Raw genomic sequence first — 41,906 nt, 5'->3', positions numbered from 1 at the left:
GGCATGGGGGCGGGTCGGCTCCTCCGGGTGGCGACACGGGACGATCGCAGCGGCGGCTACGGTACGCGAGAGCAGATCGTCACCGTGTGCCACACTGCCGTCACCGGGCCGAGGACCGGGTGAACGCAAAGGGCCGGGGCCGTCATCCCCCGAGACGACGACCCCGGCCGTGGAACCGCTCGTCCGCTCCCCAGCGACGGGCGGTAGGTCCGTTGCGACACGACCTCGGTCTCCCGACGCCGCTCTACAAGTATCCCCGAGTACCCGATCGATCGTCCAGATCACAGGCCCTGAAAGGCTGTGATGTGCACCGATCGGCCGAACACCCAATCAGTAAGACGCTCCGGGAGCGGGAATTGTTGCCTCTAGAGCCTGTGACCTGAGTCACATTTTGGTCGCTGCTCAGGGCTCGAGCAACCACACCTCGACCGGCGAGCCCGCGTCGAGCTCCGTCACGTCCTCCGGAACGACGACCAGACACTCCGCCCTGGCCAACGAACCGAGGAGGTGCGACGCCGGCGTTCCGACCTCCCGAACCGTGCCGTGCACCGCGTCGAGGACGCCTCTGCGGAACTGCCGACGACCCGCGGGCGAGGTCCAACGCTCACTGAGCGTAGCCGTCACGACGGGCCGATCAGGGTACGGATGCCCGAACGAGGCCCGCAGGGCGGACCGGACGAACACCTCGAACGAGACATGTGAGCTCACCGGGTTACCGGGCAGCGTCACCACCCCGACCCCGCCCAGGTCGCCGACACGCCCTGCCCCTTGGGGTCCGCCGGGCTGCATGGCGACCTTGCCGAACTCCACACCGCGCCCGGAGAACGCGTCGCGCACCACCTCGTACGCCCCCGCGCTCACCCCGCCGGAGGTCAGCACGAGATCGACGTGCCCGGCGTCGAGGCGACGGCGGATCCGGTCGAGGAACTGCTCGACGTCGTCCGGAACGAACCGGAGCAGCTCGGCACGACCGCCTGCGTCCTCGACCGCGGCCGCGAGCATCGGGCCGTTCGACTCGTAGATCTGCCCCGGCTGCAGCGCGGTCCCGGGCGCCACGAGCTCCGATCCGGTGGACAGCACCAGCACGGTGGGCAGGCGCCGCACCGCCACGGTGACCGCACCGACCGCTGCCGCCACCCCGATCTGGGCCGGGCCGAGCACCATGCCCGCGGTGAGGACGACGTCGCCGGCCAGCACGTCCTCGCCCGCGTAGCGGACGTGCGCGCCCGGGGCGGGAGCGGCGGAGAGCCGGACCGTCGTGGTGCCGCCGTCGGTGTCCTCGACGGGCACCACGGCGTCGGCCCCTGCCGGCAGCGCGGCACCCGTCATGATCCGGTGGGCGGTGCCGGGTTCCAGCGGTGGCACGTCGAGACGCCCCGCCGGGATGTCGGCGCCGACGGGCAGTTCGACGGGACGCGAGTCCTCCCGGCCCGCCACGTCGGCGGCGCGCACGGCGTACCCGTCCATCGCCGAGTTGTCGAAGGACGGCAGCGAGACCGCCGCCACGACGTCGGCGGCGAGCACGCGCCCCCTGGCCTGCCCCACCGGGACGTCCTCGGCGGGCATCGGCGGCAGCAGCGCAGCGACCACGGCACGGTGTTCTTCTACGGTCCTCGGGAAGCTCGCCACACAGGCATCCTGCCTGACCTCACTCAGCGATCTCATAAGGGCGCGGGCGCTGGTTTTTGGGTAGCGTCGATCGGGCGTAGATCAGCGAGGAACATGGAGGTGCCGTGGCTCAGGGCACGGTCAAGTGGTTCAACGCGGAGAAGGGCTTCGGCTTCATCGCCACCGACGGTGGGCCGGACGTCTTCGTCCACTACAGCGCGATCCAGTCGGACGGTTTCAGAACGCTGGACGAGGGCGACCGCGTGGAGTTCGAGACGACGGCAGGTCGGGACGGGCGCAGCCAGGCCGACGCGGTGCGTCGTATCTGACGGAGCCGCCGGCGCGGCGAGTCACCAGGGGGGATCGGTCGAACCGGTCCCCCCGGCTCGTTTCCGGGGCCTCCCACCACCGTCGGGTGACCTTGCACTCGACGGGCGCGAGTGCTAAAACCGGGTTGGCACTCGGCACGGTAGAGTGCCAGATGTCGAGCAGGTGAGACCGGCGCAGGGTTGTCGGTCGTCCGTCGCGGGCGCCGGGCTCGACGCGAGACTTTCGTGTCATCCCAATCGGAGGACAACACCCCCATGGCGAAGATGATCGCTTTCGACGAGGAGGCGCGCCGCGGGCTCGAGCGCGGCATGAACACCCTCGCCGACGCTGTCAAGGTGACGCTCGGCCCGCGTGGCCGCAACGTTGTCCTGGAGAAGAAGTGGGGCGCGCCCACCATCACGAACGATGGTGTGTCGATCGCCAAGGAGATCGAGCTCGAGGACCCCTGGGAGAAGATCGGGGCCGAGCTCGTCAAGGAAGTTGCCAAGAAGACCGACGACATCGCGGGTGACGGCACCACCACCGCCACCGTGCTGGCGCAGGCGCTGGTCCGCGAGGGCCTGCGCAACGTCGCCGCCGGCGCGAACCCGATGGCGCTCAAGCGGGGCATCGAGAAGGCCGTCGAGGCCGTCTCCCAGCAGCTGCTCAAGACCGCCAAGGAGGTCGAGACCAAGGAGCAGATCGCTGCCACCGCCTCGATCTCCGCGGCCGACTCCACCATCGGCGAGCTGATCGCCGAGGCGATGGACAAGGTCGGCAAGGAAGGCGTGATCACGGTCGAGGAGAGCCAGACCTTCGGTCTGGAGCTCGAGCTCACCGAGGGCATGCGCTTCGACAAGGGCTACATCTCGCCCTACTTCGTCACCGACGCGGAGCGGATGGAGGCCGAGCTCGAGGACCCCTACATCCTCCTGGTCAGCTCCAAGATCTCCACCGTCAAGGACCTGCTCCCGCTGCTCGAGAAGGTCATGCAGGGCGGCAAGCCGCTCGCGATCATCGCCGAGGACGTCGAGGGCGAGGCCCTGGCCACCCTGGTCGTCAACAAGATCCGTGGCACCTTCAAGTCCGTTGCCGTCAAGGCGCCGGGCTTCGGTGACCGCCGCGAGGCGATGCTGGCCGACATGGCCATCCTCACCGGTGGCGAGGTCATCTCGGAGAAGGTCGGCCTCAAGCTGGAGAACGCCGACCTGTCGCTGCTGGGCCGCGCCCGCAAGGTCGTGGTCACCAAGGACGAGACCACCATCGTCGACGGTTCCGGCGACGCCGACCAGATCGCGGGCCGGGTCAACCAGATCCGCGCCGAGATCGAGCGCACCGACTCCGACTACGACCGCGAGAAGCTGCAGGAGCGCCTGGCCAAGCTGGCCGGCGGTGTTGCGGTCATCAAGGCCGGAGCGGCCACCGAGGTGGAGCTCAAGGAGCGCAAGCACCGCATCGAGGACGCCGTTCGCAACGCGAAGGCGGCCGTCGAGGAGGGCATCGTCGCCGGCGGTGGCGTCGCCCTGATCCAGGCCGGTGCCGGCCTGTTCGAGGGTCTCGGCCTGGACGGTGACGAGGCCACTGGCGCCAACATCGTCAAGGTCGCGCTGGAGGCTCCGCTCAAGCAGATCGCCATCAACGCCGGCCTCGAGGGCGGCGTCGTCGCGGAGAAGGTGCGCGGGCTCAACGCCGGCGAGGGCCTCGACGCGGCCACCGGTGAGTACAAGGACCTGATCAAGGCCGGGATCATCGACCCCGCCAAGGTCACCCGCTCGGCGCTGCAGAACGCAGCCTCGATCGCGGCCCTGTTCCTCACCACCGAGGCCGTCATCGCCGACAAGCCGGAGAAGAACCCGGCCCCGGCCGGGGGCGACCCGACCGGCGGCATGGGCGGCATGGACTTCTGAGTCCGTCCCACCCCGCAGTACCCAGCTCGTCCCGCAGGGGCGGCACCCGGTTCCGGGTGCCGCCCCTGCGGCGTTCCGGACGCGCTCACCCCCTAGAGCAGGGTGACCGCCGCGAAGAAGAGCAGCGGCACCACGTAGCCGAGCAGGCAGATGCCCAGCCGGGCGGCGACCTGGGCCAGGGTGGTGGCCCGCCTGCCCCAGATGCCGAAGACCACCGGCACGAGCAGCGTCGCGAGACAGGCGACCACGAGGAACACCCCCACCGCGGCGCACCGGTCCGCCGCGGAGCTCGCCCCGGAGTCGTAGCACAGGGCGAACATCCCGCCGGCCCCCACGCCGAACAGGGCAGTCATCAGGGAGAGCGGGATCGTCAGGACCATCGCCACCCCGTACAGGACGCGGCCGCGGCGGGCCGGTGCGGTGGTCGTCTCCATGATCCGGACCCTAGATCGCGTGAATCGCCAGGGCGTCCGCAGAACTACGGAACCGCCGGTCGCCGATGATCTGGGCGGGACCACCTGCAAGCCCCCCGGCACCCAGCGCCGCCTCCGTGGCGAGTCCCCCCGAGGGGCGCTGGTGCGGTGGTCCCGCCCATGTCCTGAACGGTAGTGGCCGCGCCGACCCCGCGGCCTCCGAAGAACCACTGCGTAGGAGTCGGTAGATCTACGGAACCGGTCCGGCGGTGGGGGCGGCGACGTAACGGGCCGCGGTGGCCGCCGCCCGTTCGACGACGGCCGCACGCAACTGCGGGGACCCGATCACCTCGGCGTCCGGACCGAGGGCCCAGACGGCGCCCAGCGCGTGGTCGAGCCCGGTGAACTCCAGCTCGAGACGCAGCCACCCGTCGCCGTCGACCTGCTCGGCGATCACCTGACGCACGGAGCGCACGAGGGCGCCCCTCGCGTGCGAGCGGACCCGGACCGTCACGGTCAGGGCGGCCATGGTGGCCGCGAACCGCGCGCGGCGCTCCTCCCAGGCCCGCTGCAGGTCCACCCCGGCGGGCCGGTCGGCGGCTTCGGCCAGCTCCTCGACGGCGAGGATCCGGGACAGCCGGTAGGTCCGGTCCGCGCCGTCACGGGTGGCGAGCAGGTACCACCGGCCGCGGGCGTTCACGAGGCCCACCGGATCGACCGTCCGCCACCGGGCCTCCTCCCCGGACGCGGCGTAGTGGACGCGCAGCCTGCGTCCGGCGAACACGGCGCCCCGGACCACGGCCAGCCGCTCCTCGTCGTCGGGAGCCTCCGCCGCCGGGCCGTCCGTCCGGCCGACCATGCCCTCCCGCCGGATCAGGATGCGTCCGGCGTCGCGGGTGGCGGCGGCGCGTCGCTGCTGGGGCAGCGCCGCCACGACCTTCCGCATGGCGGACGCCAGCGCCGGTGCTCCGCCGGAAGGCGGGGGCGCGGTCTGCGAGCCGGCCACCAGCAGCGCGAGCGCCTCGTCGTGGGTCAGTCCGGTGAGGTCGGTGGTGTAGCCGGGGAGGAGCGCGAACCCCCCGTGGCGGCCGCGCTCGGCGTACACCGGAACGCCGGCGGACGAGAGCGCGTCGACGTCACGCAGCACCGTGCGCGTGGACACCTCCAGCTCCCGGGCCAGCGCCGGAGCCGTCATCCGTCCGCGGTGCTGCAGCAGGAGAAGCAAGGACAGCAGGCGGTCGGCACGCACGCCACGAAGAATCGCAGACATACACGACACAAGGTGTCGCGAATGGCGTCGAGACTCCTCGCCATGACGACCAGTGAGCTCACCGACCCCCGCCCCCTCTACGCAGGCGCCCTCTCCTGGGCCCAGGACATCGTTCGCGGGATCCGCTCCGACCAGCTCGGCGAGCCGACCCCGTGCCCCGAGTTCGACGTCCGCACGCTCCTCGCGCACCTCGTCGCCACCGTCGACCGGGCCACCGCGCTCGGAAAGGGCATGGACTGGGCATTGACCCCGAGCTTCGTCCCGGCCGCGCCCGACGACGGGTGGTCGAGGGTGTACGGCGACGCGATCGCCGCGATGTGGGCGGTCTGGGGCGACGAGGCCGACAGCGGCCGGTTGCTCGACCGGGTCGTCACGGCTCCGTTCGGCACCGTTCCCGGCCGCGCCGCGCTGGTCAGCTGGACGCGCGAGACGCTCGTCCACGGCTGGGACCTCGCCGTGGCCACGGGCCAGGACGTGGAGGCCGACCCCGAGGCGGCACGGGCCGTGCTCGCGATGACGGAGCGCGTCCTCCCGGCCGAGCCCCGCGGTGGCCACATCCCCTTCGCGTCACCGGTGCCGCCCCGCGCCGACGCCGGGCCGACCGAGCGGCTCGCGAACTGGTGCGGCCACCGCCGGCCCTGACGGGACCCGTCCGCGGGGGACGCGATCACGGTTGTGGGCGGTCTTGACTCCGTCCGGCGGGGAGGGTCATGCTGGAAAGCGGTTACCAAGCCTGTCCGGAAAGCGCATACCGGATTCTGGACCGCTTTCCCGTCACGCCGTACATGGAGGTACAACGTGATCAGTCGTGGTACGGGACGCGGACGACTCGGCCTGGGTCTTGCCGCCGCGGTCCTGCTCGGGCTGGCCGGGTGCGGCGCGCCCGGAGCGCAGCAGACCGGCGCCGACGAGGTGGTCACTCCCGAGCGGCCCACCAGTCCGATCGCCCTCACGCTGCTCGACGGGGCGGGCAACCTCACCGGCAACAAGGTCATCTACGACAACTTCGCCAAGGCACACCCCGAGCTCGTCTCCGGAATCAGCTACCAGACGGCCCCCGCCCCCGACGTGGCCGGCAAGGTGCGCGCGCAGCAGGTGGCCGACAAGGTCGACATCTCGGTGGTCCTCGGGGGCCCCGACGTGCTGGGCGCCGGCCAGACCGAGAACCTCATCATGCAGCTGCTGCCGCAGTACTCGTCGAGCCTCCCCGACCTGTCCCAGGTGCAGGACGCGGCGAGCAAGGAGCTGCAGGACCTCAGCGGCGGCTACGGCGTCCTGAACCGCTACAACCCGAACGGCCCGCTGCTCGCCTTCCATCCGGGCACCATGAGCGCGCCGCCCACGACGCCCGACGAGCTGCTGGCCTGGGCCCGTGAGCACCCCGGCCAGTTCACCTACGCGCAGCCCGCCAACTCGGGCCCCGGCCGCACGTTCATGATGTCGCTGCCGTACATGCTCGGCGACAGTGATCCCTCCGACCCCGTGAACGGGTGGAGCAAGACCTGGGCATACCTGCGCGAGCTCGGCAAGTACGTCACCTCGTACCCCGCCAGCTCGACGATCATGAACCAGCAGTTCGGCTCCGGGCAGCTGCAGCTGATCCCCACCATCGTGTCGATGGACATCAACAGCCGCCGGGACGGCACGTGGGCGGGCACTGACCAGGTGGCGATGTTCGCCGACCAGCACTGGATCGGCGACGGCCACTTCATGATGATCCCCAAGGGGGTCTCGCCGCAGACGCTGTACGTGGCGCTCGAGCTGATCAAGTTCACGCTGCAGCCCGACCAGCAGGCCCTCACCTACGCCACCGGGTCGCTGATCACGGCCAACAAGAACGTGAAGCCGTCGGACGCCCCCGCGGACGGCCAGGCACTGCTTCAGCAGTTCGGCAGGCCGGACTTCTACCCGCAGGCGCTGGCGTCAGGGCAGAACCATCCACCGCTCCCACCTCCGACGATGGTGAAGGCGTTCGACCTGTGGCAGCGGGAGGTCGGCAGCCATGTCGGTAGCTGAGCAGACCACCGGCGCCGGCACGCAGGGCAGCACCTTCGGCTCGCTGCAGATGCGCCAGGTGTCGCGCTGGTACGGGAAGACGGCCGCACTGACCGACCTCGACCTCGAGCTGGCCCACGGTGAGTTCGTCGCCCTGCTCGGGCCGTCCGGCTGCGGCAAGTCCACGGCGCTGGCCTGCCTCGCCGGCCTGCAGCCGCTGACCACCGGCTCGATCTGGCGGGACGGCAAGCGGATCGACTCCCTGCCGGCCGACAAGCGCGGCTTCGGGATGGTCTTCCAGAGCTACGCGCTGTTCCCGCACCTCACGGTGGCGCGCAACGTCGAGTTCGGGCTCTCGATGCGCAAGGTCCCCCGCGCCGAACGGCGCAGGCGGGCGCAGGCCGCACTCGACCTCGTGCAGCTCGCCGACCACGCCGGCAAGCTCCCGTCCCAGCTGTCGGGCGGCCAGCAGCAGCGCGTCGCGATCGCCAGGGCACTGGCCATCGACCCGGAGATCGTGCTCATGGACGAGCCGCTGTCCAACCTGGACGCGGCGCTGCGCATCGAGATGCGCACCGAGATCAAGCGGCTCTACCAGGAACGGGAGCTGTCGGTCCTCTACGTCACCCACGACCAGGAGGAGGCGCTGTCGCTCGCCACCCGGCTCGTGGTGCTGCGCGGCGGCAGGCTGGAGCAGAGCGGCACGCCCGAGCAGGTCTACACCCAGCCGGCGAGCGCGTACGTCGCCGGCTTCATGGGCTACCGCAACATGATCAGCGCGCGGGTGGAGCAGGTGGAGAGCGACCCGCGCAGGGTCTGCGTGGTCGCCGGCGACCTGTGGCTGCAGGGCACGGCCGACCCCGCGGCCGGGCTCAGGGCCGGTTCCGAGGTGATGGTCGCGATCCGGCCGGAGGACATCGTGCCGGGACGGGCCGGGGTGAACGACGTCCCCGCGCTCGCCGAGGTGGTGGAGTACCACGGGCGCGAGCTCGCCGTCCGCGCCCGCACGGAACGCGGCGTGGTGCTGCACTTCCGCACCGAGAAGCCGGTGGCGGCCGGTGCGCGCGTCACGCTCGGCGCTCCCGAGGAACGGGTGCTGGTGTTCCCCGCCGAGGGCCGGGCGGAGGTGCCCGATGACGCTCACGGCTGAACCGGGCACCCCGGCCACCACGGCCCCACCGCGGCCGCCGCAGCCCCTGCGCCATCGCCTCGCGGAGCGGGGCGTGGACTGGACCCTGCTGCTCATCCTGCCCGCGGTGCTGATCATCGGCGCGCTGTTCGTCTACCCGTTCCTCTACGGGCTGTCGATCTCGTTCCAGCCGCTCGAGGGCGGCGACCCGCTGGCCAACTACACCGACTTCTTCGGCGATCCGTACCTGCGCGACTCCATCTGGAAGACGCTGCGGCTCGCCGTGCCCGTCGCGGTCCTCAGCGTGGCGGCCGCCGCGCCGCTGGCCTTCCGGATGCGCCGCGACTTCCCCGGCCGCCGGATCGTGACGCTGGTGGTGCTCCTGCCGCTGACGTTCGGCTCCGTGCTCATCGCCCAGGGCATGACGCAGGTCTTCTCGCCGACGGGCTGGACCAACCTGCTGCTGACCTCGCTCGGCGTTCCCCAGCAGCAGTTCATCTACAACTACACGGGCACCTTCATCGCCACGACGCTGGTGAGCATCCCGTTCGCGTTCGTGATGCTGATGGGCTTCTTCGGCGGCATCGACCGGTCGATCGAGGACGCCGCGGCCACCCTCGGCGCGAGCCGTGCCGCACGGTTCTGGCGGATCATCATGCCGCTGGCCGTGCCCGGCCTGATCACGGCGTTCACGCTCTGCCTGGTGGAGGCGTTCGCCGTGTTCCCGTCGGCGATCCTCGTCGGGCAGCCCGACAACGCCACCCACGTGCTCACGCTGCCGATCTACCAGGCGGCCTCCCAGCGGTCGGACTACCCGGCGGCCGCGGCCATCGCGGTGGTCATGACCGTGCTCGAGCTGGTGATCCTCGGCGTGCTGATGCTGCTGCGCAACCGGCTCTACCGCGGCCCGGCGACGGGAGGCAAGGGATGACCACCGCCGACATCGCGGCCGGGCCGCCCCCGCGCACGCGGCGCGAGCGCCCCACGCTCACCGCCGTGATCACGTGGGTGGCCGCAGGCTGCTTCGTGGCCGTGATCCTCGGGGTGCTGGCGTCCGTCGTCGTCCAGTCGTTCGCCACCACGTGGCGGGGCGGCTGGTGGCCGGCGGGGCTCACCGCCACCTGGTACGGCCGGGCCTGGTCGAGCACCGGCATGTCGCAGGCTCTCGCCAACACCGCGCAGGCCGGGGTCGCGGTGGTCGTGATCGCGCTGCTGGCCGGCGTGCCTGCCGGCTACCTGCTCGCCCGCCGCGCCTTCCCCGGCCGGTCGGTGGTCATGCTGCTCATGCTGCTGCCGATCATCCTGCCGCCGATGACGTACGCGGTGCAGCTCGCGGCGCTCATGTACCGCGTCGGGCTCGGCGGCTCGATGACGGCCGTGGTGCTCGTGAACCTGGTGCCGACTCTCCCGCTCGTCGTCCTGATCATGGTTCCGTTCGTCGAGCAGATCTCCCCCGAGGTGGAGAACGCCGCGCGCGTCTTCGGGGCCAACAACCTGCGGCTGTTCAGCCGGGTGCTGGTCCCGCTGCTCCTGCCCGGGATGCTCGCCGCCGGGATCCTGGTCCTCGTCCGGACGCTCGGCGCGTTCGAGCTCACGTTCTTCGTCTCGGCCGCCGACACCCAGACGCTCGTCGTCGCACTCTTCGGTGCGATCTCCGACCCGGGCGGCGTGCCCGGTCCGCTGACGGCGGCGATGGCCGTGACCTACATGCTCGTCGCGGTACTCGGGCTGGCCGTCAGCCTGCGCTTCGTCACCCCTTCCCAGGCCATTCGCCAGCGTCACCGCTGAGTTCGGACGACAACCCGAGGGAGCTCGTGCACATGCCAGACGGCAAGAAGCAGTACCGGGTCGCGATCGTGGGTACGGGTGCCATCGCCAGTGGCCGCCACCTGCCGGCCATCCAGGCCCAGGACGGCCGCGCCGCCGTCGTGGCCGTGGTGGACGTGGACGGCGACCGGGCCGCCGCGTTCGCCGCGGAGTGGGGGGTGGAGCACACCTACACCGACCTGGACACGATGCTGGCCACCGAACGGCCCGACCTGGCGATCATCTGCACCCCGCCGGCGGCCCACCACGACGGCGTCCGGGCCTGCCTGCAGGCCGGCGCGTGGGTGTGGTGCGAGAAGCCGCCCGTGCTCTCGCTGGCCGAGTACGACGCGCTGTCCGCCGAGGAGCGGGAGGGCGGCCCGTACGTCGGGTACGTGTTCCAGCATCGGTTCGGCTCCGCCGCCCGCACCCTGCGCGAGCAGATCGCCACCGGGGCGCTCGGGCGCCCGCTCGTGGGCATCTGCCACACGCTCTGGTACCGCGACGACGCCTACTACGAGGTGCCGTGGCGGGGCAGGTGGGAGACCGAGGGCGGCGGCCCCACGATGGGGCACGGGATCCACCAGATGGATCTGATGCTCTCGCTGCTCGGGGACTGGCGCGAGGTCCGCGCGATGATGGGCACCCTGGACCGGCGGATCGCCACCGAGGACGTCTCGCTCGCGGCGGTGTCGTTCGAGTCCGGGGCGCTGGTGTCGGTCGTCAACAGCGTCCTGTCCCCGCGCGAGGTCAGCTACCTGCGCTTCGACTTCTCCGAGGCCACGGTCGAGGTCTCGCACCTGTACGGCTACGACAACTCGAACTGGACCTGGACGCCACTGCGCGGCGTCGCCGAGGAACGCTCGGCGGGCTGGCTCCCGGCCACCGACGTCCGCAGCTCGCACAACGTTCAGCTGGCGGAGTTCCTCGACGCGATGGACCGCGGCGGACGGCCGCCGGCCAGCGGTCCCGACGGGCGCCGCAGCATGGAGCTGATCACAGGCCTGTACCAGTCGGCGATCACCGGGCGCCCCGTCACCCGCGACGAGCTGGAACCGGGCAACCCCTTCCACGCACACCTGGACGGCGGCGGCCGGTACACGGCGGGCGTCCCGGCGGTGGTGGCCCGATGACCGGGCTGACGGTCACGCACGAGCACGGTCTGAAGATCGGTGTCGGCGTCGGCGACGTGGAGATCGCGAGCTACGTCTACGGCCACGACCTGCCCACCTTCGAGGCGCCCAAGCCCTACCTGTACCCGATGCGGACGCTGTCCGGCGCCCTCGTGGCGGCGTACCGCCCGCACGACCACCGCTGGCACAAGGGCCTGCAGATGACCTGGTCGCACGTGTCCGGGCAGAACTTCTGGGGCGGCAACACCTACGTGCACGGGCAGGGCTACGTCGCGCTGGACAACGTCGGCACGATGCGCCACGACTCGTTCGACATCATCGACCTGACCGGGGACGAGCTCACCCTCCGCGAGTCGCTCACCTGGGTGGCCTCGACCGGCGAGAGCTGGGTGGCGGAGACGCGGACGCTGCGCTTCCACGGCGTCGACGCCGGGCGCGGCACGTGGCTGCTCGACTTCGGGACGGAGCTGCGCAACATCCGCGGCGAGGCACTGGAGCTGGGCAGCCCCACGACGCACGGGCGTCCCAACGCGGGCTACACGGGGTTCTTCTGGCGCGGGCCCCGCGGCTTCACCGGCGGCGAGATCATCACCGCCGGAGGTGGCGGCGGGCCGGAGACGATGGGCACCACCGATTCACCGTGGCTCGCGTACACGGGCAAGAACGATGACGTCGACGGCGGCGCGACCGTGCTGGTCCTCGCCGGGTCGACCACCCACGGGACGCTCACCTGGTTCGTGCGCAACGACCCGTTCCCCGCGGTGAACCCGTCGCCGGCGTTCGACAAGGAGATCACGCTCGCCGACGGCGACTCGCTCTCGCTGCAGCACCGGGTGGCCGTCGCCGACCGGATCTGGACGCGCGCGGAGTGCGAGGGCTTCGCCGCGGAGCATTCGCTGTGAGCGCTGCCCTGCCGCAGTTCCCGGGTGGCGTGGGGATCAGCGCGTTGCGCGTCTACCCCTGGGAGACGGCCGACGGGCTGTGCGGCGGGTCGCCCCACATGCACCTGTGCTGCTCCGAGTGCTACATCGTGGTCGGCGGCACCGGCAGGCTCCAGACGCTGACCGCGGCGGCAGGTCTCGTGGAGTCCCCGCTGCACACCGGGGACGTCGTCTGGTTCACCCCGGGCACGATCCACCGCGCGGTGAACGACGGTGACCTGCACGTGGTGGTGGTCATGCAGAACACCGGCCTGCCGGAGGCGGGCGATGCGGTGCTGACCCTCCCGCCTGCCCACCTGGCCGACCGCGACACCTACCGGCGGGCGACCTCACTGGCGGGTCCGGACGGGGTGCCGTCCGAGGAGCGCGCGAGAGCCCGGCGCGACCTGGCCATCGAGGGGTTCGCCGAGCTCACACGGCAGCTGGCCGCGGGCAACGGTGCCGCGCTCGACGCGTTCTACGCCGCCGCCACGGAGCTGGTGCGTCCCCAGCTGGGGGCGTGGCGGGCCCGGTGGGAGGAGGGCGCGGCCGCGATGAGCAGCCGGACCGGCGAGCAGCTGGCCGCGCTGGCCGCAGGTGACCACTCGCACCTGCTGGACGCGGGTGTGTCACGGATCGAGGAGCCGCCCGCGGCCGTTCTGGGCATGTGCGGTTTCCTCACCCCCTACGATCCGGTGCGCATCGGGTCGGTGGTACCCGTCGGCGGAGCCGGCTGAGCCCGGGCCACGCCACCCAAGAGGGGGAATGCGCTTTCCTCCCTCGGGCCGGGCGGTAGGCTCCACCGATACGGGGTCTGGACCGCGGGCCGGACGCACTGTGGCAGTCGACGGCGCTGTGTCATCAACGGTGCTGGGCCGTCGACGGCGCGGCCCGTCCGGTCCGCCGGTCCGGCGCCCGGTCCCGCAGCACAGGAGGCCGGCCATGAGCGACCGCGTCACGACCGCGTCGGTCACCCTTCTCGACGTCGCACGCGCGGCGGGGGTCTCCCTGGCCACCGCCTCGCGCGCCCTCAACGGCAGCACCCGGCGCGTGCGGCCCGACCTGCGCGACCGGGTGCTGGAGGCCGCCGACGCCCTGCAGTACTCGGCCAACGCGCAGGCCCAGGCGATGGCCAGGGGCCACACCAACCTCGTGGGGCTCGTGATCGGCGACGTCGGCGACCCCTACTTCTCCTCCATCGCCTCCGGCGCCATCCGGGCCGCCGAGGACCACCGTCTCGTCGTCACGATGGCGTGCACGTTCGGCCGGGAGGAGCGCGAGCTCGACTACGTGGCAGCGCTCCGGAGCCAGCGGGCCCGCGCCGTGATCGTCGTGGGGAGCCGGGTGCACGACCGTGACCTCACCGACCGGCTCGGCGCCGAGGTGCGCTCGTTCGAGCAGTCCGGCGGCCGCGTCGCCTTCATCAGCCAGCGCAAGATCGCGGCCGACACCGTCGTCCTGGAGAACCGGGCAGGCGCCAGGGCACTGGCCGAGGCGCTGTGCAGCCGCGGCTACCGCCGGTTCGCGGTGCTGGCGGGCCGGGCCGACCTGCTCACCGCCCGCGACCGGTTCGCCGGGTTCCGCGAGGGCGCCACGCGCGCCGGAGTACAGATCAGCCAGGACGACGTCGCGTACGGCGGGTTCACCCGTGACGGCGGCTACGACTCGATGATCGAGATCCTCGACCGCGGCGCCGACATCGACTGCGTGTTCGCGGTGAACGACGTGATGGCGCTCGGCGCGCTGGCCGCGCTGCGCGACCGCGGGATCGCGGTGCCGTCGACGATGGCGGTGGCCGGGTTCGACGACATCACCACCCTGCGCGATGCCACCCCGGCCCTGACGACCGTCCGGTTGCCGCTGGAGGACCTGGGCGCCTGGGCACTGGAACTGGTGCTCGAGCCGCCCGCCGACCAGCCGCGGATCAGGCGGGTACGCGGAGAAGTGATCATCCGCGACAGCACGCCCGGGCGCGCGCGCTCCTGAACCACGGGGTGACCGGATTGCGCATCCGGGACATCGCTCCCGCGCGGTTTGTCGATTTGACCGTTTTCGCCGCCCGGCGGGGGCACCGATGATCTGTTCCAGAAATCGCGGCGGGGCCGCATCAATTCTTCCCGGAGACCCGGCCACGACACGGGTCGATGGCTCGCCGAACGGCGCTGAACAGGCACGATGAGCTGCTGTTCGTTCTTGCCCTATTCGGAATAGGCTGGGTCCCGGAGAGGCGCCGAGCGGCACCGACGGCGCCGGACCGATACGGACAACGCGAGGAGAACGACCGTGACGACCACGACGACGAAAACCGTGACCGTGCTGGGAACCGGCATCATGGGCGCCGGAATGGCGAGGAACATCGCCCGGTCCGGGCTCGCCCTCACGGTGTGGAACCGCGACGCCGGGAAGGCCCGCGCGCTCGCCGACGTCGGCGCGACCGTGGCCGAGGATCCGGCCTCCGCGGTGGCCGGGGCCGACGTCATCGTCACCATGCTCTTCGACGCCGCGTCGGTGGAGGCGGTGATGGAGCAGGCCCTGCCGGCCGCCGCGGAGGGGGCGGTCTGGGTGCAGTCGAGCACCGTCGGGCTCGACGGTGCGCTGCGGCTCGCCGAGCTCGCCGACCGGGCGGGCGTGGACTACGTCGACGCTCCCGTGCTGGGCACCCGCCAGCCTGCGGAGGAGGGCAAGCTCCTCGTGCTGGCCGGGGGGCCGGAGCATCTCCGCGACGCCGTCGCGCCGGTGTTCGACGCAGTCGGCGCCCGCACCGTGTGGGTCGGCCCGCTGCCGGGCGACGGCCACCGGCTCAAGCTCGTGGCGAACTCCTGGGTGCTGTCCGTCATGGGCGGCACCGCGCAGGCGATCGGGCTGGCCGAGGGCCTCGGGCTGGATCCTCAGCAGTTTCTCGACACCATCGCGGGAGGGGGCACCGACTGCGGCTACGCGCAGCTCAAAGGTCGCGCGATGATCGCCGGGGACTACTCGACCTCGTTCACGACCGAGGGCGCCGCCAAGGACGCCTCGCTCATCGCGGACGCCCTCCGCGGCGCCGGCGTCGAGGACAACCTGATGCGCGCACTGCACCAGCAGTTCGCGGCGGCGACCGAAGCGGGTCACGGCGCGGAGGACATGGCCTCCGTGATCGAGGCGGTACGCCACCCGCGGTCGTCCTGATCCGACGGTCCGCGGCTCAGCCCACGTCCGGGACCGCAGGCCCGAGGAGATCGTCGGCGTCGACGATGCGGTAGGCGTAGCCCTGCTCCGCCAGGAACCGCTGCCGGTGCGCCGCGTAGTCGGTGTCGAGCGTGTCCCGCGAGACGACCGAGTAGAAGTGGGCCTGCCGGCCGTCGCCCTTCGGTCGCAGCAGCCTGCCGAGCCGCTGGGCCTCCTCCTGCCGTGAGCCGAACGTGCCCGACACCTGGACGGCGACGCTCGCCTCGGGCAGGTCGATGGAGAAGTTGGCCACCTTGCTCACCACGAGCACCGGCAGCTCACCCCGGCGGAACTGCTCGAACAGCGCCTCGCGCTCCTTGTTCTTCGTGGAGCCCTGGATGACTGGCGCGTCGAGCACCTCGCCGAGCTCGTCGAGCTGGTCGAGATAGGCCCCGATGACCAGCGCCGGCTCGCCGGGGTGCTTGCCGAGGATGGCCTTGACGACGTTCAGCTTGGTGTGGGCGGTGGAGGCCATGCGGTAGCGCTCCTCGGCCTCCGCCACGGCGTACCCGAGCCGTTCGGCCTCGGTGAGCGTGACCCGGACCTCGACGCAGTCGGCCGGGGCGATCCAGCCCTGCTGCTCGATGTCGCGCCACGGCGCGTCGTAGCGCTTGGGGCCGATCAGCGAGAAGACGTCGCCCTCCCGCCCGTCCTCGCGCACGAGGGTGGCGGTGAGCCCGAGCCTGCGCCGCGACTGCAGGTCGGCGGTCATCCGGAAGACCGGCGCGGGGAGCAGGTGCACCTCGTCGTAGATGACGAGGCCCCAGTCCCGGGAGTCGAACAGCTCCAGGTGCCGGTACTCGCCCTTGGTCTTGCGGGTGATCACCTGGTAGGTCGCGATCGTGACCGGCCGGACCTCCTTGCGCTCGCCGGAGTACTCCCCGATCTCGTCCTCGGTGAGCGACGTGCGCGCGATCAGCTCGCGCTTCCACTGGCGTCCGGACACGGTGTTGGTGACGAGGATCAGCGTGGTGGCCTGCGCCTGCGCCATCGCGGCCGCGCCGACGAGCGTCTTGCCCGCCCCGCACGGCAGCACGACGACGCCCGAGCCACCGGCCCAGAAACCCTCGACGGCCTGGCGCTGGTAGTCGCGCAGCGACCAGCCGTCCTCGGCGAGAGCGATCGGGTGGGCCTCGCCGTCGACGTAGCCGGCGAGGTCCTCGGCGGGCCAGCCGATCTTGAGCAGCGCCTGCTTGAGATGCCCGCGCTCCGACGGGTGCACGAGCACGGTGTCGTCGTCGATCCGGGCCCCGAGCAGCGGGGCGATCTTCTTCTGCCGGAGCACCTCCTCCAGCACCGCGCGATCGAGGGCCACCATGACGAGCCCGTGCACGGGCGAGTTCGTCAGCTGCAGGCGCCCGTACCGGCCCATCGTGTCGACCACGTCGACCAGCAGCGGCTGCGGGACCGCGTAGCGGGAGAAGCGCACGAGCGCGTCCACCACCTGCTCGGCGTCATGCCCCGCGGCACGCGCGTTCCACAGCGCGAGCGGTGTCACCCGATAGGTGTGGACGTGCTCGGGGGCGCGCTCCAGCTCGGCGAACGGCGCGATGGCCCCGCGGGCCTCCGTGGCGGCCGGGTGGTCGACCTCGAGCAGCAGCGTCTTGTCGGACTGGACGATGAGCGGCCCGTCGGTCATACGTGTGGTACTCCTCACAAAAACCCGGCGGACGCCGGGGGTGAACGTGATCTGCCGCGTGCACCGGCAGGGGATCCGTTCGGGGGAACGCCGCCGCCCGGCCTCGACGAAGGAGTGATCGACCACTTCGGCTATGCTGTGCCGGCTCTGTCCGAAAGTGCACGTGTGCCACCGCGATCGTACCGGGTCCTGGAGGTCATCGCCCTTCCCCAGAGGGCGCGTGTCGGAGCCGGCGGAGCGCGCACCACGCGGGCCGGAACAGCCGACCGGCCCGCCCCCGACAGAAGGCGCGACGGATCGACCCGATGCCCATTGCACTGCTCCCCGAGCCTGGCACCCGCTCCCGGCCACCCACCGCCCCTGGACCGCAGCTCAGCCTGTTCGGTCTCGCGGGCGATCACCCGAGCATGCCAGAGTTCGCTCGATCGTCGCCGGCAATCATCAGGGGGACGTTGACGTGACCAGCACCGAGACCAGGCCCACCTGGTCCGAGCGGTTCAACCCGCGAAACTGGACGCTGGCCTGGAAGCTGGTCATCGTCTGTCTCATCCCGGCCATGCTGGCGCTCGCCCTCGGCATCCTCCGGGTGTCCGACCAGGCCAGCCAGGCCGCCGAACTCGGCCGAAGCAGCCGCCTGCTGGAGGTGGCGCAGCACGTCTCCAGTGCAGCCGACTCCCTCCGCCAGGAGCGCAACGCCGCCGCACTGTTCGCCGCGGGCAACCGCGTCGACGACCGCGCCGCCCTCGAGGCCGGATTCCACCAGACCGACGGTCAGATCGACCAGATGCTCGGCGCCGTGCACAGCGCGGCCGAGCTCGAGGTCACCACCCGGAGCGCGCTGCAGAAGGCCGAGCGTGAGCTCTCGGGCCTCGGCCCCATCCGCACCGACGCCGCGCAGAACCCTGCGGTCAACTCCGACCAGCTCACGGACCGCTACACCACGATCATCGACAGCGTCGACGTCCTCGGCCGCGCCCTGCTGCGCCAGCTGAGCACGCCGGGCATCGGGGGTCTCCCTGACGCCCTCACCGCGGTCATGAACACCTCGGAGCAGCTGGCCCTGCAGCACACGGTGCTCGGTGCCGCGATCAAGGCCCGCACCCTGCGGCCCTCCGACGAGGAGGCCGCGCTCGCCGCCGACAGCCAGCTCACGGCGGCCCTGCGCGAGTACCAGTCCGCGCTCACCCTGGGTGTCGTCGGTAACCCCCTCGACGCCACCGCCAACACGCAGCGCGAGCGCCTGAAGGCACAGATCCTCGACACCGCGCCCAACAGGCAGATCTCGGTCCCGGCCGTCGCGTGGGACTCCGCCTACGCCGACGCGAAGGCCGCTGCCGAGCGCGCGTCCACCCGTATCCGCAAGGCACTGGCCGGCTCCAGCGCCGCTGCCGAGGAGCGGGCCAGCAACGAGGCCGGTCTCAACTCGGTCATCCTGATGCTCGGCCTGCTCATCGGCGCCACGATCGCCGTGCTCGTCGCCCGGGCCCTGCTCCGGTCGCTGCAGGTGCTGCGCACCACGGCACTCGACGTCGCCGAACGGCGGCTGCCTCAGGCCGTCGAGAGCATGCGCGCGGGCGAGACGCCCGACGTGGAAGTCGACCCGGTGCCACTCACCGGCCGCGACGAGGTGGCCCAGGTGGCCCGCGCGTTCGACGCGGTCCACGGACAGGCGGTCCGCCTCGCGGCCGAACAGGCGGCCCTGCAGCAGAACGTCAGCGCGATGTTCGTCAACCTCTCCCGCCGCAGCCAGGCGCTCGTCGAGCGCCAGCTGCAGCTCATCGAGCAGCTGGAGAGCAACGAGCAGGACCCGGACCAGCTGTCCAACCTGTTCCAGCTCGACCACCTCGCCACCCGCATGCGGCGCAACAGTGAGAACCTCCTGGTTCTCGCGGGCACCGACCTGGCCAAGCGCAACATCGCGCCGATCCCGATGGTCGACGTGCTCCGCGCCGCGGTGTCGGAGGTCGAGCAGTACCAGCGGATCATCGTGCAGGCCCCGCCCACGGTGAACGTCGTGGGCCGGGCGGCGTCCGACCTCGTCCACCTGCTGGCCGAGCTGCTCGACAACGCCACGAGCTTCTCCCCGCCCGACTCGCAGGTGGTCATGAGCACCACCCGCACGGCCGACGGATCGATCGTCATCGAGATCGCGGACCGCGGTGTCGGCATGATCGACCACGAGCTCAACGACGCCAACCAGCGACTCGGTGGTCCCTCGTCCGTCGACGTGTCGGCGTCCCGGCGAATGGGTCTGTTCGTGGTCGGTCGACTCGGCGCCCGCCACGGCATCAACGTGCGGCTCAGCACGTCGTCGGCGGGCGGTCCCGGTGCGGGCCTCACCGCATCGGTCACCGTGCCCGGCTACCTCATCCCCTCCACCAGCGAACCGCACGAGCCGCAGCGCCCGGCGCCCGCGATCCCCAACCGCGCGAACACCATCTCGGCGCAGCGTCCCGGCACCAACGGCACGGCCCGTCCCGGATCGCTCTCGGCCCTGGTCGCGGGCACCGACGGTCCGGCCAACCCCACGGGCGTCTTCGACGCACCGGCCGGGCACGACGGGCAGCTGTTCTCCTCGCAGCCGCCGCCCGCGGTCAACGGCTCCGGCTCGATCGGGAAGCTGCCCACCAGGCGACCGGGCCAGTCGGTCCGACCCGAAGGCCAGCCCCCGCAGCACAGCAGGCCTGATCCGGCCGAGCAGGCGGCGGCCGACCAGGCCGCGGCGGAGCAGCGGGCGGTACAGCGGGCTCGGGATCTCGCCGCACAGGCCGCGTCCGACGCGGCCAAGCTCGAGCAGCAACAACAGCAACAGCGACGCGACCAGCGTCAGACGCCCAACCAGCAGCCCGGCACCACGTTCAACACCGGCTCCTACCGGAACGGCGCCCAGCCCGACACCTCCCGCTCGTTGTGGTCCAGCAGCGACGCTGCTCCCAACGGGTTCGCGCCCAGCGAGCCCACCACCTCAAACGGGAGCCCGACGTTCAGCACCGGCGCCACCCCTGCCGGTAGGGACGCGCGGTCCGACGACTCCGGGTCGAACCCCCGCCAGCAAGCCGCCCCCAGCGGTGAGCAGCAGGGCGACCAGCCGGGATCGGGCCAGGAGCGCGCAGCTGAGCAGGCCTCGGCGGGCGCAGCGCCCACCGGTTCGTTCCCGGTCGACACCGGGCGCCCCGGAGAGGCGCTGCCACAACGCGGTGCTCCCCCTCAGGTGCCGCCGGCCCCGCTCACGATGCCCATGCCGATCCTGGGCCGGGGCAACCCGCTGCCCCCGCCCCGGGCCACCACGCCTCGGCCGGAGCAGCCGGCTCCGCGGCAGTTCACCCAGGGCACGGGCTCCGACCAGCGCGGTCAGCAAGCCGGATCTGCTCAGCCCGGCCACCAGGCTCAGCGTTCCCAGCAGGCCCAGCCCGCTCAGCAGGCCCAGCCCAGCCAGCCCAGCCAGCACGCTCAGCAGCCTCAGCCCGCTCAGCCCGTCCAGCAGGCCCAGCACGCTCAGGCCCAGCACGCTCAGCAGAGTGAAGTCGGGCAGTCGGCTCCGGCCGAGGCTCCTGTCCAGGCTGACGAGCTGTTCGCCCCGAGCGTTCCGGTCATCGCGGAGCCGGCAGCCGCACCCGTCAGCCCTCGGAGGACCGGCGAGTTCGACCCCAGCGAGACCACGCCGATCTTCGAGGAGATCGCGTCGGCGTGGTTCCGCTCGAACCGCCCGATCCCGGTCAACTGGCAGACCGAGCACGGCGGGCCCCCGCGGCCGTCGGCGCAGCGTCCTCCGATGCGCCAGTCGGCGCCCAGCCCGGCACCGGCTCCCACGCCCGCGCCGGCTCCCACGCCGGCACCGGCACCGCTGCCCCCGGCTCCTGCTCCGACCCCGCCGCCCGCCGCAGCACCGGCACCCGCTCCAGCGCCGAGCCCGACCCCGGCACCCACTCCGCCCGAGCCGGTCCGCCAGACCCGCCAGGCACCGGAGAAGGCACCCACCCCGGAGCCCGTCGCCCGCGCAGCCGACCAGGAGTTCGCCAGCCAGGCCGACGAGGGATGGCGAGCGGCGAGCACGGTGGTGGCCGAGCAGCCCGACGAGGTCACGGCCGCCGGACTGCCCAAGCGGCGCCCACGGGCACGGCTCGTGCCGGGCAGTGCAGGATCCGCAGTACTGGCCCCTCCGGTCTCCTCGGCACGCAGCGCGGAGACCGTCCGGGGCCGGCTCGCCAGCTACCAGCACGGTGTCCGTCAAGGCCGCGAGAGCCGCATGCGCGGCGCAGCGGACCCGGGCTCAGGGGCCAACGCTGGTTCGAATTCCGCCAACGCTGGTGTCAATCACGACGAGGAGTCTTCATGACGGCGCCACAGACGCAGCCGAGCCGCTTCGGATGGCTGGTCACCAACTTCGCGGAACGGGTGCCAGGTGTCGCCCACGCCATCGTGGTGTCGGCCGACGGACTGTTGCTCACCGCTTCCGACCGACTGCCCCGCGACCGGGCCGACCAGCTCGCCGCGGTGTCGTCCGGGCTGGTCAGCCTCACCCAGGGCGCCGCACGCTGCTTCGACGCCGGTGGCGTCGTGCAGACGGTCGTCGAGATGGACCGCGGGATCGTCCTGCTCATGTCCATCAGCGACGGTTCCTGCCTCGCGGTACTGGCCTCCCCCAGCTGTGACATCGGGCTGATCGGTTACGAGATGACGCTGCTCGTCGACCGGGTCGGCCAGCTCCTCACGCCGGAACTGCGTGCCGAGCTCCAGGGCTCCTTCGGCGGGTTCTGAGCACCACCCCGCAACACCCCGTAAGACCCCCGGTATGGCAACCGATCGGTAGGAAGGCAGGTGAGTCCGATGCCCCCCGGGCCCGACGACGAGCGCCGGCAATCCTCGGAGCCAACTTTCGCCGACGTCATGAACGGGTTCAGTTTCGACGCCAAGCGCACGCCGCGCCGCCGCAAGTGGGGGCGCAGGCGAGGTGCCGACGTCGAGCTGAACGACGACGTTCCTGCCGACTCGGACGAAGGTGCGGCCACTTCGCGAGCAGCACCTTCGCCCGAGCTGTTCAAACCGGGGCCGGCGACAGCGCCGATCGACATGCGCATCGTCGAGGCGGAACAACTCGGTCAGGAGACGGGTGCGTCGGCGGTCAGGCCGTACGCCTGGACTCGTGGCCGTACCAAGGCCAGGCTCGACCTGGCCATCGAAACTCTGGTGTCCACGAGCCGACTTGGCCGGGACCAGATTGGCCTGTTGCAGGTCGAGCACCGGGTCATCGCCGAGCTGTGCGAGCAGACGCGCTCGGTCGCCGAGGTCGCGGCACTCATGTCACTCCCGCTGGGGGTCGCGAGGGTGCTGTTGAGCGACATGGCGGCACTCGGCGCGGTGACCGTGCACCAGACCGCGAGCAGCGCCGGCAACGTGCCGGACCTCGCTCTGATGGAAAGGGTGTTGAGTGGACTCCGTCGGCTCTAGTTACCCACCTGACGGGTCTCCCCCTCGCTCAGCGTCGGCGTTGACCAATCAATCAGGGGGATTCGGACAGCAGATGATCGCCACCGCGGCAACCATCTCCGCCAAGATCGTGGTGGCCGGCGGCTTCGGCGTCGGCAAGACCACGTTCGTCGGCTCGGTCTCGGAAATCGTTCCGTTGACCACGGAGGCCGTCATGACCGAGGCCAGTGCCGGAGTCGACGACCTCGCGGCCACGCCCAACAAGGTCACCACCACGGTGGCCATGGACTTCGGCCGTGTGTCACTCGACTCGGAACTGATCCTCTACCTGTTCGGCACGCCCGGACAGCACCGGTTCTGGTTCATGTGGGACGACCTCGTACGCGGTGCCATCGGCGCCGTCGTGCTGGTCGACACCCGCAGGCTCGCCGACTCCTTCGCGGCCATCGACTTCTTCGAGGACCGCGGACTTCCCTACGTCGTCGGCCTCAACTGCTTCGACGGGCTGCTCCAGCACCGCGTCGAGGACGTTCGGGAAGCCATGTCGATCGACCCGGCCATCCCGATCGTCAGTTGTGACGCGCGCATCCGGCAGTCCACGAAGCAGACCCTCATCGCGCTGGTGGAGCACGCCATGCAGCACAGGATGACCGCAGGCGCTCGCTGATCCCGGCAGGCACTTCGCGACCAGGCGTCTCCCCCGGCTCCGCTCTCCCGCAAGGGTGAACGGAGCCGGGAGGCGCCTGGCTGCGTCTGGGCGTGAGAGCGCTCAGGAGTCGTTCGACGAGCTCTCGACCATCGCGATGCTGGTGATCCTGTGCAGTGGCACGCGGTGCAGGCCGCCCTCCACCGTGTCGCGGCCCTCCACCACACCGCCGCCCACGCTCGTCGGTTCCAGCACCCGCTCGCCGGCCACACCGTGCCCGTCGACGAACCCGATCCAGACGCGCTGCCGGGCAGCGGCGGCCGAGCGCAGCAGGTCGGGGATGCCACCGTTGGCCCGGGTCCCGGCGTCGCGGCGCACGCCGGCCAGCGCGTCCCCGGCGCGCATCCGGGACACGAGCGCGGCGAGCTGCTCACCACCGGGTTCCGGCGGCGAGCCGGTCCGTCCGGGCGCGCGCCGGCGCGGCGCGGTCCGTCTGCCCTTGTCGGTCAGGTCGAGCACGGCACCGCCGGTGTCCTCGGCGGCCGGGCTGAAACCGGCGGCGCGCAGTCCGTCCAGCAGCTCCACGAGCGACAGCGGGGAGACCACCACCGTCGGCGCGATCCGGCGCAGCTCCAGGGCCGCGCTGTCGGGGTGGGCGAGCACCTCGCTGATGAGCACGGCGTCGTCGGAGCGCAGGAACGAGGACGCCACGCCCCCGCGCAGCCGTCCGTGCCGGCGCGCGACGTCGTCGATGAGGTAGGTCAGGCCCTGCGGCACGGGGGTGGCCGAGCGCTTCGCGAGCAGCTCGTGCAGCTCGGCGGCCGTGCGGCCGGCGTCGAGCGCACGGCGGATGGTGGCGTCGGTGAAGCGGAAGACGGTGGCCCCGCCCGCTGACTCGACCTCGGCCACCAGCACCAGCTCCGCGGCGAGCTCGGGCTGGAGCGGGCCGGGTGCCACGGCGGTCAGATCGGCCTGCAGGAGCACGTGGTCGACGGGCTCGGGCAGGGTGGCACGCAGGGCGCCCACCAGCCCGTCCGGCTTGTCGAGGAGTACCCGCCCCGGCGTGGAGATCGCATCCAGGGCGACCACGCCGAGCACGGTGCCCTCGGTGAGCACCCAGCCCACCACCTCGTCGCGGAGCCGGCCGCCGCGGCGCGGGGCGCGCCAGGCGAGTACGTCGCGCAGCGCGGCCGGCGACCCGGGCGCCGTGCCCGGACGCAGCTCGGCCAGCCCGGCGAGCACCCGGCGCCGGTCCCGCGGGGCCAGCGGGCGCCGGACGGACTCGGACAGGGCCGCGATCACGCGTCCGGCGTCGTCCTTGCGGCCCACCAGTCCGGGGAGCCGCGGGAGGTCCAGCCAGGTGCGGGCGATCAGCGACCAGCGCAGCTCGGGACCGCCTGCCGCCCACACGTCGGCGTTGGTGGTGGGCACCCAGTCCGGTGCCACGCCGTCGCTCTCCCCGATGAGGTCGGCCGCCACGGCCAGCTCCACGAGCAGGGCCGCCACGGTCTCGTCGACGTCCATCTCCTTGGCCGCCCGGCGCAGCTCCCGCACTCCCAGGCCGCCGGAGCGCAGCACTGCCGGTGGCGTCCGGCCCCAGAAGCCGATGAGGAGCTCCAGCTGACGCAGCACGCCCAGCGCGGCCCCTCCCGCAGTGCGGTCGACGACGTCGGCGCCGCGCTTCCTGGCCCCGATGTCCGGCGGGCTGACGTCCACGGTGCCGAGCGGCCGGTCGCCCCTCAGTGCCAGCCCCACCTGCCGCGGCAGCTCGACCGTCTCGGCGTCGACGCGCACGAGCAGCCCGCGGGCCAGCAACCTGCCGACCGCGCTGTCCGGGTCCGACCCAGCGCGGCTGCGCCCGATCGGCGGTCCGGCCGCCAGCGCGTCCAGCACCCGGCGCTCGTCGGGAGACACCGCCGCGAGCATCCCGGGCAGCTCCGACGACCCCGCGAGGCCCGCCGTCTCCCGACCGAGCCCCCCGGGATGGCGCGGCACCACGTCGAGCGCGGCGGGGACGAGGGACAGCTCGTCGTCGGGCCCCCACACCAGTGCGCGCTCACGCAGCGCCGCCAGCGGCCCGCTGAGCGCCGCGCCGGGCACGTCGGGACCGAGCAGCCGGCGTACCTCGGCGAGCGGGACCGGCGCGCTGTCCGCGCCCGCGACGACGAGCGCCTCGAGGACGATGAGCGTGACCCGGTCGAGGTCGTCGCACGCGCGGTGGACGGACGCCCGGATGCCGGCCCGGGTGGCGAGCACGGTGAGGTCCGCCGGGGGCGGCACGGCCAGGTCCGGACGCAGCCGGAGCAGAACCGCGAGAGTCTCGTCGTCCTGGGCGCGCAACCAGTCGACCAGCGGAGTGGGCATCGCCTCCACGGTAGTCGGCGCCCGTTGCACGACGCCCCTCGTGCACCGCACCTGATCGTCAGGACGACAGCTGGGTGCTGCGACGGGTTCGGATGTGGTCCGAAGTGGTCCGTACCTGACCTCGTCCCTCACCACGCGGTCCGGTACGGGATAATCGGCCGCGACGCCCGACCCCGAGGAGGACACCGTGGCCAAGGCCGCCCGTGAGGGCCGGATCGACCCGACGTGGCCGGAGCTGCCCGACGGCGAACATCCGGTGAGCGAGCTCGCCAGTCCCCGGCAGGGCTCCCTGTCGCCGTTCGGCGACGTGGAGTTCCCGCTCGATGAGGTGCCCTACGTGCACCCCGTCACGGAGATCAACAGATAAGCGTCCCCGCCGGCCTGCTGCTCGCGGCAGGTGCCGGGCGCCGGATGGGCAGGCCCAAGGCGCTGGTCGAGCTGGGCGGCGAGCCACTCGTCCGGCGAGCGCTGCGGGTGCTCGCCGACGGCGGTTGCGCGCCGCTGGTCGTGGTGCTCGGCGCGGAGGCCACGGCCGTGGCCGACCTCGTCCCGTCCGGCGTTCACGTCGTGGTGGCGCAGGGGTGGGCGGAGGGCATGGGTGCTTCGCTGCGCACCGGGCTCGCCGCGCTGGCGGAGTTCGACCCCGTTCCCGACGCCGCACTCGTCCACCTGGTGGACCTGCCGGGGGTCACGGCGGCCGCCGTGGCCCGGATCGGGGCCCGGGCCACGCCCGACGTCCTGCTGCGGGCCGCCTACTCCGGGCACCCGGCCCACCCCGTCCTGATCGGACGGTCACACTGGGCCGGGGTGCGCGCTGCGGCGACCGGCGACGCCGGAGCCCGCGGCTACCTGTCCGGGCACCCCGATCTCGCTCTGGTGGAGTGCGGGGACCTGGCCGACCCCGACGACGTCGACACTCCCGAGCAGCTGGCTCGCTACCGATCCTGCTGACCCGCACCCGGCCCCGTCGCCGGAGGGCGGCTGCGGGTCAGCAGGCGGGATCACAGGGTGATGTGCTGCCCGGGGGAGATCTTGTGCGGGTTCCCGGCGAGCCCGGGGTTCTTGTTCACCAGGGTCTTCCAGCCACCGGCGACGCCGTGCCGGCTCGCGATCGACGACAGGGTGTCCCCGCGCTGCACGACGTACGTGCCGCTCGTGGCAGCAGGGGCGGCGGGAGCGCTGAGCCGCACCTGCTGGGCGGGGGCGCTGCGCTGGGTGGCCGGCTCGCCGACGGCTCCGGCCTTGCGGGAGCAGACGGGCCATGCGCCCCAGCCCTGCTTGGCCAGCACGCGCTCGGCGACGACGATCTGCTGAGCGCGGCTGGCCTGGTACGCCACCGGGGCGAACTCGGCGCCGCCGAAACCTCTCCAGGTGCTCGGCGAGAACTGCAGTCCGCCGTGGTAGCCGTTGCCGGTGTTGATGTCCCACCGGCCGCCGCTCTCGCACTGGGCGACGCGGTCCCACGTGCTGTCGGTCGCCGCGTGAGCCACCGGGGTGGCGATCACGAGTGGTGCTCCTGCGACGGCTCCGGCTAGTGCGGTGCGGGCGATGGTCCGCCCGGTCGTGGTGGGGGCACGGTGACGGCCGCGGTAGCGCGCCATGGGTGTATCTCCGTGCGCTGCGCACAGACGTCCGCCGGGGAGCTGGCGGGGCGGCAGAGGGGCTGCCACCACGGTCCGTTCCTGTCCCGCGCTTCGTGAGGCAACGGGGAGCCGGGACCGCCGGACAGGGGAGCGCTGCGGTTCCGGGGCCTTCAGAACCTGGGGAGTTCCGGAGGGCCGCGGAGAACGCTACGTCCGTCCGGGCCGGGAGCAAACACAGCGCGCGGAGCGGCACGCGCCCCGATCGTGTACTCCGAACGGCCCAGTGGGACAGAATTGTGGCTGCTCACCATCCCCGGATGATCAACGTTCGAGATCATCGAAGGTTGCTTCACGGTGATGCAGATCACCCTCATGTGCTCGCTTCCGCGCCTCGCGGCGTCGGCTCCGACCACGCCGTAGGGTTCGGGTGTGGAGCTGACCCACGTCGACACGGCAGGCGCCGCCCGCATGGTGGACGTCACCGACAAGGAACCCACCGCGCGCACGGCGGTCGCCACCGGCACGTTGCGCACCACCGCCGAGGTGGTGGAACTGCTGCGCCGCGACGGCCTGCCGAAGGGCGACGCGCTCGCCACCGCGCGGATCGCCGGGATCATGGGAGCCAAGCGCACCCCCGACCTCGTGCCGCTCTGCCACCCGATCGCCTTGAGCGGGGTGGTGCTCGACCTCGAGCCGGACGGGGCGGAGGTGCGGATCCGGGCCACCGTGCGCACCACCGACCGCACCGGCGTCGAGATGGAGGCGCTCACCGCCGTCGCCGTGGCCGGGCTGGCCCTGCACGACATGGTCAAGGCCGTCGACCCTGCCGCGGTGCTCGACGGCGTGCGGGTGGAGCGGAAGGACGGCGGCAAGACGGGTACCTGGACGCGTCCGGAGGACCGCACGTGAGCGCTCCCGGCCGCCGCGCCCGCGTGGTGACGGCGTCGAACCGGGCCGCCGCGGGCGTCTACGCCGACACCGGGGGCCCGCTCATCGTCGACTGGCTGCGCGAGCGGGGGTTCGAGACCCCGGACCCGTCCGTGGTGCCCGACGGCGAACCGGTCGGCGACGCCCTGCGGGCAGCCGTCGCGGACGGGGTCGACGTGGTGATCACCACCGGTGGCACCGGCATCTCACCCACCGACGCAACACCGGAGGTGACCCGCGGGATCCTGGACTACGAGGTGCCCGGCCTGGCCGACGCGATCCGGGCCGCCGGAGCGCCGAAGGTGCCCACGGCGGTGCTCTCCCGGGGGCTCAGCGGGGTCGCGGGACGCACGCTCGTCGTGAACCTGCCCGGATCGACGGGTGGGGTCCGCGACGGCCTGTCGGTACTCGCCGAGGTGCTGGAGCACGCGGTGGACCAGCTTCGAGGAGGCGATCATCGATGACGGAAGCAACGACCCGAGCGGTAGTCCTGCGGGCTGCCGTCGGAGAGTCGCCGCTCGACGTGGCGGAGCACGCCGCGCTCGTCGACCAGGCCGCCGCAGGCGCCGTGGTGACGTTCGCCGGTGTGGTGCGTGACCACGACGGCGGGCGGGCCGTGCGCGGCCTGGAGTACAGCGCTCACCCGAGCGCGGAGAAGGTCGTGGCCGAGGTGGCCGCCGACATCGCTGCGCGCGCGACGGGCGTGCGGGCGATCGCGGTGAGCCACCGGGTCGGCCGGCTCGAGATCGGGGACGTCGCACTCGCCTGCGCCGTTGCCGCCGACCATCGGCGGGAGGCCTTCGAGACCTGCGCCGAACTGGTCGAGGAGGTGAAGCGGCTGCTGCCCGTCTGGAAGCACCAGGCGTTCACCGACGGCACCGACGAGTGGGTCGGCTCGACCTGAGGGCTGTGGCCGCGCGTGGGTACGGAGCCGCGCAGAGCCGCTCCGTACCCACGCACGGGCGCATCAGTGCAGGTCGAGCTGCTGGCCGATCCGCAGGACGTTCGGGTTGTGCAGAACGTCGGTGTTGCGGTCGAACAGTGCGTGCCAGCCGCCGGGAAGGCGACGCTCCGCGGCGATCTTGCTGAGCGTGTCGCCCTTGACGACGGTGTAGTCCGCGCCGTTCTTGGCGAGGTGCGGGGCCGCGACCCTTTCCACCCGTGCCGGCGCCTTGGCCTGTGCCTTCGCCTTGGCCTTCGCCGGAGCCGCCGCCTTTGCCGGGGCCTTCACGGCAATGGGCTCGGAGACCCGGATCTGGGAGGCGTTGCCGCGCACACCGGTCTTGCGCGAGCAGGACGGCCATGCGTTCCAGCCCTGCGCCGCCAGCACCCGCTCAGCGACAGCAATCTGCTGCTGCCGGCTCGCCTGGTGCGGCATACCCGCGCCACCGTAGGCCCGCCAGGTCGTGGGATTGAACTGCAGGCCACCGTAGTAGCCGTTTCCGGTGTTGATCTTCCAGTTACCGCCACTCTCACACTGGGCAAGCTTGTCCCAGGCGGAGTCGGGGGCGGCATTGGCGGTGCCTGCAACAGCGAACGGGACACCAACCGCGACTGCGCCGGCGAGAGCCAGACGCAGGAGACTTCGGCCCTTGCGGGAAACAGGTCGAGAAGTCATTTCTTTGTTCTCCATTCGCACCATCGAGGAGAACGTGCTCGTCAGCGGGCAGGGGGTTCGACCCGGCGAGCAGCTCCCTGCCATCTCGTCAAAGCCTGGGGCGACTTCTCCGAAATGGCGTCCTCGGCCCTGTCCCGTCTCCATCTCGACGGACCGGAACCGCGGGACAGGACCCTGGTGCGACAGCTCCGGATGTATTCCGATCGGCCCTCTCGGAACGACCGGCCGTAGACGTTACGAGGCACCCTCGGGAAATCGTCAAACCCCAGATGGGTGACCGAGGTCACGAGAAGCAACGGACACGGGGGGCAATATCCATATCTCTGCAGGTCAGAGCACCAATCGATTACGGGCGCATCACGGCGGATCGATTACAATCAAACCGGAAGTATTGTTGGTTCGGCAGTAGATCGGCCGGTCACAGCGAGTAGCGAAGGTCCCGCAACTCGGCCGGATCCACCCCCGCCGGGGCTCGCGTGTCCTCACCCGCGGTGGCTAGGGCTCCCCGGTTCAGTCATGCTGGATCCGTGACCGATCGCCCGAACGCCACGGGTTCCCCCACCGAGCTGGCGGCTGCCCTGCGCACCACCGGCTACCTCGCAGACGACGGCATCGCCACGGCCGCGTTCCTGGCCGTGCAGATGAACCGGCCCCTGTTCTGCGAAGGCGAGCCGGGTACCGGCAAGACCGCACTGGCCCATGCGCTCGCGCAGGTGTTCGGAGCCGAGCTCATCCGGTTGCAGTGCCACGAGGGCATCGACGCGGCCCAGGCCCTGTACGACTGGGACTTCCCCCGTCAGTTGCTGCACCTGCGCGCACTCGAGGCCGCGGCGAGCGCGACCGGTGAGACGCTCGACGCCGACGCGGTGGAGGCATCCCTGTACGACCCGCGCTTCCTGCTCGCCCGGCCGATCCTGCGCGCTCTGCAGACCACTCCGAGCGTGTTGCTGATCGACGAGATCGACCGCGCCGACGACGAGTTCGAGGCATTCCTGCTCGAGGTGCTCACCGAACACGCCGTCACCATTCCCGAGATCGGCGAGGTCAGGGCGAAGGTGCCGCCGGTGGTCGTCCTCACGTCCAACCGCACGCGCGAGGTGCACGACGCACTCAAGCGGCGCTGCCTCTACATCTGGCTCGACCACCCCGATCTGCAGCGCGAGATCGAGATCCTGCACTCCCGGCTACCCGGCCTGCCCGAGCGGCTCGCCGCGCAGGTGGCAGGGGCGGTCCAGCAGCTGCGCCGGGCCGACCTGCTCAAGCCGCCCGGGGTGGCCGAGACGATCGACTGGGCCCGCGCCCTGCAGCTCGTCGGCGCCCGGCACCTCGACGTCGACAGCGCCGCCGCCACGCTCGGCGCCGTCCTCAAGTACCGCGAGGACGCCGACCGCGTCCGCAAGCAGCTCGACACCCTGCTCGCCTCCTGAGCCATGACCGCGTCCACGCCAGCGCCGACCGACGACCCGGTCCCGGGTCTGGTGGGTTTCACGGTCGTGCTCCGCAACGCGGGGCTCGCGATCACCACCGACCGGGTGGCCGCGTTCCTCGCCGCGCTCGACGCGCTCGACGTCACCAGCCGGACGCAGACCTACTGGGCCGGTCGGCTCACCCTCTGCTCCGACCCCGACGACCTGCCGCGCTACGACCGCGCGTTCGAGGACTGGTTCACCCCGCCGCCGGGGGGCCGCACCGACATCACCGACCACCGCAAGCCGCCACCGCCCACGCTCGCCGCACTCACCCCGGACAACACCGACGGTGAGAGCGACGACGACGGGCAGGAGCCACAGATCCGGGCCCGCGCCAGTGGTGCCGAGGTACTGCGCAACCGCGACCTCGCCGAGCTCACACCGGCCGAGCGCGAACACCTGCGCACGCTGCTGGCCCTGCTGCAGCCCGAGCTGCCGCGGCGCAGGTCCCGCCGGATGCGACCGTCCCGGCACGGCGGCACCGACGCCCGGGCCACCCTGCGCGCCACCCTGCACAACCAGGGTGAGCTGCGCGAGCTGCGCCGTCGCGACCATTCCCGGCGGCCTCGCAAGATCGTGCTGCTCGTCGACGTCTCGGGTTCCATGGAGCCCTACGCCGACGCGCTGCTCCGCTTCGCCCACGTCGTCGTGCGGCGGTCACCCGGCGCCGTGGAGGTGTTCACCCTCGGCACCCGGCTCACCCGCGTCACCCGGGAGCTGCAGATGCGCGACGCCGAACGCGCACTGGCCGCCACGGGCAAGGCGATCCCCGACTGGTCGGGCGGCACCCGCCTCGGCGAGGTGCTGCAGGCGTTCGTCGACCGGTGGGGGCAGCGCGGTGCGGCCAGGCGCGCCGTCGTCGTGGTCTTCTCCGACGGCTGGGAACGCGGCGGCACGGAGCTGCTCTCCCAGCAGATGGCGCGGCTGCGCAGGCTCGCCCACCGGTTGGTCTGGGTGAACCCCCACGCGGGCAAGGAGGGCTACGCGCCGGTACAGGGCGGAATAGTCGCGGCCCTTCCGTACTTGGACGATCTGTTGGCCGGGCACAGCCTCGCCACTCTGCAACAACTGCTCGAGGTGGTTCGCAATGCGTGACGTAGTTCGCCAGCTCGAAGACTGGTGGGACAAGGGCGAGCCGGCAGCGCTCGCCACCGTGGTCGGGACGTACAGTTCCGCTCCACGTCAGCCTGGCGCGTCGATGCTGGTCGGGCCGGGTGGCGAAGCGGTCGGCAGCGTCTCCGGCGGCTGCGTCGAGGGCGCGGTCTACGAGCTCGGGCAGCAGGTGCTGTCCGACGGGCGGCCCATCCTGCAGCGCTACGGCGTGTCCGACGACGACGCCTTCGCCGTCGGGCTCACGTGCGGCGGGATCATCGACATCTTCGTGGAGAAGGTCGACCCCGAGCAGTACGCACAGCTGGGCGCGGTGGCCGAGGCGATCCGCGACGAGTCGCCGGTCGCGGTGGCCACCGTGGTGTCCGGCCCCGCCGAGCGGCTCGGCACCCGGCTGATCGTGTGGCCCGACCGAACCGACGGCGGCACCGGCTCCGCCCGGCTCGACGACGCCATCCGCGACGACGCGCGCGGGCTGCTCGACGCGGGGCGCAACGCGATGCTGCACTACGGCGTCGACGGGCAGCGTCGCGGCGAGGGCCTCGACGTGTTCGTCGAGTCGTTCGCCCCGCCGCCCCGGATGATCGTCTTCGGTGCGATCGACTTCGCGGCCGCGGTCGCGAAGATCGGCAGCTTCCTCGGCTTCCGGGTCACCGTGTGCGACGCGCGTCCCGTCTTCGCCACGGCGTCGCGCTTCCCCGGTGCCAACGAGGTCGTCGTGGAGTGGCCGCACCGCTACCTCGCCGCCGAGGCGGAGGCCGGGCGGATCGACGCCAGGACCGCGCTGTGCGTCCTCACCCACGACCCGAAGTTCGACGTGCCGCTGCTCGAGGTGGCCCTGCGGCTGCCGGAGGTCGGCTACATCGGGGCGATGGGCTCGCGGCGCACGCACGAGGACCGGCTGGAGCGCCTGCGTGAGGTCGGGGTGACCGAGGCCGAGATCGAGCGCATGTCGTCGCCCATCGGGCTCGACCTGGGGGCCCGCACCCCGGAGGAGACGGCCGTGTCGATCGCCGCGGAGATGATCGCCCTGCACTGGGGCGGCGCCGGTTCCCGCCTGGCCGAGCGCCAGGGACCCATCCACGTCTGACCGCGCGGCCTGTCCATCAGGTTGGTGTCGCGGCGGTGGGGAGCGTGACGCCGAGCAGGTCGGACAGCGCACGCGTACCCGACGGGGTCAGCCGGACGGCGCGCCCATCGCCCCTGCCCGCGATCCAGCCGTTGTGCTGCATCCTGGATCGCAGGTGGGCGCCGGCCTGCCCCGCCAGGTGGGACCGCCGCTCGGTCCAGTCGAGGCACGCACGCGCGACCGGACGACGTGATGGGACCGGCACGAAGCCCAGCTCGGCACGGAACCAGGCCATCCCGTCCGTAGTGAGGGCGAACCCGCCGGTGAGATCGAGAAGTCCGCGCTCGCCGAGCGCGCTGGTGATCGCCACCCCGAGCCGCCCGGCGAGGTGGTCGTAACAGGTTCGGCCCCAGGCGAGGGCGGCCGTCGTCGCCACCGCTCGCAGGCCGACCGGCTCCGCTCCCCGCGGGGCGGCGTGAGCGCCCAGGTCCTCCAGGAGCTGCGCCACCTCCGGGGCGGCGAGCTGGACGTACCGGTGCCTGCCCTGGCGGCGCTCCACCAGCAGGCCGCCCGCCACGAGGCGCCCGAGGTGCTCGCTGGCCGTGGAGGGGGCCACGCCGGCGAGCGCGGCCAGCTCCCCGGCCGTCCATGCCCGCCCGTCCAGCAGCGCGAGACAGAACTGCGCGCGCGTCCGGTCGGCGAGCAACGCGGCGAGGTCGGCGAGAGCGGCACCGGTCGTCATCCCCCGATCCTGCCGCGCCGACGTTTCGGCGGCCGCCGAACCGAGGGCGTCCTACCGTGCCCGCATGACGAGGTTCCACGACCTGCACCATGGCGCTGACCCGCTGCTGTTGCCCAACGCCTGGGACGTCGCCTCGGCCGCTGCGCTCGCCGAGGCCGGGTTCGCGGCCGTCGGCACGACCAGCCTCGGCGTCGCCGCGGCTCACGGGCTGCCCGACGCGGCAGGCCTCGCGCGCACCGAGACGCTCACGCTGGCCCGGAGACTGGTGGCGCTGCCCGTGCCCGTCACCGTGGACCTCGAAGCAGGGTTCAGCGACGACCCGTCCGAGGTGGCGGACCTGGCCGCCGAACTGGCCTCGATCGGAGTCGCCGGGATCAACCTCGAGGACGGCAGACCGGGGGACGTCCTGGTCGACGTCAGTACGCAGGTGCGGCTGCTGCAGGCCGTCAAGCAGCGGGCTCCCGGCCTGTTCCTCAACGCGCGCACCGACACGCACTGGTTCGATCCGGCGGCCCCGGTCCACGAGGCGGTGCGGCGGGGTCGGGCTTATGCCGGGGCCGGCGCCGACGGCGTGTTCGTGCCGGGGCTCGCCGCCCCGGACGACGTCCGCGCCCTCGTCGCCGGAGTGGACCGGCCCGTGAACCTGCTGCACCTCCCCGGCCGCACCAGCGTGCGCGAGCTGGCGGCCCTGGGGGTACGGCGCATCAGCACGGGCTCGTTGCTGTTCCGGGCGGCCGTGGGAGCCGCGGTCGCGGCCGCGGAGGCCGTGCGCGACGACCGGCCGCTCGACGCGGCCACGCCCACCTACGCCGACATCCAGCGGCGCTCCTCCGCCCTCTGGGGCCGGCCTGAGCAGTGATCGTCGCGAGATCCACCGATACGCCCTCACGCGGACGCACGGGCCGACCTCGGAACGATCATGTCGAGACCCGCACCCCGAGCCCGCGGGGAAGGGCGACTCGCGAGCCGGAAACGGGCGACTCGCGCGCCCAGAGCGGGCGACTCGCACATCCAGGGCGGGCGACTCGCGTGCGGGAAACGGGCGACTCGCCGGGGGGCGCGGAACGGGCGGCTCGTACGCTGCGCCGCCATGCGGTTCTACGCCGAACGTCCGGCGCGGGTAGTGCTCCAACTGCTGGCGGACCTGCTCGCAGTCGGATGGCTGGTGGTGTGTGTCCTGGCCGCGCAGGCGGCCCGCGAGCTCATCCTGGGCCTGCAGGGGCCCGCACAGACGATGGTCGACGCCGGGGGCACCATCCGCGGCGCCTTCGACGAGGCGGCGCGGACCGCCCAGCAGGTGCCGTTCGTCGGGGACGACCTCGCCCGCGGGCTGAGCGGCGGCACCGGGGCGGGCGACGCGCTGGCGACGGCCGGCCGGGAGCAGCTGGAGACGGTCGCGACCGTCGCGCTCGGCACGGCGGTCGGGATCGTGGTGCTGGGGGCGCTGCCGGTGCTGTTCGTGTGGCTGCCGCTGCGCCTGCGGTACGCGCGGGCGGCCCGGTCGGCCGTGGCGGTGCGCTCCGTCGACTCCGATCTCCTGGCCCTGCGCGCGATGACCCGGCTGCCGGTCCGGCGCCTGCTCAAGGTCTCCCCCGACCCCGCTGCGGCCTGGCGGCGCGACGACCGGGCCGTCGTGCACGGGCTCGCGGCGCTGGAGCTGCGGAGTCTGGGGCTGAAGACCCCGAAGACCCCACCGGACTGACGTGCCGGGGGCCCTATCCGCGGACCGTCACCGACTTGTCGTCGGTCAGGACGGGGCGTCCCTCGCCGCCGGACACGTCGTCCTCCAGCACCCGCACGACGTAGTCACCGGGCGCCAGGGCCACCGTGAAGGCGAACGGGGCGAACCGCTGGCCCTCGCTGGTGCTCGTGACGCCCGACCGCACCACGGCGCCGTCCCGCAGCACCTGCCACAGCACCGTCGCCTCGAACACCGCGGCCTCGCCGGTCACCTCGACCTCGCGCCCGACCACCGCGCCGTCGGCGGGCCCGTCGATCTGGACGAGGGAGCGGAGCGCGTAGTCGTCGCCGCGGCGCACCGGCTCGGCCGTCGGCACCGTTCCCCACAGGCGCGCCACCGGCTTGCCGTCCACCAGGATCCGCACCGGGTCGGCGGACTGCAGCGCGCCCTGCACCGTGAACACGAGCTGCTGCACGGTGAGCTCCGCGAGCTCGGGGCTCGGCGGAGCACCGTCGGCCCCCGCCAGGTCCACGACGATCGTGGTGTCCTCGACGCGCACGGGCGTGCGCAACGTGGTGCCGGACGGCCAGTACGAGTGGTAGTCGGGGTCGGTGCCGGTGGGCTCGGCCAGCATCTCGCGCACGGCGGCACTCGCCCGGTTGTCCGACGGGACGCGGTGGAACTCCCGCTGCAACCGCGGGCCGGCCGGGGTGTCCGCCACGTAGTAGACCGGCACCGCGGCCGCCTCACCGGCCGTGGAGCCCGCCGGTGGGGTCGACCGGACGGTGGGCACGGGCTCGGGCAGCACGGCGCCGGGCGGCGGACCCGACGGCCCGGACTCGGCACCGCAGCCGGCGAGCACCACCGCGAGGACGGCCAGGACCGGGCCACGTCGTGCGATCATCGGCGAGCACCTCCCCACGGTCGGCCACCACGGTGCCCGGCAGGGAGACGGTCCACCGAGCGACGCGCCGGACGCACCCGGGTGGCACGCTGCGGGCCATGCCGCTGTTCTCCTTCGAGGGCCTGTCCCCGACCGTGCACCCGGACGCGTTCATCGCCCCCACCGCCACGCTGGTCGGCGATGTGCGCGTCGAGGCCCACGCATCGATCTGGTACAACGCGGTGCTCCGCGCCGACTTCGGTCCCATCATCATCCGCGAGGGCGCGAACGTGCAGGACGGCTGTGTGCTGCACGGCGGCAATGATCCCATCACGGAGGTCGGCGCAGGTGCGACGATCGGGCATCTTTGCGTGGTGCACGGGTGCGTGATCGGCCCCGAGGCGCTGATCGGCAACGGCTCCACCATCCAGGACGGCGCCCGCATCGGGGCGCGCTGCCTCGTGGGGGCGGGCGCCACCGTCGCGCCCAACACGGTGGTGCCCGACGAGACCCTCGTGCTGGACACGGTCGGCCGGGAGAAGGGCCCACTGACGCAGTCGGCCCGCTGGTGGGTGGAGGGCAACCCGGGCATCTACCAGGAGCTCGCCCGGCGGCATCGCGCCGGCGTGGAAGCGGTCGTGCCGATGCTCGAGGGCTGACGCACGCTGCCGTTATCGTGCCGGCGTGCGCGCCCGGCTGGACGAGATCGTCATCGACTGCCACGACCCGGCCCGGCTGGTCCGGTTCTGGGCCGCGCTGGTCGGCGGAGAACCTGTGGACCGGGAGCCCGGCTGGTCCTACGTCGATCCGCCGGGCATGCCCCGGCTGGCCTTCCAGGCGGTGCCGGAGGCCAAGGCCACGAAGAACCGGCTGCATCTCGACCTGTCCGGGCCTGCCGTCGCGGCGGCCGCGGACGAGGCCGTGGGGCTGGGGGCCACCCGCAGCGGAGATGTGGTCACCGACGCCCACGGCTCGTTCCAGGTGATGCTCGACCCCGAGGGCAACGAGTTCTGCTTCGTGGAGTGAGTGACGGCCTCAGCCGGCGTCCGGGTCCGGGGAGGAGGCCTGCGCCCAGTAGCGCCGCGGGATGCGGCCCGCTCCCCGCGCGGCGCGTCCCGCCTCCACCGCCAGGCGCATCGCGTGCGCCATCCGCTCCGGGTCTCCTGCCCGCGTGACCGCCGTGGCGAGCAGCACGGCGTCACAGCCCAGCTCCATCGCCAGCGCGGCCTCCGAGGCCGTGCCGATGCCGGCGTCGAGCACGACCGGCACCGAGGCGGCAGCCACGATCATCTCGATGTTGTGCGGGTTGCGGATGCCCAGCCCGGTGCCGATCGGCGAACCCAACGGCATCACCGCGGCGCAGCCCGCCTGTTCCAGCTTGCGTGCCAGCACCGGGTCGTCGTTGGTGTAGGGCAGCACCGTGAAGCCGTCGTCGACGAGTTGCTCCGCGGCGTCCAGCAGCTCGATCGGGTCGGGCAGGAGCGTGCGTTCGTCGGCCACCACCTCGAGCTTCACGAGGTCGGTCTCCAGCGCCTCCCGCGCCAGCCGCGCGGTGAGCACGGCCTCCGCCGCGGTGCGGCAGCCCGCGGTGTTGGGCAGCACCTCGATGCCCAGGCGACGCAACAGGTCGAGCACGCCCGTGCCGGTGGCCGCGTCGATCCGCCGCATCGCCACGGTGGTCAGAGAGGTGCCGGATGCGACGAGCGCGCGTTCCAGGATCTCCAGGTTGGCCGCACCACCGGTCCCCATGATCAGCCGGGACGGGATCTTCCGTCCACCGATCACCAGGACGTCGCCGTCGACGTCCGAGCGTGTCACGGGCTCTCCGATCATCGTCATCCTCCCTGCACCGCCGTCAGGACCTCGATACGGGCGCCGTCGGCCAGTCGAGTGTCCGCCCAACCGGCCCGCGGCACGACCTCGCCGTCCACTGCGACCGCCACGCCACTGCTCGGCGCGCCCAGCTCGGCGAGCGCGTCGAGCACGCTCGCGCCCGCGCCCAGCTCACGCTGGTCACCGTTGATCCACACGTGCACGTGCTACCTCCTCGGGGTGCTGATGCGCTCCGCGGAATCGGTGCGGGTCGGCCGCACGCACCGACTCGGGGACGGGACGGCCGTGCAGGAGCGCAAGCACGGCGTCGGCTGTGACCGGGGCGAGCAGCATCCCGTTGCGGTGGTGGCCGGTGGCGACGAGCAGTCCCTCCGGCCCCACGGCGCCGACCAGCGGCAGGTTGTCCGGGCTGCCGGGCCGCAGCCCGGCCGCGCTCTCCGCCAGTGCGTACTCGGCGATGCCCGGGAGCACCCGCTCCGCGTCGCGCAGCAGGTCGCGCACACCGCCGACGGTGACCTCGGTGTCGAACCCGGTCTCGGCCTGCGTGGCCCCGATGACGAGACCGCCGCCGTTGCGCGGCACGGCGTAGACCGGACGGCCGTCCACGAGCGCCCGTACGGTGCGGCTCGGCGCCGGGAACGCGCCTGCGCGGTGGGCCAGCCGCAGGATCTCGCCCTTCACCGGGCGCACCAGCCCGCGCAGCACCGGGTGCAGCGCGGCGGAGTGGGCGCCCGCGCTGACGAGCACGAGGTCGGACGGGAGCTCGGCCCCGTCAGTGCGCACACCCGTGACGCGCGTCCCGTCGTCGAGGACGGCCCGTGCGGCGCTCTCGACGACGGCGGCCCCGGCGCGCTCGGCGGCGGCCCGCAGGGCGGCGAGCAACATGCGGTTGTCGACCGCGAGGTCGTCGGGTACCGACAGGCCACCGCGGACGTCCGGTCCCAACGCGGGCTCCAGGCGCCGCAGCTCGCGGCCGGAGAGCCGCTCGACGGCACGGCCGAGCCGCGCCAGGTAGCCCGCAAGGGTGTCCAGCTCGGCGCGGTCGCCTGCCCCGGTGGCGACCACGACGGTGCCCTCGGTGCGCAGCCCGGCGGGGCGGCCCGCGGCGGCGGCGACCTCCTCGGCGAAGCCGGGCCAGCGGCGCACGGACTCCACGCCGAGCTCCAGCAGCGCCTCCTCGCCCGGCCACGCCTCGGTGACCGGTGCGAGCATCCCGCCCGCCACCCAGGACGCCCCGGAGGCGGGCGCCGGGTCGAGCAGCGTGACCTGCAGGCCGGCGGACGCGGCCCGCCAGGCGCAGGACAGGCCGATCACCCCTGCGCCGATCACCGTCAACCGTGAGTTCGTCATCTCCCCGCTCCCTGCGCCGGCATGACCCGGATCAGGTTCGACGGTCGGGATCTCCGGATCCCCTCTCAGCCCGCTGCCGGGCTCCCGTGCGTCACCTGTGGTTCACAGTACGCGCCGCGTCCGGTGCCGCGTAGGGTCGGTCACCGTGCCCGGATTCGACGGAGACGCCCTGCGCGCGCGGTTGGCCGACGCGCGCCTCTACCTCTGCACCGACGCGCGGCGCCGCACCGGCGACCTCGCCCGGTTCGCCGACGCGGCGCTCTCGGGTGGTGTCGACATCGTCCAGCTACGCGACAAGGGCGCCGACGGCGCGCTGGAGGCCCGCGAGGAGCTCGCGGCGCTGGAGGTGCTCGCCGAGGCCTGCGCCCGGCACGGCGCGCTGCTCGCGGTGAACGACCGGGCGGACGTGGCGCTCGCCGCGGGCGCCGATGTGCTGCACCTCGGCCAGGACGACCTGCCCGTCGCCTGGGCCCGCAAGATCGTGGGCGACGACGTGGTGGTCGGGCGTTCGTCGCACAGTGCGGACGAGACCGCGACGGCCGCACAGGAGGCGGGCGTGGACTACTTCTGCGTCGGCCCGTGCTGGCCAACGCCGACCAAGCCGGGCCGACCGGCACCGGGGCTCGATCTGGTGCGGACGGTGGCTGGCCGGTCGCCGTCGCGGCCGTGGTTCGCCATCGGCGGCATCGACGAGGCCCGGCTCGACGAGGTGCTGGCCGCCGGTGCCGACCGCGTCGTCGTCGTGCGGGCGATCACGCAGGCCGAGGACCCGCGAGCGGCCGCCGCCGCGCTGGCGGCCCGCCTCCGCGCCTGACCGTCCTCGCAGACCGGCTGCCGTCCTCGCAGACTCCGTAGCCTCTGCGACGAGGCCGCGGGGTCTGCGAGGAGCGGTCAGTTGTTCTCGCCGCCGGGTACCGGGACCAGCGGGGTCGGGACGGCGCCGCCGTTGTTGCCCGAGCTGTCGCCGCCCGATCGGTTGTTCCCGGAGCCGTCGTTGGCCGAGCCGCCGGTGCCCGAGCCACCGGTACCCGAGCCCCCGGTCCCGGAGCCGCCGTTCCCGGTTCCGCCGTTTCCGGAGCCCCCGGTCCCGGAGCCGTCGTCCCGGAGGTCGCCGGAGTCGCCGCCGGGTTCGGCGGGGCGGGAGGTGGCGCTGCCCCCGTCGCCCGGGTCCTTCGAGGAGTTCGCGCCACTGCTGTCCTGACCGGCGCCGGGAGCGTTGCTCGGGTCGGTGCTGGGGTCGGCGCTCGTGGTCGGGGTGGGCGTCGGCTCCGGCGTCGGGGTCGGCTCGACCCGCTCCTCCTTGTGCCGGGGCTCGTGGTTGCCCTCGATCACCCGGCCGACGGACGTCCCGGACTGGCCCGAGGTGAGGGTGGATCCCTTCGCCCACTCCACCCCCGTGATCGCGAGCAGGCCGAGCACGAAGACGAGCACGGTCGCCCCCGTCCAGAGGACGAACCGGTGCCGCGGGGACCGCGCCGCCACGACGGGTTGGACGACGGGCTGGACGCCCGGTCCGACGCGGAGATGGGCGGTGGGCGCCTCGGGCGAGATGCGCGGCATCGGCATGGTGATCTCGGCGGCCCGCTCCTCCACCGCGTCCATGCCGCGGCCACGGGTGAACCGGATGCGGGCTGCGATCTTGTCCCGGGTGCGGTCAAGTGACTGCTGGTAGAGGGTGGCGGCCACGGTGCTCGCGACCGAGCCGAGCGCGGCACCGGTCACCGTGCCCGCTGCGCCGAAGAAGGACCCGAGCACCGCGCTCGTCGCCGCAGCCCCGGCGCCCGCCAGCACCTTGTTGAGGGTGAGGTCGACCCCGCCCTTCGGCTGCGTCTGCACCGTCGCCTGGGTGGTGGGGGTGGTGGGCTGTC

At 72.7% G+C, this 41,906-nt stretch carries 39 protein-coding genes, 2 pseudogenes and 1 riboswitch; of the genes and pseudogenes, 28 read left to right on the top strand and 13 right to left on the bottom strand.

All coding sequences use genetic code 11. From position 1 onward, the window contains the following. Positions 1–402: 402 nt before the first annotated feature. The gene (gene moeA / locus HF577_RS18085) at positions 403–1,665 is read right to left on the bottom strand and encodes a molybdopterin molybdotransferase MoeA (RefSeq protein ID WP_169397056.1); all 1,263 of its coding nucleotides are present in this window, start codon (positions 1,663–1,665) and stop codon (positions 403–405) included. Positions 1,666–1,733: 68 nt separating this feature from the next. On the opposite strand from moeA, the gene HF577_RS18080 reads away from it, so the two are divergent. Then, positions 1,734–1,937 (top strand): cold-shock protein, encoded by a 204-nt coding sequence (locus tag HF577_RS18080; RefSeq protein WP_075944303.1) that lies wholly within the window; start codon positions 1,734–1,736, stop codon positions 1,935–1,937. Between the two features lie 255 nt (positions 1,938–2,192). Beyond that, complete coding sequence (gene groL, locus HF577_RS18075) at positions 2,193–3,824, top strand: chaperonin GroEL (RefSeq protein ID WP_169397055.1); 1,632 nt, start codon at positions 2,193–2,195, stop codon at positions 3,822–3,824. 92 nt (positions 3,825–3,916) lie between these two features. Here groL and HF577_RS18070 read toward each other — a convergent pair whose 3' ends face one another. Both HF577_RS18070 and HF577_RS18065 read right to left on the bottom strand, forming a co-directional pair. Further along, on the bottom strand, positions 3,917–4,258 hold the full coding sequence (locus tag HF577_RS18070) for a hypothetical protein (RefSeq protein ID WP_169397054.1): 342 nt from the start codon (positions 4,256–4,258) through the stop codon (positions 3,917–3,919). A 229-nt stretch (positions 4,259–4,487) separates the two neighbouring features. After that, entirely contained in the window at positions 4,488–5,486 is a 999-nt protein-coding gene (locus tag HF577_RS18065; RefSeq protein WP_169397053.1) for a helix-turn-helix transcriptional regulator, read from the bottom strand. A gap of 42 nt (positions 5,487–5,528) precedes the next feature. Here HF577_RS18065 and HF577_RS18060 point away from each other — a divergent pair, with 42 nt between their 5' ends. The 10 genes and pseudogenes from HF577_RS18060 to HF577_RS18015 all read left to right on the top strand — a co-directional run. After that, positions 5,529–6,149, top strand: a complete 621-nt coding sequence (locus HF577_RS18060) for a TIGR03086 family metal-binding protein (RefSeq protein ID WP_246266545.1) — start codon at positions 5,529–5,531, stop codon at positions 6,147–6,149. Between the two features lie 156 nt (positions 6,150–6,305). Beyond that, positions 6,306–7,523 carry an extracellular solute-binding protein gene (locus HF577_RS18055; protein WP_169397052.1) on the top strand — a complete coding sequence of 406 codons (1,218 nt, stop codon included), beginning with the start codon at positions 6,306–6,308 and terminating at the stop codon, positions 7,521–7,523. Then, entirely contained in the window at positions 7,510–8,652 is a 1,143-nt protein-coding gene (locus HF577_RS18050) for an ABC transporter ATP-binding protein (protein ID WP_169397051.1), read from the top strand. Before HF577_RS18055 ends, HF577_RS18050 begins: the two co-directional genes overlap by 14 nt. Beyond that, positions 8,636–9,562: an ABC transporter permease gene (locus HF577_RS18045; protein WP_169397050.1), complete on the top strand. Its 927-nt coding sequence runs from the start codon at positions 8,636–8,638 to the stop codon at positions 9,560–9,562. Before HF577_RS18050 ends, HF577_RS18045 begins: the two co-directional genes overlap by 17 nt. After that, positions 9,559–10,419: an ABC transporter permease gene (locus tag HF577_RS18040; protein ID WP_169397049.1), complete on the top strand. Its 861-nt coding sequence runs from the start codon at positions 9,559–9,561 to the stop codon at positions 10,417–10,419. Before HF577_RS18045 ends, HF577_RS18040 begins: the two co-directional genes overlap by 4 nt. Before the next feature lie 32 nt (positions 10,420–10,451). After that, positions 10,452–11,570: a Gfo/Idh/MocA family protein gene (locus tag HF577_RS18035; protein WP_169397048.1), complete on the top strand. Its 1,119-nt coding sequence runs from the start codon at positions 10,452–10,454 to the stop codon at positions 11,568–11,570. Continuing rightward, positions 11,567–12,472, top strand: a complete 906-nt coding sequence (locus HF577_RS18030; protein WP_169397047.1) for a DUF6807 domain-containing protein — start codon at positions 11,567–11,569, stop codon at positions 12,470–12,472. Before HF577_RS18035 ends, HF577_RS18030 begins: the two co-directional genes overlap by 4 nt. Then, positions 12,469–13,227 (top strand): cupin domain-containing protein, encoded by a 759-nt coding sequence (locus tag HF577_RS18025; protein WP_312859210.1) that lies wholly within the window; start codon positions 12,469–12,471, stop codon positions 13,225–13,227. Before HF577_RS18030 ends, HF577_RS18025 begins: the two co-directional genes overlap by 4 nt. Positions 13,228–13,432: 205 nt before the next feature. After that, on the top strand, positions 13,433–14,476 hold the full coding sequence (locus tag HF577_RS18020; protein WP_169397046.1) for a LacI family DNA-binding transcriptional regulator: 1,044 nt from the start codon (positions 13,433–13,435) through the stop codon (positions 14,474–14,476). Positions 14,477–14,725: 249 nt separating this feature from the next. Then, positions 14,726–15,658 (top strand): annotated as a pseudogene (locus HF577_RS18015) (NAD(P)-dependent oxidoreductase); the annotation flags it as partial. A 16-nt stretch (positions 15,659–15,674) separates the two neighbouring features. Here the strand turns inward: HF577_RS18015 and HF577_RS18010 are convergent. Beyond that, positions 15,675–17,336 carry a DNA repair helicase XPB gene (locus HF577_RS18010; RefSeq protein ID WP_169397045.1) on the bottom strand — a complete coding sequence of 554 codons (1,662 nt, stop codon included), beginning with the start codon at positions 17,334–17,336 and terminating at the stop codon, positions 15,675–15,677. A 457-nt stretch (positions 17,337–17,793) separates the two neighbouring features. On the opposite strand from HF577_RS18010, the gene HF577_RS18005 reads away from it, so the two are divergent. From HF577_RS18005 to HF577_RS17990, 4 genes are all read left to right on the top strand, one after another. Then, positions 17,794–21,672, top strand: a complete 3,879-nt coding sequence (locus tag HF577_RS18005; protein ID WP_169397044.1) for a sensor histidine kinase — start codon at positions 17,794–17,796, stop codon at positions 21,670–21,672. Next, positions 21,669–22,094: a roadblock/LC7 domain-containing protein gene (locus HF577_RS18000; RefSeq protein ID WP_169397043.1), complete on the top strand. Its 426-nt coding sequence runs from the start codon at positions 21,669–21,671 to the stop codon at positions 22,092–22,094. Before HF577_RS18005 ends, HF577_RS18000 begins: the two co-directional genes overlap by 4 nt. A 69-nt stretch (positions 22,095–22,163) precedes the next feature. Further along, positions 22,164–22,784, top strand: a complete 621-nt coding sequence (locus HF577_RS17995) for a DUF742 domain-containing protein (protein ID WP_211174447.1) — start codon at positions 22,164–22,166, stop codon at positions 22,782–22,784. Positions 22,785–22,857: 73 nt separating this feature from the next. Beyond that, complete coding sequence (locus HF577_RS17990) at positions 22,858–23,430, top strand: GTP-binding protein (protein ID WP_169397042.1); 573 nt, start codon at positions 22,858–22,860, stop codon at positions 23,428–23,430. A gap of 102 nt (positions 23,431–23,532) precedes the next feature. Here HF577_RS17990 and HF577_RS17985 read toward each other — a convergent pair whose 3' ends face one another. After that, a complete protein-coding gene (locus HF577_RS17985; protein ID WP_169397041.1) occupies positions 23,533–25,773 on the bottom strand; it encodes a helicase-associated domain-containing protein in 2,241 nt (746 codons plus the stop codon). Between the two features lie 187 nt (positions 25,774–25,960). Here HF577_RS17985 and HF577_RS17980 point away from each other — a divergent pair, with 187 nt between their 5' ends. Continuing rightward, positions 25,961–26,140, top strand: a complete 180-nt coding sequence (locus tag HF577_RS17980) for a hypothetical protein (protein ID WP_169397040.1) — start codon at positions 25,961–25,963, stop codon at positions 26,138–26,140. Beyond that, on the top strand, positions 26,137–26,724 hold the full coding sequence (locus HF577_RS17975) for a nucleotidyltransferase family protein (protein WP_312859211.1): 588 nt from the start codon (positions 26,137–26,139) through the stop codon (positions 26,722–26,724). The genes HF577_RS17980 and HF577_RS17975 overlap by 4 nt, the downstream gene beginning before the upstream one ends. A gap of 50 nt (positions 26,725–26,774) precedes the next feature. On the opposite strand, the gene HF577_RS17970 is transcribed toward HF577_RS17975, so the two are convergent. After that, the gene (locus HF577_RS17970) at positions 26,775–27,374 is read right to left on the bottom strand and encodes a LysM peptidoglycan-binding domain-containing protein (RefSeq protein ID WP_169397038.1); all 600 of its coding nucleotides are present in this window, start codon (positions 27,372–27,374) and stop codon (positions 26,775–26,777) included. A gap of 411 nt (positions 27,375–27,785) precedes the next feature. Here HF577_RS17970 and moaC point away from each other — a divergent pair, with 411 nt between their 5' ends. Further along, positions 27,786–28,265, top strand: coding sequence for a cyclic pyranopterin monophosphate synthase MoaC (gene moaC, locus HF577_RS17965; RefSeq protein ID WP_169397037.1), 480 nt, complete (start codon positions 27,786–27,788; stop codon positions 28,263–28,265). After that, a pseudogene (locus HF577_RS39295) lies at positions 28,262–29,187 on the top strand (molybdenum cofactor biosynthesis protein MoaE). Before moaC ends, HF577_RS39295 begins: the two are co-directional and overlap by 4 nt. 63 nt (positions 29,188–29,250) lie before the next feature. Here HF577_RS39295 and HF577_RS17950 read toward each other — a convergent pair. Further along, positions 29,251–29,925, bottom strand: a complete 675-nt coding sequence (locus HF577_RS17950) for a LysM peptidoglycan-binding domain-containing protein (protein WP_246266543.1) — start codon at positions 29,923–29,925, stop codon at positions 29,251–29,253. Between the two features lie 503 nt (positions 29,926–30,428). Between HF577_RS17950 and HF577_RS17945 the strand changes: the two genes are divergently transcribed. The 3 genes from HF577_RS17945 to HF577_RS17935 are packed head-to-tail and all read left to right on the top strand — an operon-like array spanning position 30,429 to position 33,570. Next, positions 30,429–31,328: an AAA family ATPase gene (locus HF577_RS17945; RefSeq protein ID WP_169397034.1), complete on the top strand. Its 900-nt coding sequence runs from the start codon at positions 30,429–30,431 to the stop codon at positions 31,326–31,328. Positions 31,329–31,331: 3 nt separating this feature from the next. After that, positions 31,332–32,465: a vWA domain-containing protein gene (locus HF577_RS17940; protein WP_169397033.1), complete on the top strand. Its 1,134-nt coding sequence runs from the start codon at positions 31,332–31,334 to the stop codon at positions 32,463–32,465. After that, on the top strand, positions 32,458–33,570 hold the full coding sequence (locus tag HF577_RS17935; protein ID WP_169397032.1) for an XdhC family protein: 1,113 nt from the start codon (positions 32,458–32,460) through the stop codon (positions 33,568–33,570). Before HF577_RS17940 ends, HF577_RS17935 begins: the two co-directional genes overlap by 8 nt. 16 nt (positions 33,571–33,586) lie before the next feature. On the opposite strand, the gene HF577_RS17930 is transcribed toward HF577_RS17935, so the two are convergent. Continuing rightward, positions 33,587–34,291 carry an ArsR/SmtB family transcription factor gene (locus tag HF577_RS17930; RefSeq protein WP_169397031.1) on the bottom strand — a complete coding sequence of 235 codons (705 nt, stop codon included), beginning with the start codon at positions 34,289–34,291 and terminating at the stop codon, positions 33,587–33,589. A gap of 64 nt (positions 34,292–34,355) precedes the next feature. On the opposite strand from HF577_RS17930, the gene HF577_RS17925 reads away from it, so the two are divergent. Continuing rightward, on the top strand, positions 34,356–35,150 hold the full coding sequence (locus HF577_RS17925) for an isocitrate lyase/PEP mutase family protein (RefSeq protein ID WP_169397030.1): 795 nt from the start codon (positions 34,356–34,358) through the stop codon (positions 35,148–35,150). 231 nt (positions 35,151–35,381) lie between these two features. Beyond that, the gene (locus tag HF577_RS17920; RefSeq protein WP_169397029.1) at positions 35,382–35,993 is read left to right on the top strand and encodes a hypothetical protein; all 612 of its coding nucleotides are present in this window, start codon (positions 35,382–35,384) and stop codon (positions 35,991–35,993) included. 13 nt (positions 35,994–36,006) lie between these two features. Here the strand turns inward: HF577_RS17920 and HF577_RS17915 are convergent, their stop codons facing one another. Then, positions 36,007–36,876, bottom strand: a complete 870-nt coding sequence (locus HF577_RS17915; protein ID WP_169397028.1) for a GerMN domain-containing protein — start codon at positions 36,874–36,876, stop codon at positions 36,007–36,009. Positions 36,877–36,974: 98 nt separating this feature from the next. Between HF577_RS17915 and HF577_RS17910 the strand changes: the two genes are divergently transcribed. Continuing rightward, positions 36,975–37,514, top strand: coding sequence for a gamma carbonic anhydrase family protein (locus HF577_RS17910; protein ID WP_169397027.1), 540 nt, complete (start codon positions 36,975–36,977; stop codon positions 37,512–37,514). A 25-nt stretch (positions 37,515–37,539) separates the two neighbouring features. Next, a complete protein-coding gene (locus HF577_RS17905) occupies positions 37,540–37,881 on the top strand; it encodes a VOC family protein (RefSeq protein WP_169397026.1) in 342 nt (113 codons plus the stop codon). A gap of 9 nt (positions 37,882–37,890) precedes the next feature. Here HF577_RS17905 and thiG read toward each other — a convergent pair whose 3' ends face one another. The 3 genes from thiG to thiO all read right to left on the bottom strand — a co-directional run bounded on the left by thiG (position 37,891) and on the right by thiO (position 40,038). After that, positions 37,891–38,688 carry a thiazole synthase gene (gene thiG / locus HF577_RS17900; protein WP_169397025.1) on the bottom strand — a complete coding sequence of 266 codons (798 nt, stop codon included), beginning with the start codon at positions 38,686–38,688 and terminating at the stop codon, positions 37,891–37,893. Between the two features lie 2 nt (positions 38,689–38,690). After that, entirely contained in the window at positions 38,691–38,891 is a 201-nt protein-coding gene (gene thiS / locus HF577_RS17895) for a sulfur carrier protein ThiS (RefSeq protein ID WP_169397024.1), read from the bottom strand. Next, positions 38,869–40,038, bottom strand: a complete 1,170-nt coding sequence (thiO, locus tag HF577_RS17890) for a glycine oxidase ThiO (RefSeq protein ID WP_169397023.1) — start codon at positions 40,036–40,038, stop codon at positions 38,869–38,871. The genes thiS and thiO overlap by 23 nt, the downstream gene beginning before the upstream one ends. Next, positions 40,030–40,136: riboswitch (TPP riboswitch) on the bottom strand. It overlaps the preceding gene by 9 nt. 47 nt (positions 40,137–40,183) lie before the next feature. On the opposite strand from thiO, the gene thiE reads away from it, so the two are divergent. After that, entirely contained in the window at positions 40,184–40,852 is a 669-nt protein-coding gene (gene thiE, locus HF577_RS17885; protein WP_169397022.1) for a thiamine phosphate synthase, read from the top strand. Between the two features lie 77 nt (positions 40,853–40,929). Here thiE and HF577_RS17880 read toward each other — a convergent pair. After that, positions 40,930–41,906 (bottom strand): hypothetical protein (locus HF577_RS17880; protein WP_169397021.1); only part of this gene is annotated, 977 nt, incomplete at its 5' end.

Source organism: Pseudonocardia xinjiangensis, assembly GCF_012911925.1.
In the GTDB taxonomy this organism is placed as follows: Bacteria; Actinomycetota; Actinomycetes; order Mycobacteriales; family Pseudonocardiaceae; genus Pseudonocardia; species Pseudonocardia xinjiangensis.
Note: the sequence above shows the minus strand (reverse complement) of the source record. Positions and strands in the feature narration are given on the sequence as shown.

What these genes read in the sequence shown, in the direction of transcription:
- thiG (WP_169397025.1), bottom strand. Translation starts at nt 38,688, where the DNA reads ATGATCGGAGAGCCCGTGACACGCTCGGACGTCGACGGCGACGTCCTG.
- HF577_RS17990 (WP_169397042.1), top strand. Translation starts at nt 22,858, where the DNA reads ATGATCGCCACCGCGGCAACCATCTCCGCCAAGATCGTGGTGGCCGGC.
- HF577_RS18010 (WP_169397045.1), bottom strand. Translation starts at nt 17,336, where the DNA reads ATGACCGACGGGCCGCTCATCGTCCAGTCCGACAAGACGCTGCTGCTC.
- thiO (WP_169397023.1), bottom strand. Translation starts at nt 40,038, where the DNA reads ATGACGAACTCACGGTTGACGGTGATCGGCGCAGGGGTGATCGGCCTG.
- HF577_RS17970 (WP_169397038.1), bottom strand. Translation starts at nt 27,374, where the DNA reads ATGGCGCGCTACCGCGGCCGTCACCGTGCCCCCACCACGACCGGGCGG.
- HF577_RS17940 (WP_169397033.1), top strand. Translation starts at nt 31,332, where the DNA reads ATGACCGCGTCCACGCCAGCGCCGACCGACGACCCGGTCCCGGGTCTG.
- HF577_RS18070 (WP_169397054.1), bottom strand. Translation starts at nt 4,258, where the DNA reads ATGGAGACGACCACCGCACCGGCCCGCCGCGGCCGCGTCCTGTACGGG.
- HF577_RS17920 (WP_169397029.1), top strand. Translation starts at nt 35,382, where the DNA reads ATGCGGTTCTACGCCGAACGTCCGGCGCGGGTAGTGCTCCAACTGCTG.
- HF577_RS17915 (WP_169397028.1), bottom strand. Translation starts at nt 36,876, where the DNA reads ATGATCGCACGACGTGGCCCGGTCCTGGCCGTCCTCGCGGTGGTGCTC.
- HF577_RS17985 (WP_169397041.1), bottom strand. Translation starts at nt 25,773, where the DNA reads ATGCCCACTCCGCTGGTCGACTGGTTGCGCGCCCAGGACGACGAGACT.
- HF577_RS17930 (WP_169397031.1), bottom strand. Translation starts at nt 34,291, where the DNA reads ATGACGACCGGTGCCGCTCTCGCCGACCTCGCCGCGTTGCTCGCCGAC.
- groL (WP_169397055.1), top strand. Translation starts at nt 2,193, where the DNA reads ATGGCGAAGATGATCGCTTTCGACGAGGAGGCGCGCCGCGGGCTCGAG.
- HF577_RS18045 (WP_169397050.1), top strand. Translation starts at nt 8,636, where the DNA reads ATGACGCTCACGGCTGAACCGGGCACCCCGGCCACCACGGCCCCACCG.
- HF577_RS18000 (WP_169397043.1), top strand. Translation starts at nt 21,669, where the DNA reads ATGACGGCGCCACAGACGCAGCCGAGCCGCTTCGGATGGCTGGTCACC.
- HF577_RS18060 (WP_246266545.1), top strand. Translation starts at nt 5,529, where the DNA reads ATGGCGTCGAGACTCCTCGCCATGACGACCAGTGAGCTCACCGACCCC.
- HF577_RS17995 (WP_211174447.1), top strand. Translation starts at nt 22,164, where the DNA reads ATGCCCCCCGGGCCCGACGACGAGCGCCGGCAATCCTCGGAGCCAACT.
- HF577_RS18040 (WP_169397049.1), top strand. Translation starts at nt 9,559, where the DNA reads ATGACCACCGCCGACATCGCGGCCGGGCCGCCCCCGCGCACGCGGCGC.
- HF577_RS18030 (WP_169397047.1), top strand. Translation starts at nt 11,567, where the DNA reads ATGACCGGGCTGACGGTCACGCACGAGCACGGTCTGAAGATCGGTGTC.
- HF577_RS18020 (WP_169397046.1), top strand. Translation starts at nt 13,433, where the DNA reads ATGAGCGACCGCGTCACGACCGCGTCGGTCACCCTTCTCGACGTCGCA.
- moeA (WP_169397056.1), bottom strand. Translation starts at nt 1,665, where the DNA reads ATGAGATCGCTGAGTGAGGTCAGGCAGGATGCCTGTGTGGCGAGCTTC.
- HF577_RS18035 (WP_169397048.1), top strand. Translation starts at nt 10,452, where the DNA reads ATGCCAGACGGCAAGAAGCAGTACCGGGTCGCGATCGTGGGTACGGGT.
- HF577_RS17925 (WP_169397030.1), top strand. Translation starts at nt 34,356, where the DNA reads ATGACGAGGTTCCACGACCTGCACCATGGCGCTGACCCGCTGCTGTTG.
- HF577_RS17950 (WP_246266543.1), bottom strand. Translation starts at nt 29,925, where the DNA reads ATGGTGCGAATGGAGAACAAAGAAATGACTTCTCGACCTGTTTCCCGC.
- HF577_RS17935 (WP_169397032.1), top strand. Translation starts at nt 32,458, where the DNA reads ATGCGTGACGTAGTTCGCCAGCTCGAAGACTGGTGGGACAAGGGCGAG.
- HF577_RS17910 (WP_169397027.1), top strand. Translation starts at nt 36,975, where the DNA reads ATGCCGCTGTTCTCCTTCGAGGGCCTGTCCCCGACCGTGCACCCGGAC.
- HF577_RS18050 (WP_169397051.1), top strand. Translation starts at nt 7,510, where the DNA reads ATGTCGGTAGCTGAGCAGACCACCGGCGCCGGCACGCAGGGCAGCACC.